This window comes from Mesorhizobium sp. M1428, from assembly GCF_040317515.1.
Taxonomy (GTDB): domain Bacteria; phylum Pseudomonadota; class Alphaproteobacteria; order Rhizobiales; family Rhizobiaceae; genus Mesorhizobium.
Map to the genome: position 1 here is coordinate 1 of NZ_JAMYKT010000012.1, position 54,477 is coordinate 54,477.

Below are 54,477 nucleotides of genomic sequence, written 5' to 3' on the forward strand. Positions count from 1 at the left end.
GTTGCCGCATGACGGTTCGCTACGAGACCAGCAGGCCGGACGACCGCGAGGTTCGCGAGCGGATGAAGGCGATCGCGCAGGAGCGACGCCGGTTCGGCTACCGGCGTCTTCTCGTGATGCTGAGGCGGGAGGGCCTGGTCGTGAACCACAAGAAGCTGTTCCGGCTCTATCGGGAGGAGAAGCTCGCCGTTCGCCGCCGTGGCGGCCGCAAACGGGCGATCGGGACCAGGGCGCCGATGCTGGTGCCGCTGAGGCCCGACGAGCGCTGGTCGCTTGACTTCGTATCGGACCAGCTCACCGACGGGCGCCGCTTCCGCATCATGGCCGTCGTCGACGACTGCACGAGAGAGTGCCTGGCACTCATCATTGATACGTCTCTCTCGGGCATGCGGGTTGCCCGCGAATTGGACCGGCTCATCACCGAGCGCGGCCGGCCGAGGATGATCGTCAGCGACAATGGCAGCGAGTTCACCTCGAACGCCATCCTCTCCTGGGCGGATCAGAACCGCGTCGAATGGCATTACATTGCGCCCGGCAAGCCGATGCAGACGGATGTTGTAGAATAGCCCGTTCTTCTCATTCGGCGGCTTTTTCCACAGCCTTCTGCCTTTCCGGCCTCGTTCGCCATCGGGAAGTCGCTGCTGCATAGGCAGCTTCCGCCTTCTCGACGCGGGATCGTTCTTCGGCGCGCTTGGCCGGGATGTTGTAGTCGAAGGCGGTGCCGCGTCTGGCATGGCTGGTCGGAAGGCCGGCACGCAGCTCGACCGATCTGAACTTGCGGGCGAGCAAGGCCGGCCGGGCCCAGATGTAGTCGGTATCCTTGCTCAGCATGTGCCAGATGATCATTGCAAGCTTGCGCGCAGTGGCGACGGCCGCGATGTGCTTCCCGCGGCGCGAGGCGATCCGCTTGTGGAAGGCGCGAAGAGGTCCTGGCGATCGCACAGCCGCCCATGCCGCCTCGACCAGCATCCCCCGCGCATGGCCGCGGCCCTGCTTCGTGATGCGCCCGTGATAGGCTGGCCCCTCACCGGACTGCCGCACGCTCGGATTGAGGCCAAGATAGGCAACGAGCTTCTGTGGATCGCTGAAGCGCCGTATGTCGCCGATTGCCGCGGCAACGCTCGCAGCCACGGTGACGTCGAGGCCGGGTAACGTCATCAGGCGGCGGATTGTCGGATCCGGGAGGGCATGTACGGCGATATCCGCCTCGACCACCGTCAACGCCTCGTTGATCTGGTTAATCAAGCCGAGGTGGCGCTGGATGGCGGCGCGCTCATCCGCAGGCAATATTTGCCTCGTCAGCCATTTGCGCCCGCTGATCCCGATGAGGTTCCCATGCGGACACGGCGGGATCAGGTGGGCGTGGAGGATTGACTGGATCAGGTTCTTCAGCCGCGAACGCTGGCGAACCAGCTGTGTCCGCCTGGTGACCTGTCTTCGGAGGGCAAGGGTCCCCGGATCCGGAACCCAGACCTCCGGCAGAAAGCCCGAGGCGTAGAGCTTCGCAAGGACAGTGGCGTCGATCGTGTCAGTCTTCACCTTCGCGTGCGCGATCATGTGCACCTGCTTGGGATTGGCGATCACGATCCGATCGACGTAGGGCGACAGCACTTCAGCGACGGCAGCAGCATTGCCCGTAGCCTCGATCACCACATGATCATCGTGGGTGAGTTCCTTCCTGGCGAACTCCTCGAGCTTATTGCGCAGCATTTGAACGCGGCCGAGCTTGACGATCTTGCCATCAAGCAACGACACGACCTCGGCGGCTACGCGGTGTATGTCCATGCCGATAATACGCACGGTTCCCTCCATCGTTGGTCACGAACAGGGAGCGAGCGGGCAACACGACAAATACGGATCCGCGCTCGCAGCGCATCCGGGCGAGTCGTAGGGGCGGCCAGATAATGTGCTCGAACTCGCAGTTCATCTGCATACGACGGCCTGCCCGCACTTGCGTGCTCCCGGTGCCCCGTGGCCCGGATGCGCCAAGCTTAACGAACCTGACGTACCGAACAAACGATGGCACCAAGAACATCATGCCGGATAATGGCTTCATGGAGAGCTTTAACGGCCGACTGCGCGATGAACTGCTCAACGAGACGCTGTTTACTTCGCTGGCTCAGGCACGCGTCGCCATCGCCCTGTGGCGCGCCGACTACAACACCGCGGCGGCCGCATTCCCAAATCGCCTGGCAGACACCCGCCGAGTTCGCCACCACCTTCAATCTACGACGGTCGCTCGCGCTGCTCTGTGCCAAAGGCTCCGCGCCAGCGCCCGTCGCTTCACCCGCCCAGCAGGGCACAACCCATGCCGGAAACGAACTCAAAACTGGATAGAAACTGGGGGCAACGTCACCATAGCTGTCTAGAGAAGCAAGCTACAAGGGGGACTACAACCCCCTCGTCGTAGCTTTAGAGCAACAATAATCTAGCTCCCTTTCGACCATCTCAACGAAGCCTCTCGCCTTTTTGTATTGGTCATAAATCTCACTAGTCGTTTTTTCGACGGTGAAGCTTCCAAAATCCTGATGCACCAACCGGTTTCTATCTCGGCCGATCTCAAGAAATGCCTTCGCAGCCTCATCAAACTGGACGCGGTTTCTCACCAAAGACGTCATATGTTCCCTAAAGACGTCTCCAAACATTTGATAAAATTTGTTCGCGTTATTTTTATCCCAATCAAACCACGTGTGGTATTGCCGGCTTATAACTCGGGCTTTAATCAAGTCGCCAACCATCGTGTTTGCGCTGCTATTCCTTGCAAACTCTTCCACTATGTTGGCGAGCGCGTTTTCGAAATAGCTCGCCGCGCTTAGCAGTATCGATTTTCTCGAATTGCCGTCCAAGCTATTCTGAAGAGAACAGCTCGACCTAGGACGTCATAGGTCGCGACAAATTCCTCATATATAGTATCTACGACCCCCACCTGATCGCCTCATCAAAGGGATGAAATTATTTCCCTCGCCTTTGAAATTCTAGTTTCAACATTGGAGGTTCTCGTTGTTCCTTCTAGTGAAGCGAGAACGAAATCCTTGTCTTTCTCAAGTGACGTGACTTCGCTTGGATTTATGACGCCCTTAACCTTCCTTCTCTCTTTGAAGGCCGTTGAGCAAGCTGCCGTGAACACCGCTTCAAACAGCGCAATATTAAATCTCCCATTTCGGGGATTGGTGAACGCATCCATTTGAAGTTCTGCGCACGCCTTCAGGAAAGAGTGGAACAAAGCCTCCAAATACGAATTTTGCTCTTTCGTATGGCTCTCGCACATCCTAGAAAAGTGATTTAGAAATCTAACTAAAGATGGAGCATATTTGTCCCCATCGATCAACATCGCGAATCCCCGTAGAAGAATCTCTATATCCTTCATATGTAGATCTGGCTCGGTATTTCCTAGGAATTCCCTCCATTTCTTATCTTGATTTATTCTGTATAGCATATCGTAGAAATTGGAATGGTACATACTGGTGCGAATCTCTTGCGGCCTTAGATTAACCCCGCCGGTATTAAGCCTATTGAAAACTTCATAAATAGCCGAGTCGTCGTCTTCGGGGGAGTTTTGTCTCACAACAATATTTCTAATGGGACGAAGATCCAATTGCGTCTTATATTCACCGAGCGTCGAATAGTTCAGCCCGTGGAACTTGTTGGACTCGTTTGGGAGTCGGCCCGTAAGCTTCAGTTTGAAATCCTCGAAATATGCATCGTCATGAAGTATCTCATCAGGTATCCGACCATGTAAATCGAATATCGCCCTAAGTTCGATCCTCTTATCTGTTCTTGGGAAGCGTCGCTTCATGAAATAATAAATTGACATTAGCCGCTGTTGACCGTCTATCACTAGAAACTTATTTCTAGATTGTTCATAAAGAAATAACTGAGGAACAGGTATACCGATTATCAAGGACTCAATAAGTTTTGACGCCCTCGTTCGGTCCCATACATAGTTTCGTTGGAAACCCGGTATACGAACGGCGCCGGCTTCGATGAAGCTGTAAAGCGTTAATACATTGAAGTCGTTCGGGGTGGCCGTAATGTCGTATTCGTCGACTTGGCCCTCGTCTGCATCATCGGCATAGTCGTCAAACCAAGAGTCTGTGTCGTCGGACATTCAAATCTCCAAATCGCGCGAAGCGCGTCGTGTCCATTAATCACAAATCTCAACGAGGCGTCAAAGGTCTCAATTCAACAAGAGTTAGGGAATATACACCCGAGCTAATCAGCCACAGATCCATTAACTATCGCAACTTTGATCCGATATTTGACCCTCAATGCTGAAGCTGCCTTAGACAAGCCAGCCCTCAGACCACTCCTGTATGAGTTAGAGTCGGCGGCAAAAAGCATCAGAATATCGCGCAGCAGCCTCTTCAATCGCCCATCTTCAGCGCCTGAATAAACGCCTCTTGCGGGATATCCACTTTCCCGAATTGCCGCATCCGCTTCTTGCCCTCTTTCTGCTTGTCGAGCAGCTTGCGCTTGCGCGAGACGTCGCCGCCGTAACATTTGGCGGTGACGTCCTTGCGCAGCGCCGAGATCGTCTCGCGGGCGATGACCTTGCCGCCGATCGCCGCCTGGATCGGGATCTTGAACAGGTGGTGCGGGATCAGCTCCTTCAGCTTCTCGCACATCTGGCGGCCGCGCTTTTCCGCCGCCGTGCGGTGAACCAGCATCGACAGCGCGTCGACCGGCTCCTCGTTGACCAGGATCGACATCTTGACCAGGTCGCCTTCCTTGTAGTCGGTGAGGTGATAGTCGAAGGACGCGTAGCCCTTGGAGATCGACTTCAGCCGGTCGTAAAAGTCGAAGACCACCTCGTTGAGCGGCAAATCGTAGATCAGCATGGCGCGTTTGCCGACATAGGAGAGGTCGGCCTGGATGCCGCGCCGGTCCTGGCAGAGCTTCAGGATGCCGCCGAGATAGTCGTCGGGGGTCAGGATGGTGGCGCGGATCCACGGCTCCTCGATGGCCGATATCTTGACCACGTCGGGCATGTCGGCCGGGTTGTGCAGTTCCTTGACCGTGCCGTCATTCAACAGCAGGCGGTAGACGACGCTCGGCGCGGTGGCGATGAGGTCGAGGTTGAACTCGCGCTCCAGCCGCTCCTGGATGATTTCGAGATGCAGCAGGCCGAGGAAGCCGCAGCGGTAGCCGAAGCCGAGTGCGGCACTGGTTTCCATTTCGAAGGAGAAAGACGCGTCGTTGAGGCGCAGCTTGCCGACGGCGGCGCGCAGATCCTCGAAATCGGCGGCGTCAACCGGGAACAGGCCGCAGAACACCACCGGCTGCGCCGGCTTGAAGCCGGGCAGGGCTTGTGCCGTCGGGCGCTTGTCCTCGGTGATGGTGTCGCCGACGCGGGTGTCGGCGACTTCCTTGATCGAGCCGGTGAAGAAACCGAACTCGCCGGGGCCGAGCTCGTCGACATTGATGCGGGCGGGCGTGAAGACGCCGGTGCGCTCGACCAGGTATCTGGCGCCGGTGCCCATCATGCGGATGGTCTGGCCCTTCTTCAGCACGCCGTCGATGATGCGGACCAGCACGATGACGCCGAGATAGGCGTCGTACCAGCTATCGACCAGCATCGCCTTCAGCGGGGCCGTGATGTCGCCTTCGCGCGGCGGCGGCAGATCGTTGACGATCGCCTCCAGCACGTCGGGAATACCGAGCCCGGTCTTGGCCGAGATCAGCACGGCGTTTGAGGCGTCGATGCCGATCACCTCCTCGACCTGCTCGCGGATGCGCTCGGGCTCGGCGGCGGGCAGGTCGACCTTGTTCAGCACCACGACGATCTCGTGGTTGTTATCGATCGCCTGGTAGACATTGGCCAGTGTCTGCGCCTCGACGCCTTGCGAGGCGTCGACGACCAGCAGGGAGCCCTCGCAGGCAGCCAGCGAGCGCGACACTTCATAGGCGAAGTCGACATGGCCGGGCGTGTCGATCAGGTTGAGGATATAGTCCTGCCCATTGTTGGCGTGGTACTTCAACCGCACCGTCTGCGCCTTGATGGTGATGCCGCGCTCGCGCTCGATGTCCATCGAGTCCAGCACCTGCTCCTTCATGTCGCGCAGCTCCAGCCCGCCGGTCGACTGGATCAGCCGGTCGGCAAGCGTGGATTTGCCATGGTCGATATGGGCAACGATGGAGAAGTTGCGGATGTTCTTGATCGGCGTGGTCATGCGGCGCGCTTTAGCAGGGGCACGGTATATCGGCAAGCGGCGGAGCGCGGGTGCGACGGCGGCGAGGCAAAGTCGTTAAACTTTGATCCATGAGATTAGAGCATAGTTCGCGCCCGACGTGATAGCCCACCGGTCTATCGCCGTTTCGGGGGGTCGGAATGCCGCTGTCAGCACGCAAATTTCTCAGATCGGTGAGCGGCTCGTTCGCGCCGATGCTCGCCATCCTGCTTATCCCGATGGTTGCCGCATTGGGTTTTTCCATCGACTATACCTCGGCGGTTTCAACCAGGGCATCGATGCAGAACGCCCTCGATGCAGCATCGCTGTCGATCACGACGCTTGCTACAGACACGTCATTGGCGGACCGCCAGGTGAAACTGCAGGAGGCATACCTGGCCAATGGCGGGCAAGGCACGGCCAAGCTCGACAGCTTCGTCGTCGCCGCCGACGGCGCCGCCAGCATCAAGGCTTCGGCCGGCTTTGCCATGGCGACGAGTTTCATGCAGATCGTCAAGATCAACACGGTGCAGGTCGGCGTCGCGTCGGGAGTGACCAAGAGGCCGGCATTGGTGGAGGCTACGTTCAAGGTCGACAAGATCTCGGGCTGGTGGGACAAGACGGTGACGCTCTACGGCACGAAATCCGGGGACACTGTGGCCAACAAGCTGATGAGGATCTCCTACGCCTACAACAGGTTTGGCGATCCGAAAGGCTACGGAACCTCCTCTGTGTACACGATCAATGGAACGACGGAGACGCTGGTCCAGAAACAAGTATGCACGACCACCACGGTGCTCAGCTTCTACGGCTTGCCCACCGGCACAATCACTCAGATCAGCGGCACCAGGAAATACGCAACCACCTGCGTCAACACGATGTATCCCGCGACCGGCGCCGGTGCGGTGATCGACGTGAAGGACATGGATAACCTGTCTCTGGAGATGAAGATTCCGAATCCCAATCCCGGTCTTGGCGGCGGCTATCTGGAGACGGGCACGAAAACAACCCTGCGATCGGACGACCCGGTCACTTCCGACCGATTGTTCATCGACAAGGTCAAGACGCTAGCCAATACGACTGTCGACATCTTTACGGCCGTGCCCTGCGGCATCACCAGCAGTCAAGCGTGGGAAGACGGCGGGTCCCTTACCAATAACACCATAGACGACGCCGATTTTTCCTATTTCGTGACCGGCAAGTGCGCCTTCAACAAGCGGCCTTCGGAAACCGTGCTTACACAATAGCCGGGCCGCGTGCCGATCTCCCCCCGTGTGGGCGGGATCGGATGTCGCCTCGGCCCGCGCTACTGTCCTGAGACGAAAAACGTGGACTTCTCCTCAATCACGAAGCGGTGATGCTGTAACGAACCGTGCGTCGGCGGCGAAGTGTGGACATGGAACCGCACAGGAGAACAGCGATGACCGGATCGAAACGCAGCACAGCCCTGATGGGGCTCGCCGCGGTACTGTTTTCGGCGACTGTGCTGTCGGCAACCAGCGCGGCTGCCGGCCAGACGCTGACCGTAGTCGAGCTGTTCACCAGCCAGGGCTGCTCGTCCTGCCCGCCGGCCAACGCCAATCTGATCAAGGTCAAGGACCGGCCCGGCGTGCTGGCGCTGTCCTTCAACGTCACCTACTGGGACTATCTCGGCTGGAAGGACACATTCGGCAAAGAAGAATTCACGCAGCGCCAGGTCCGCTATGAGCCGTCGCTCGGCCGTTCCGGCCCGTTCACGCCGCAAGTGGTGGTCAACGGCAAGGCCGATGCGGTCGGCGCCAGGCCGGGCGAGATCGAGCAGCTGATTTCGAGCGGCGGCCACGCCGACGGACCTTCGCTGTCGCTCGCCGGCGGGAAGGTCAGCATCGGCGCCGGTCCGGTGCCCGGCGGCAAGGCCGATGTCTGGCTGGTGCGTTACGGCAAGGGCGTCGTCGAGGTGCCGGTGGCGCGCGGCGAAAACACCGGCCGCACGCTGCCGCACGCCAATGTCGTGCATTCGCTGACCAGGTTGGGCAGTTGGACCGGCGACGCCACCGCGCTGCCGCTGCCGGCGACGACGGGTGGCCTCAGCACCGCGGTGCTGGTGCAGGTGCCGCGCGGCGGGCCGATCCTGGCTGCCGCCACGAACTAGAAACCCTGCCGAATTTCCCCAACGCGCAGCGGCGCCGCCGCATGCCGTCAACACAGGCCAAACCCAAGGAGATCATCATGACCAATCGTTTGACCAATCGCCCGACCCTGGCGGCACTCGCCTTCGCACCTTGCTCGACGGCGCTGTTTGCCGGTGGCGCGGCGCGGGCCGAAGATGCGATGAAGCCGGCGATGGCGACAAACGCCATGAAGCCGGCAACGGACGCCATGAAGCCGGCCGACGCGATGGCCACGACCGCGATGAAGGCGACAGATCCGATGACGACCGACTGCATGAACAAGGCAGCCGCCGAGACGGACGCCATGAAGAAAGCCGAAGCGACCAAGGCCTGCGATGCCATGGCTCCGGCCAAATAGGCGATGCGCACAGCAAAGTGAGAGCCCGGCGGACCTATCCGTCGTATAATCCACACCAGCATCATGGGAGATCAGACATGACCGCAGCCGTGAAACGATCGTCGATTTTCGCAAAAGCAGCACTTGCCGCGCTCATCCTCACGGCCGCCGCCGCCGTGTTCTGGCAGACGCCGGCAGTCTCGGCCGAAGACGCGGTGGTGATCCCGCCGCCGGCAATGGACGAGAAGGCTACCGCCGGCACCGAAAAGGCGGTCTTCGCCGGCGGCTGCTTCTGGGGTGTGCAAGGCGTGTTCCAGCACGTCAAGGGCGTGACCAGCGCCGTCTCCGGCTATGCGGGCGGCGACAAGGACACGGCCGTCTATGAAATGGTCGGCACCAGCCGGACGGGTCATGCCGAATCCGTCGAGATCACCTACGAGCCGTCCAAGGTGACCTACGGCCAGCTGCTGCAGGTGTATTTCTCGGTGGCGCACAATCCGACGCAACTGAACTACCAGGGGCCGGACAGCGGCACCCAGTACCGTTCGACGATATTTGCCGAAAACGACACGCAGAAAAAGATCGCCGAAAGCTACATCGCCCAGCTCGACAAAGCCAAGGTGTTTCCCAAGCCGATCGTGACGACGCTGGAGACCGGCAAGAGCTTCTATCCGGCCGAGGATTACCACCAGGACTTTCTGACGCTCAACCCGACCTATCCCTATATCGTCTACAATGATCTGCCCAAGGTCGAGAATCTGAAGCGGCTGTTCCCCAACCTCTACAGCGAAAAGCCGGTTCTGGTGCTGGCCGCCAACAAGAGCTGAGCTTTTGGAGCCTGCGGGCCCGACGGAGAATAAGCGTCGGCGATCCTTCGCACCCCCCTCTGTCCTGCCGGACATCTCCCCCGCAAGGGGGGAGATTGGCTATCACCTCGACCTTCACCAAATCTCCAACGTTCAGGACGAGCGGAGCGCTGAAACTGCTAATCTCCCCCCTTGCGGGGGAGATGGCCGGCAGGCCAGAGGGGGGTGCTGTCCCGCCAGCGCCTCGAAACTACACCCCCTTTTTCCAGGGCAGGCTCCAGCGCACTTTCTCCAGCGTCGCCTTTGCCTCGGGCGAGTCCGGGTCGGGCTCCGTCTCGCGATAATGCGCCGAGCCCTCAGGCGGGTAGGCAAGCGTGTTGTTGAGGGCGAATTTGTCGATCTGGCTGAAGTCGGGGAAAGGCAGATTTTGCGCCTCGCGCCAATCGCTGACCCTTTTCTCCGCGGCGATGCGTTTTTCGTCGTCGACCGGAAGGTCGGTGGCTCGGTATTCCAGTGACGAAGGGAAGGCGAACTGCGCGCCGGCATCATCCATGATGTTGATCATGGACAACAGGATGTCCTCGCGGATGGCTTGAAAATCGGCCACGTCGGCGGTTTTGACGTAAGTGAACACGTCGATGTCGAGCGAATAGGCGCCGAAGCCGGCAAAGCGCACGCGGCACGGCTCGTCGATGACGCGCGGGTGGGCGATCAGCAGCCTGCGCAGCTCGGCCAGGACGTAACGCATCTGATCGGGCGTCGTCTCGTAGCGCAGCTGCAGCGTCGTCGCGAACCGGGTGCGGTCGCGATGCGCGTAGTTCTCGATCTGCATGCCGGCAAAATCCGAATTCGGCACCGAGATGATCGTGCGGTCGAGCGACCTGATGCGCGTCGAGCGCATGCCGATATGCTCGATCGTGCCGGACTGGTCGCCGAACTTGCAGAAGTCGCCGACGCTGACCGGCCGGTCGGCATAGAGCGTCAGGCCGGAGAGGAAGTTCTGCAGCGTCGGCTGCGCCGCCAGCGCCACCGCCAGACCGCCGATGCCGAGACCGGCAATGACGCCTTCGTAGGGGATGGCGAGCACTTCGGCCAACAGCAGGAAGGCGACGACCAGCACGGCGACGCGCGCGACACCGGTGGAAAGCGAAATCAGCGTGTCGTGATAGCCGGGCACCTGCCACAGTCCGCGATAGTGGTCGGCGACCTTGCCGATCAGGTGCCAGACCACCGGCACGGCGCCGATCACGACCAGGCTCCAGGCGATTGCCTTGACCGGGGCGGCGACGACTTGCGGCAGACCGAGCGGGCGCAGCGTCAACAGCAGGAAGAAGCCAAGCACGATCGAGCGCACCGCCCATTCGACAATGCGGAAGAAGGCCGAGCTGTCCGTCCTTCGCACAAACAAGGAAATCAGCGCATTGGCGATGAAGCCGAAGACGATACCGGCCAGTGCGGCAAGGCCGAGCATCCACCATTGCCAGTGCTCCATCGGGCCGGCGCGGGTGAGCAGGCCGGGGCTGATCTCGCGGGCGAGGCCACGGGCGATGAAGAACGGGTCGGTGCTGGCGAAGGCGGCGAATTCCGGCGCCACCGGCACGTCTTCGACGTCGGCGTAGAGCGCGCGGATGTGGGCGAGCGTCTCGGGCGTAAACTGCCAGATCTTGCTCTTCTCGGTCTCGACCGGGCCGATGACGATGTTGCCGGCGGGATGCTCGAAATAGACGAAGGGGGTGTTGCTCTTCGGATCGTCGGGGATCTCCTGCCAATAGACATAGCCGATGCGGTCGATGACCTTTTTGAGATAGCGCTCGAGCAGGAACGCCTCGTCGCCGCGCACGGCCTGACTGTAGTTGCGCAGGTCGAGCGCCGCTTGTGCCGGGTCGCCGGCTTCGGTGAGGCCGCTCAACAGTACCTTGAACGTATCGCGCGGCGAGGCAAGCTTGCTCGGATCGTCGACCATGTCGACGGCTTCGCCACGCGCTTCCTGGAATTCGGCGAGCTTGGCCTGGAGCCGGGCAAGTGGCGGCCCGACGATGAACCAGTCGCCATGCTTGCGGCGAAAAGTGACGGCGAAGGAGACCCTGGTGCCGTATTGCGGCAGCGTCGCCGTCACCTCGTCTCCGGAAATCGCATCATGCGGCAGGCTCCACAGACGGAACGTCGCGTTGTCGATGACGGTGAACAGAAGCTTGGTGTAATCGGGCATGTTGAGGCCGCCGCGGTCGGCCTCGGTGACGTCGACGAGACCTGCTGCCAGACCGGCAAGACCCATGCCGCCGCCGGTGGCGCGCGGCACGTTGTCGGCGCCGCTCTCGTTCATCGTCTGCAGGAACGAGCGCATGGTGCTCATCGGGCTCGACTGGTCGACACGGACGTCCTCGACGGCGCTGACACGCACCCCTGTCCACCATTCGGCGGTGGCGGCATCGAAACGGCCCATGAAGCTGCCGCCGTCGGGCGACTGGACGAAGGTGAAAGCGCCCTGGCGGTCGCCTTCGAACCAGTGGCCGACAAGCTTGTCGCCTTCGGCCTTGGCCTCGATGCGGCCGTTGTAAAGCGGGTAGACGCCCTTTACGTCAGTGCCGGTCTGCTCGAACTTGATCTGGGCGCCGCCGCCGCGCCACTTCGTGTCCCACACGCCCGCCCAGTTGGCCGCGTCTTGGGCGTGCGCCTGCGGCATGGCCGGCAGCAGTCCGGCAAGCGCGAGTGCGCCGATCAGCGCGACCGTCCGGATCAGCAAAAGCAGCAGCCGATCCTGTGCTGCCGCAGAAAAGGGGTTCATTCTGTTGCCCTTCTTCTTGCCGGCGATTCTGCTGGGCCGGCCAGAGAAGGTTATTCCGCTTGAAGATGAATATTCTGTTTCAGGTGGCGACGGCGATGCCGGTCAGTCATAGGTCAGATCCGTCGCCTTGCCGGCGAACACCCGGTAGGCAAAGAACGAATAGAAGATGATGATCGGCAGCACGACGACCGTCCCGACCAGGATGACGGCCAGGCTTTCGGGTGCCGAAGCAGCCTGCCAGATGGTCAGCCGGTCGGGCACCACGAAGGGGTAGAACGACCAGGCGAGGCCGGCAAAGCCGAGCGTGAAGATCGCGGCCAATGTCAGGAACGGGAGCAGCGCGTGGCGGTCGCCGGGTTTCGGCAGATGGAAGGTCTGGCGCCATAGCCACAGGAACAGCACTGCCGACAGGATCGGCAGCGGCGACAGATAGAGCATGGCCGGCCAGACGAACCATTTGTCGAAGATGCGCGCGCTGGCAAAGGGCGTGGCCAGCGATACCGCGACCATGCCGAGCGCGGTCAGCACCAGCGCCGTGCGCAGCCACAGCACCGCCTTCCTCTGCAGATCGCCTTCCGTCTTGTAGATGACCCAGGCCGCGCCCATCGCCGCATAGGCGGCGGCAAGGCAAAGTGCCACCAACGCGCCGAAAGCGATGCCGCCAGGGCCGACGTCGAGGCCGAGCACATAGACGCCGAGCATGTAACCTTGCGCCAGCGACGCGATGACCGAGCCGAGGAAGAAGATGCGGTTCCAGCGGTGCTTCCTGCCGGCCGGCACCTTGGCGCGGAAATCGAAGGCGACGCCGCGCAGGATCAAGCCGACCAGCAGCACGAAGACCGGAATGTAGAGCGCCGTCAGAATGGTGCCATGCGCCAACGGGAAGGCGACCAGCAGCAGGCCGACCGCCAGCACCAGCCAGGTCTCGTTGGCGTCCCAGAACGGGCCGATGGCGGCGATCATCGTATCCTGTTCGGTGTCTTCGGCTGCGGCGAACAGGATGCCGATGCCGAGATCGAAACCGTCGAGGATGACGTAGATCAGGATGGCGAGGCCCATCAGCCCGGCAAAGATCAGAGGCAGCAGGGTCGGCCAGTCGAAGCTCATGATGTTTCTCCCGGTTGCGCAACCGGCTGCGACAGCGGCCTGTTCATGACGCCCGGCAGCGGCGAGGTGTCACCATCCTTCGCCGCCTTCAATGCCAGATGCACCAGCACGCCGAGATATGCGATCAAGAGCAGCACATAGAGGATGAGATAGACCGCGAGCGACAGCGCGACATGGCTGCCGGCGACCGGGCCGACAGCATCGGCGGTACGCAGTACGCCGGTGACCAGCCAGGGCTGGCGGCCGATCTCGGTGGTGTACCAGCCGGCCAGCGTCGCCAGCCAGCCGGACAGCGCCATCGGCACCATCACCAGCGCCAGCGGCTTAGGCAGGCTGTGGCGGCGCTTGAGGAAGAAGGCTGCCGACCAGGAGACAGCGAGCATCAGGAGCCCGGTGCCGACCATGATGCGAAAGCCCCAGAACACCGGAAATACCGGGGGATGGTTGCCGGCATAATCGTTCAGCCCAGGCACGACGCCGCCGGCGCTGTGCCTGAGGATAAGGCTGGCGCCATCGGGAATGGTGAGCTCGAACCTGTTTTCCCTGGCCGCTTCGTCGGGAAGCGCAAACAGCACCAGCGGCACGTTGGGACCGGTGTTCCAGTTGGCCTCCATCGCGGCGATCTTCTGCGGCTGGTGTTCCAGCGTGTTGAGGCCGTGCTGGTCGCCGGCAAAGATCTGGATCGGGATCAGGATCGCGGCGGTGAAGACGCCGGTGCGCAAGGCCTTCCACATCGATTCCGAGCGATCGCCGTAGAGATAGCGCAGCGCCGACAGGCCGGCGATCAGGAACGAGACGGTCAGCCCCGAAGCAAGTAGCATATGGACGAGCCGGTAGGGCATGGATGGATTGAAGACAACGGCCCACCAGTCGGTGGCGTGCGCCACACCATCGCGCATTTCGAAGCCGGCCGGCGTCTGCATCCACGAATTGAGTGCGATGATCCAGAAGGCGGACAAGGTGGTGCCGCCGGCCACCAGCACCGTCGCCAGTGTATGGACGCGGTTCGAGACGCGGCGGAAGCCGAACAGCATGATGCCGAGGAACGCCGCCTCGAGGAAAAAGGCGGTCAGGATCTCGTAGGCCAGCAGCGGGCCGGCGATGTTGCCGACCGTCTCCATGTAGCCCGGCCAGTTGGTGCCGAACTGAAAACTCATAGTGACGCCGGAAACCACGCCCATGGCGAAGGACAGTGCGAATACCTTAACCCAGGTGAAATAAGCGCGCATCCAGGCTGAATCGTTTGTCGCGTTGTAGCGGAGCTTGAAGAAAAGCAGCACCCAGCCGAGCGCTATGGTAATCGCCGGGAACAGGATGTGGAACGAGATGTTCGCGCCGAACTGAATGCGCGACAGAATGAGCGGGTCCATGGCGGCTCCGGCTGCTGCTTGTTTGTTGAAGGATAGGCTTGATGCACCGGACGGTCAAAGCGGCGTCCCGCCGCGAGGCGGAACGCCGCAGTGCCGGTTAATCTGCTTTTGCATGGAATTTGGCTGGACGACCGGGCAGGTGTTGCCTATTCCGGCGAACCTCGATGTCCCGAACTGTCAGGAGCGCCATTGACATCCGGATTTGCGAACCGACATTCAGCGGATTAAATCAACAACTCTGTTTCAAGCAGCCGTTTTCAGCCATGCAGCCGATCATCTCGATTTCCGGGGTCACCAAGACCTACGCCACCGGCTTCAAGGCGCTGAAGGAGATCAATCTCGACATCGTGCGCGGCGAGATCTTTGCGCTGCTAGGGCCGAACGGCGCCGGCAAGACAACGCTGATCTCAATCGTCTGCGGCATCGTCAACCGTTCGTCGGGCAGCGTCACCGTCGACGGCCATGACATCAACCGCGACTACCGCGCCGCGCGCAGCCTGATCGGGCTGGTGCCGCAGGAACTGACTATCGACGCCTTCGAGAGCGTATGGGCGACGGTCAATTACAGCCGCGGGCTGTTCGGCAAGCCGGCGGACAAGGCGTTCGTCGAAAAAGTGCTGCGCGATCTGTCGCTCTGGGACAAGAAGGACGCCAAGGCGATCACGCTGTCCGGCGGCATGAAGCGCCGGCTGATGATCGCCAAGGCGCTGTCGCACGAGCCGCGCATCCTGTTCCTCGACGAACCGACGGCAGGCGTCGATGTCGAGCTGCGCCAGGATATGTGGGCGATGGTGCGCCGGCTGCGCGAAGACGGTGTCACCATCATCCTGACCACGCATTACATCGAAGAAGCCGAGGCGATGGCCGATCGCGTAGGCGTCATCAACCGCGGCGAGATCGTGCTGGTGGAGGACAAGGCCGAGCTGATGCGCAAGCTTGGCCGCAAACGGCTTGTACTGGAACTGCGCAGTCCCCTGGCCACTGTTCCCGACGCTTTTTCGAGCTATGCGCTGGAGCTTTCGCCGGATGGCGGACAGCTGACCTATACTTATGACAACCAGAGCGAACGGCCGGGCGTCGCCTCGCTGATCCGCGAGCTCGAGGCGGCCGGCATCCAGTTCCGCGACATCGATACGGAAAACAGCTCGCTCGAGGAGATCTTCGTCAATCTGGTGAGGAAACCGGCATGAATCCGCGCGCGGCCATGAATCTTCATGCGGTATGGGCGATCTATCGGGTGGAGATGGCGCGCGCCCTTCGCACGGTGCTGCAAAGCATCGTTTCACCGGTCATTTCGACGTCACTCTATTTCGTCGTCTTCGGCTCGGCCATCGGCTCGCGCATCACCGAGATCGACGGCATCAGCTACGGTGCCTTCATCGTGCCGGGGCTGATCATGCTGTCGCTGCTGACGCAGTCGATCTCCAACGCCTCTTTCGCCATCTATTTTCCGAAATTCGTCGGCTCGATCTACGAATTGCTGTCGGCGCCGGTGTCCTATCTGGAGATCGTCATCGCCTATGTCGGGGGCGCGGCGACAAAGTCGATCGTGCTTGGCCTGATCATCCTGGCGACGGCCTCGCTGTTCGTGCCGCTGACGATCGAGCATCCGTTCTGGATGCTTGCCTTCCTGGTGCTGACGGCGGTGACCTTCAGCCTGTTCGGCTTTATCATCGGGATCTGGGCGAAGAGCTTCGAGCAACTGCAGCTGGTGCCGCTGCTGATCATCACGCCGCTGACCTTCCTCGGCGGCAGCTTCTATTCGATCAACATGCTGCCCGGCATCTGGCGCACGGTGACGCTGTTCAACCCGGTGGTCTACCTGGTCAGCGGCTTCCGCTGGAGCTTCTACGGCAAGTCCGACGTTTCGGTCGGCGTCAGCCTCGGCATGACGGTGGTCTTCCTGCTCGTCTGCATAGCAATCGTCGCCTGGATCTTCAGGACCGGCTACCGGCTGCGCAACTGATCGACTGGCCTTGTCCCGGCGAAGCAGCCTTATCGGTCGACGTTTCCTTTCCGAAGGCGATATAAGCCCGCGCCCGCGCCCCGGAGCCGGCGCTTGAATGCTCGATCTTGCTTTTTATGCATTGTTATATATCATGTTATAGATTTTGAGGTGAAGTGACCTATGGAAGACGTCATACGATCGCTTGGCTTCCTATGCCTGGGAAGCAGGCTGAAGCGTATAGGCGAGCAACTGCAAGCGGAGGCGCAGCGCCTGCTCGACCGGCTGGATGTTCCGGTTCAGGCGAGCCAATACCCCCTGCTGGCCGCGCTCGACAGGCTGGGTCCGTTGTCTGTCGGGGAACTGGCGCAATGCCTTGGCGTCGCGCAGCCGGGCGTAACGCGAAGCGTCTCGCTTCTGTCCGAATTGGGACTGCTCGAGGTCAGTCCGTCGACCGATGACCAGCGGCGCAGGATTGTCTCGCTTACTTGGGACGGCCGGCGGCTGGTCGATGTCGCAAAGCGCGACGTCTGGCCTTCCATCGAGAACGCCGTCGCGGATTTGTGCGCAGGTCTTTCGGGGCCGCTTCTTGAGCAGCTGGCTGCCATCGAGGATGGCCTCGCCGCGGCCCCTCTCGACCGTCGTGTAAAAAAGCCTGAGGGTGCCGCGCAATGAGACATCTGCTTGACCGCCCCGTCTGGAGCGCGCTTCAGACGCGACATTCGGCGTTCGCGCAAGGTAATGACCTCGCCAAGCGATATCGGCCGTCGATTGTTCCTTTCGCCGCCACTGGCGCGGACGCCCCGGATAGCCTGCGGGCGCTCGAAAGGCTTGTCTCCCCGGGCGAGAGTGTGATCCTGCTTCAAGCGGACGTGATTGCTCTGCCCACGGGGCTTTCCGCGACTTCGGCCGCAGCCGGGGTTCAGATGATTGCCGAGCAGCCATTGCAAACCGTGTCTGACAAACGCGTGCAACGTCTGACCCGAGACGATGCCGCTGAGATGCTCGCCCTGGCATTGCTCACCAAGCCTGGCCCATTCACGCTCGAAGCCTTGAGCCTGGGCGATTTCTGGGGTGTGAAAATCGAGGGCAGGCTTGCGGCGATGGCCGGCGAGCGCATGAAGCAGCCTGGCTATACCGAACTCAGCGGCGTGTGCTCACATCCGGAATTTCGCGGCGGTGGCCTGGGCAAGCTGCTGTCCCTGTTCGTGGCAAACCGGATAGTGGCGCGCGGCGAAGTTCCCTATCTCCACGCCTACGCCAGCAACGCCACGGCCATTAGATTATACGAGTCCATTGGCTTCAGGTTGCGAAGCACAATGAATGTGGCTGTGGTTCAGCGCACCGGATGAGTGTCGGCGCATGATGCGCAGCATGGATGCATCCCGTATCGGAAAGGAAGGATTTCGTATGGCCGAAATCCTTCCTTGAGACTGCAAGACCTTGCTGCGTGTCAGACCGCGATCTTGCCGCCGCCTTGCCTGGTAATGGCAACGACCGACGGGCGCACCGGCATGTCCGGCTTGAAGTCGGGCCAGCGGGTCGACAAATCCTCATAGTAGGACGGACGGCCGAAAGCCTCCCAGTCCTCGCCGCCGTCGCCCGGATGCTGGACGGCAACGAAGGCGGTCTGGTCGTCCGGCGCAAACAAGGGACCGCACATTTCGGCGCCGATCGGCACGCGGAAGAACAGCTTTGATGTCGCCCGCGCCGGCCCTTCCGTATCGACAGCCCACAGACCATCGGTGCGGCCGGTGGCTTTCGGGCCTTGGCCGTCGGTAGCGACCCAGAGGCGGCCGGCCGAATCGACCGCGCAATTGTCCGGCATGCCGAACCAGCCATTGGCGGTGGTTGCGGTCGAGAAGGTGGCGCCGACAGCGGCAACCGAGGGATCACCGCATTTCAGCAGGATTTCCCACCTGCCCTTTGTCGCGGTGAAATCACCGCCGTCCTCGACGATCTCGATGATGTGGCCAAAGGCATTTTCGGCACGCGGGTTGGCGGCGTCGACCTGATCGGCCTTGCGCTTCGAATTGTTGGTCAGCATGACATAGACCTTGCCGTTGGCGGCATTGGGCTGGATGTCTTCCGGGCGGTCCATCTTGGTGGCGCCGAGCAGGTCGGCGGCGCGGCGCGTTTCGATCAGCACGTCGGCCTGGCTGGCAAAGCCGTTCTCGGCCGTCAGCGGCCCCTGGCCGAAGACGATCGGCAGCCATTCGACCGAACCGTCGTCGGCAAACTTGGCGACATGCAAGGTGCCGTCGTCGAGCAAATCCATGTTGGCGGCGCGATCGTCCGGGTTGAACTTGCCTGTGGTGACGAACTTATAGACATAGTCGAAGCGCTCGTCGTCGCCGAGATAGAAGACGACACGGCCATCCTTGGCGACGATCGATTCGGCGCCCTCATGCTTGAAGCGCCCCATCGCGGTGCGCTTCCTCGGCGTCGAAGTCGGATCCTGGACGTCGACCTCGACGATCCAGCCGAAGCGGTTCGGCTCGTTCGGCTCCTTGCCGATGTCGAAACGGTCGTAATGCGCTGCCCATTCGTAGGCACCTTCGGGAATGCCGAGGCGCTTGTAATTGGCGGCTTCCTTATGGCCCTGCGGCAGCTCGCCTGAGAAATAGCCGTGGATGTTCTCCTCGGCCATGACATAGGTGCCCCATGGCGTGACGCCGCCGGCACAATTGTTGACGGTGCCTATGACCTTCGTGCCGGTCGGATCGGCGCTGGTCTTGACGCGGTCGTGGCCGGCGACGGGGCCGGAGAGCGCAATCTCGGTGTTGGAGGTGATGCGGCGGTTGAGCTTGCCGTTGCGAACGATCTGCCATTTGCCTGATAGCTTGCGGATCTCGACGATGGTGCCGCCATGCGCGGTCATCTCGACGTCGACTTGTTCCTTGCTGAGGGGCGCCTGCTTGGCCTTGCCGTCAACGATGGTGACGAGGCCCGGAAACATCAGGTGCGGATTGGTGTATTCGTGGTTGACCACCAGCAGGCCGTGCTCGGCCGAGCCGTCGATCGGGATATAGCCGACATAGTCGTTGTTGTAGCCGAACTGTCTGGCCTGGGCTTCCGCCGACTGTTTTGTCGGATCGAATTCGGGCGAATCGGCGAACAGCGGATCGCCCCAGCGCAGCAGCACATCGGCGTCATAGCCCGGTGCGACGTGATGCTTGTCGTCGATGCCGGCCTCGAGCTCGTCGAAAGCGAAGGCGGAGCCTTCGGCGGCGCGGGCGTTGTCGGCGGTGATCAGCGCCATCGGGCTGACGGTAGCGGCTATGGCCGAGACGGCAAGCGAGCCCTTGAGGAAGCCGCGGCGCGAGAACCGCGCGGCGATGATCTCACCCATGGTGCGGTTGTCGGTGGGATTGGCTCCTGGCCCGCCGTTTTCCTCGAGCAGGCTGGTGCGGAAATGGGCGTCAGGGATGCGATGTTCGGTCGAGCGCTGTTCAGTCATGGGGGCCTGCCTCTGGCTGGATGGATTGCTGGAGCGTGTTGCCTGGCCAAATCCGGTATCGCCGGCAGGTCACAGTTTGATGACATGCCGGCTAATTGCCACCTGCGATTTCCTATCCAACATCGGGCCCGCTTGACCGCGACCGGCGCTTCGGAAACAAGAGCTGCGGCAGGCGCGTAGGGATCGCATCGGGAGGAACAAAAAGTGAGTTTCTGGGGACTTGGGCAGCTCTGCGTTTCGACGGTGATCTTCCTGCTGGCGGCGATGGCTGCAAAACAGTGGGGGCTGGCGCCGAGCCTCGGCAAGATCGTGCTGACGTTGGCGCTCTATTCGCTCGGCAATCTGATCATGCTGAGGCTGATCCGTGAATTCGGCATGTCGGTGTCGTTCAGCCTGTCGGCGGTGATCCAGCTGGTGTCGGTGAATGTGGTGGCGCTGGTCTTCTTCGGCGAGCGCGTCAATGCCTTACAGGCAACCGGCATCGTGCTTGCCATCGCAGCTGTGGCGCTGATCACGCTCGGGCCCTATCTGCAGAGGCTGTAACTGCGATCGGGCCGATGAAGAAGGTTGCAAGCAGACTGCGCAACTGGCTGGAGTTCCCGGTTCTGCTGGCCGGGCTGGTCATTGCCGGCGGGCTGTGGGGGTTCGAGGAGCTGATGGAGATGGCGCGGGCCACCACGCCGCATGCCTTCGATACCGAAATCCTGCTTGCCTTCCGCAAGGCCGGCCAGCCCGACAATCCGATCGGACCGGCGTGGCTGGAAGGGGCGATGCGCGACATCACCAGCCTCGGCAGCGCCAGCGTGCTGGTGCTGATTACCGCAGCAATGATCGTCTATCTGCTCCTTATCCGCAGGCCAGGCGCGGCGCTTCTCATGTTCGTCGCGGTAGCGGGCGGCCAGCTCCTGTCGAGCGTGCTGAAATTCGATATAGACCGGCCGCGCCCCGATCTGGTCTCGCATCTCGCCGACGTGGCATCGCTTTCGTTTCCGAGCGGCCACGCCATGCTGTCGGCGGTGACATATTTGACGCTGGGCAGCATGGCGGCGCGGTTTTTGCCCGGGCGGACAACGAAGATCTATGTACTCGGGCTGGCGGTGCTGACGACGGTGGTGGTCGGCATCAGCCGCATCTATCTCGGCGTCCACTGGCCGTCCGACGTATTGGCCGGCTGGTGTGCCGGCTTTGCCTGGGCGATGCTGTGCTGGCTTGCGGCTCGGTTCCTGCAACGATGGCTTGGGCAGGCCGACGGCACCTGACTCAAATCAGCCTGTTGATCAGGCCATGGCCGCAGCCTGCCAGCAGGAAAACCATCGACAGCAAGGCTGTCGAGGTCGCCAACGCTTTGAATATCACCCGCTCATCCTTTTGAAGTCGTGCCTGTGAAATCGGGATCGCAGTGGATGTTCCGCCAAACGATGCCGAGGTTTGTAGCATGACAGCGCATCGGCTGGCAAAGAGTGCTGTATGTTTCAAGTATGCAAGATGATTCTTGAACCATCTAATAATCAGGCGCTTCACCGCAGACACGCCGTATGCTGATCAACCACGGCGTCAAGCGGCCGCTGGTGACTTATGCCGCCTCGATCACGGATGCGCGGGCGCAGCTGAGGAAAGCCGCGCCCGCAGCCTGAGCCGATGGCTCGCTTAGTCGAGGCCTAATGCCGCGACCTCGCCCTCATTCATCAGCGGCACGAAGATGGTCGACCTACCGTCGGTGCCGATGTCGGCGCTGCCCGGCTTGAACGTCGCAACCGCTTGCGGCGTGCCGCCGGCTTTGTAGCGGTAGAGCGTGCCGGTCATATAGGCAGTGGCGTAGACGCTGCCGCCGATGGCAACGACGCCATCTAGGTTGGCGAACTTTTCTGCGCCGGGCAGTGGCGAAACGGCCTTGGTGGCGAGATCGACCGAGAGCAGGCCGCCTGGCTCCGCGGTGCTGAAATCTGATTTGATGCCCTTGCCCCACGAAGCGACGATCAGCCGGCCGCCATCGGCGAAGATGCCATTCGGCGAAGCAAGCGCCGCATCCCTGACGAACAGTTCCGGCCGGTCGCCATCGACGCGATAGATCGTGTCGGCCAGCATGTCCGTGACGTAGACCTTGCCGGACGCGTCGGCGGTCACGTCGTTGAGGAAGACGGCGTTCGGCACGTCGATCGTGGATGTTAGCTTGCCGCTTGCGAGATCGACGACGCGCACATGGGTGATATCGGCGACGTAGAGTTTGCCGTCGGCAATCGCCATGCCCTTGGGCGCGTCCATGCCGTCGGTCCAATGTTGCGTAACCATCTTGCCGTCCATCGACAGGACCGACAGATATCCATTGCCGTCGGCGTCGCCGGGATTGCCAACGATATTGGAGATGATGATGCGTTTGCCGGCGGCATCGAACAGCGCCGATTCCGGCTGCTCGAGGCCGCCGGCGCGCCAGAGTTCAGCGGCCTGAACTGCCGGCGCAGTCGCGATGCCGACGATGGCGAGAAGTATCGGTGTGAAGAGGCTTTTCATGGCTAGTCTCCTGTAATGGACTGGCGGAGAGCTAGGCTCTACGATACTTTTCGGGAAGATCTATCAGGACTAGTACCGAAGGCTGATACCAAATCGCGCAAACGAGGTGCATCCCATGAACGGCCTGATCTTCGAAGCGCTGAAGCGGACGCTTAAGGCCAAGGGCGTGACCTACCGCGTCCTTGCCGAGCGGATGGGCGTTTCCGAGCCGACGGTGAAACGCATCTTCCATGAGCGCAACTGCAAGCTCGACCGGCTGATGGAGATCTGCACTGCCGCCGGCGTGGAGTTGGAGAACGTGCTCGGCTCTATGAACAGAGGGCCGGGACCTGCCAACCAGATCGCGCCGGAGATCGAGCGCAAGCTCGCAGGGCGGCCGGCACTGCTGTTCGTCTTCGTCATGCTTTCCGAGAAATTCACGCCCGAAGGTATCATGCGCTCACAAGGGCTGAGCGAGGCTTCGATGTTCCTCTATCTGCGCGACCTCGAGGAACTCGGCCTGGTCGCGCTCGGTCGCGGCCTGTCGGCAAGGCTGCTGGTCGAGGCGCCGATCCAGTGGAATTTCGACGGGCCATTGCGGCCGCTGTTCGAGATGACCAACAAGAATTTCATCGGCTGGGCCATCACCCATCTTGAGCGCGAGGCGACATTCGTCAGCTTCTCCAGGCGGATGCGGCCGGAAACGGCGGAAATGGTCAGGCGCGAGGCGGAGGAATTGGCGGAGCGCGCCAAATTGCTTGCTCATCACGACCAGCACACGACGCCCGAAGACGGACTGGTCGGCTACAAATGGACGTTTGCGTTCGGCGCAACGCCGTTCCCGGTGATCATGCCGATCGGGCCGCATCCGCGCGACGCAGGCGCGCGGACGGACGATCGAGTTGCGGCCGCCCCAAACGGACGGCGTCTGCCGGCCTAGGTCAAGACGCAGAACGACCGAATCCGGGCTGTTGGCGGCAGCCAGTCTGACTGAGCTTCTCACCCCTGAGTATCAGCCGCAAACCGGTTATCAGAGCGTCCCATGCTCAACCACAAGATCGAGCGGCTATTCGGCGGTCTTGTTCGCCGCCACCTTGTCATCCCAGACCACATGCCGGTAGTCGAAGCCGTATTCCAGCGTCGGCTTGACGATGCGGAAATAGGGCGACAGGTCGAAGTCGCGCGGCGTGTAGAGCGAGTGGTGACGGATGTGCAGGATTTCCTTGCGCGAATAGCTCGACTGGGCCGAAGCACGGCCGGGCGCCCGGGTAATCTCGGGCAGGATCGGGTAGCGGATCTGGCCGTAAGCCTCCGCGATCAGCGACGAGCAGATGGCGCGCGTCGGGTCGCCGGAACCGAAAGCCAGCATGCGGCGGCGCCAACGCACCGGCACCGGCGGCGTCGGCAAGAAGTAGCGCAGCATGTCGAATATGTTCTTGAGATCGTATCTGAGACCGAGTCTGCCGATCATGAAGGCGACGACCGCTTCGCGATCGTCCGGAGCCAGGCCGCTCGCACGGCAGATGCGGGTATTGTAGCTGCGGTAGCGCGACAGCGGCACGGCGATGCAGCCATCGCCGAGCGTGACCTCGATCAGGCGCCGCCGCTCCGATCCGTCTTCCGGCTCCGGCAATGCATCGCCGACATAGAAGGCGGCATGCGACCAGGTCGACTGGGTGAGGTATTTGATTGCCGCCGAGATCTTCTGGTTGCCCTCGATGAGCAGGATGTCGCCGGGTTCGAGCGTGCGGCGCAGCGTTTCGGCGTCCGACGGCGTGTAGGGCTCGTAGCCGGACGATTCCTCCTGCAGCCGGCCGGCAAGCCAGCGGCCAAGTCGGTCCAGAAGCGTGTCGCCGGGCTCGGTCATGCCAGACGGCGATTACCACAGGGCGGCAAATTAGACCATGATCAGCCCACGCCAGGCGCGCCGGCGTCTGCCTGCTGCGGTACCGCTGTGAGATCTTCGCGCGCTTTACGGGCGAGCTTCCTCGTCGAGCGCTTCAGGCTGTCGCCGAAAAGCTCGGCCGCCTCGGCGAGGCAGGTCTTTTTCAGGCTCTTTTCCGAGCGTTTCAGCAGCTTGGCAAGCAACCGCGTGTCCTCAGGGGGGCCAAGCGGCTCGTCCTCGGCATCGAGAAGCGCGCGCATAACGAACACATCGTGCAATTCGCCGAGCCGCTCGCCCAATTCGTCGACGGCCTTGCGTCGCGTCTTGATCGACGTCGGCCACAGCCTGCCGAGCAGCGACAGGTGCATGGCATGCGTCTTGGCCGCCTTGCGCAGATCGTGAAAGTCATCGGCTTCGCCGCGCGAAGCCGCCTTGTCCAGCGCTTTCCTGGCGCGGCGCAAAGTGGTGCGCGCGCCTTCGGCGAGCACGTCGGCAGCCTGCTCCGGCTGGTCGGGCAGAGCGAGCTTGTCGATCCGGACGACACCTTCCTCGCAAGCGGCGATCGCCGCGCCTATCGCAGCGTCAAGGCCTGCTCCGCCATGCAGTTCATGCTGGCGCGCAACGAGCCTGTCACGCACGGCATCGAGGCCGCCGGCACTTTGCTCGGGAAAGCTTGCCGCTAGCCGGTCGATTGTTTCGACCAGTGCAGTCGCCTCACGCGGGCCGGCAAGCAGGGCCGCTACCTGGCGGTAGCACTGGTTCTCGGTCACGCAGAATGTTTCGTCTCCGGAACGGACAAGGCGCAGCAAGGCGCGGACGTTCTTCAGCCGTTTGCGGCATTTGTGCAGTCCCTGTTCGGGCCTGTCACGCGCGGCGTTCAGATGGTCGAGCGCCTTGCCGATTTCCTCGGCAAGGATGCGCCTGACCTCGCCGGTCAGCGACATGCGCGGATCGATACGAAAGCTCATGCGACGATCTCCGGAATCCCCCCAAGGGCGAGCGACGCGTTGTAAAATCTCGGCTCGCCGGTGACTTCACGGCCGAGCCAATCTGGCAGCATTTCGTCCGGTACATCCTCCGGCGTCTCGAGCTCGGCGATCACCAACCCCGCAAGCGTCCCGCCGAAGACATCGACTTCGTAGCGATAACCGCGGTGTCTAACATGGTGGCGTGTCTTCTCGATGACATGTCCGATGGCAAAGGCCTGCATCTCCTGCGCCTCCGCCAAAGGTACTGGATATTCGAATTCATCGCGCACGCGTGCCTGGCTGCCGAACTTGAGCGTCAGCTTGGCGGCCGCATCGTTGCTGATGCGCACACGCACCGTACGGCTGGGTTCGGCGACAAGATAGAATTGACGGATATGAATGTCCGCCTCGATCATCGCCCGCCATTCCTCACCTGAGACCAGGAATTTACGCTCGATTTCCTTGCCCATGGCCAGGCACTAAAGCGCGCACGGCCAGAGTTGGCAAGCCGCTTGACCGCACTTGACTTTAATCATTCGATTGATTAAATTATCGGCCATGATCAAATCGCCCAGCGCCAGCGGCCCTCCTCATGAGGCGCCCAAGACCGCCGCAGATATGACGCGGACGGCACTCGTGCACGCGGCGCTGAAGCTGTTCGGACGGCAGGGTTTCGACGGCACGTCGACGCGCCAGATCGCGGCCGAGGCCAAGGCCAATATCGGCTCGATCGCCTATCATTTCGGCGGCAAGGAAGGGCTCCGCAACGCTGCGGCCGACTACATCGTCGACACCATCCAGACCGTTGCCGGCCAGGCGATCGGCAATCTGCAAGCGCCGGCCGCGGCATTGGCGGACACCGAGGCCGCGCGGGCACATTTAGCCGTTGCACTGGAGCGGATGGTGGCCTTCATCGCGGCAAGGCCGGAAGCCGGCGAGATTGTACAGTTCGTCCTGCGTGAGCTGTCGCATCCAACCGCCGCGCTCGACCGTATCTATGATGGCGTGTTCGAACCGGCGCATCACCGGCTCTGCCTGATCTGGGAACAGGCGACGGGCGAGCCGGCCGAGAGCGAGCGCACAAAACTCACCGTATTCACGCTGATCGGCCAGGTCGTGTATTTCCGCATCGGTCGCGAGGCGGTTATGCGCCGGATGGGCTGGCGCGAGATCGGCGATGACGAGGCCGGCAGGATCGCGGCAACAGTAACCGACAACCTCAGTGCGATTTTAGCTCGGCGCGATTTGGCTGTACGGAAGGATCGTGGATCATGAGCCTGCTCTGTTCTTTGCCGCTTGCCGCCCAGCTTTTCAGCGCCTGCGCGCCGGCAGCACCGCTCGCCGTCGGCTACGTCGAGGGCGATTATGTGCTGCTGGCACCGATCGAGGTGGCGCAGGTCGAGACGATTGCGGTCAAGCGCGGCGACCGCGTCGCGCCCGGCACGCCGGTGGTGACGCTGGAAAACGCCGACGCCAAGATCGCGATCGCACAAGCCGAGGCGGCCCTCGCGCAGGCCCAGGCGCAACTTGCCGACCTGCAGGTCGGCAAGCGGCCGGAAGAGATCGCGGTGCTCAAGGCGCAGGTCGACATGGCCAAGGCGCAAGCCGCCGACGCCAAACGCCGTTACATCCGCGCCAGTGATCTGTTCAAACGCGGCACCGGCACACAGGCCGACTACGATACGGCTTCCGCGACGCTGGAGACGGCCAACGCGCAGGTCGGCCAGGCGGAGGCCAATCTCGCCGTCGGCGGCCTGCCGGCACGGTCCGAGACGATCAAGGCCGCCGACAATCAGGTGAGGCAGGCGCGATCGGCGCTGGAGCAAGCGCAATGGCGGCTGTCGAAGCGCGTGCTGACGGCGCCCTCGTCCGGCCGGGTCAACGATGTCATCCGCTATCCGGGCGACACGGCCGGCCCGACCGCGCCGGTCATCTCCATACTGCCGGACGGCGCGGTGAAGCTCAGCGTCTATGTGCCGGAAAGCGCGTTCTCGTCGATCGAGATCGGCACGCTGCTCAACGTCCATTGCGACGGTTGCGGATCGGGCGTGAAGGCTCGCGTCAGCTACGTGTCGCCGGATCCGGAATTCACGCCACCGGTGATCTACTCGCTCGAGACCCGGCAAAAGCTGGTCTATCTGGTCGAAGCGCGGCCGGAGGGCGACGCCAGCGCATTGCAGCCCGGGCAGATCGTCGACGTCGATCTGGCGGACATCGGAAAATGAACGTCATCGACGTGCACGGCCTGGTCAAACGCTTCGGCGACAAGACCGTCGTCGACCATGTGACGATGACGGTGGCCGAGGGCGAGATCGTCGGCTTCCTCGGGCCGAACGGCTCGGGCAAGACGACGACCATCCGCATCATGTGCGGCTTGCTGACGCCGGATGAGGGCGAAGGCACGGTTCTGGGCTTCGACATCCGCACCGACAGCCTGCGGATCAAACGCGAAGTCGGCTACATGACGCAGAGATTCTCGTTCTACGAAGACCTGACGATCGGCGAGAATCTCGAATTCGTGGCGCGGCTCTACCGGCTGAAGCCGCTCGACGAGCATGTGGCTAAGACGCTTGAGGAGCTCGGCCTGATATCGCGCAGGAACCAGCTGGCCGGCACCTTGTCCGGCGGCTGGAAGCAGCGGCTGGCGCTGGCCGCCTGCATCATGCACAAGCCGAAACTGCTGCTTCTCGACGAACCGACGGCTGGCGTCGACCCGAAGGCCAGACGCGAATTCTGGGACGAGATCCACCGGCTGGCGAGCGGCGGGCTGACCGTGCTGGTCTCCACCCATTACATGGATGAGGCCGAGCGCTGCCATCGCATCAGCTACATCTCCTATGGCAAGATGCTGGCCACCGGCACGGTCGAGGACGTGGTGAGGAATGCCGGGCTGACTACGTTCGTCCTGCAGGGGCCGCGGCTCGACCAGGTCGCTGCCGCACTTCATGGCCGCCCAGGCGTCGACCAGGTGGCGCCGTTCGGCGCGACGCTGCATGTCGTCGGCTCCGACAGGACGGCCCTTCAGGCAGCGCTCGCCGACGTCGAGAAAGACCACAAGGGCGTCAGGGTCTCGCCTGGCGAGACCAGCCTGGAGGATGTGTTCATCCAGTTCATGTCCGGTTCGAAGGACAACATGGGATGAAAAACGGGATAAACAGCATCTTTTCCTTCGCCAGGCTGGGCGCGCTGCTGATCAAGGAGTTCATCCAGATGCGGCGCGACCGCATCACCTTCGCCATGATGCTCGGCGTGCCGCTGATGCAGCTGGTGCTGTTCGGCTATGCCATCAACAACGACCCGAAGAGCCTGCCGGCAGCGCTGGTGGTGATGAGCAGCGATCCTTACACGCGGGCCATGGTTTCGGCGCTGCAGACCACCGGCTATTACCGTTTCGACCATGTCGCGCAAAGTGCCGCCGAAGCCGAATTCCTGATGGCGCGCGGCGACGTCGCTTTCGTCGTCACCATTCCCGCCGATTTCGCCCGACGGGTCGAGCGCGGCGACAGCCCGCAGATCCTGATCGAGGCGGATGCGACCGACCCGGCCGTCGCCAGCGGCGCCATCTCGACGCTCGGCACAGTTGCCAACCAGGCGCTGCTCAGGGCACGCGGCATGCAGGAGACGGCGGCCGAAGCTGCCCGGGGGCAGCTCCAGGTGGTGGTGCACCGGCGCTACAATCCGGAAGCCGTCTCGCAATACAACATCGTGCCCGGCCTGCTCGGCGTCATCCTGCAGATGACGATGGTGATGATGACCTCGATCGCGCTGACGCGCGAGACCGAGCGCGGCACGATGGAGAACCTTCTGGCGATGCCGTCCAGCCCGCTCGAGATCATGCTGGGCAAGGTGCTGCCCTATCTGGCGGTCGGCGCCGTGCAGGTGCTGGTGGTGCTGGCGGCGTCGAAGCTTCTCTTCGCCATCCCCTTCACCGGATCGATGTCGCTGCTGTTGACGGCCGTCCTGATCTTCGTCCTGGCGTTGGTGCTGCTCGGCTACACGATCTCGACGATCGCCCGCACGCAGATGCAGGCACTACAGCTCACCTTCTTCTTCTTCCTGCCGTCGATCATGCTGTCCGGCTTCATGTTCCCCTATCGCGGCATGCCGGACTGGGCGCAGGTCTTCGGCGAGGTGCTGCCGCTGACGCATTTCCTGCGCATCATCCGGGCGGTGATGCTGAAGGGCGCCGAGCTGCCGGCAGTGGCAACGGAAATCGGTTGGCTGGTGGTGTTCGTGGCGCTGTTCGCCGGCATTGCGCTGGTGCGGTTCCGCCGGACGCTGGATTAGGGTCAACGCAATCAGCTTGCGCAAATGATCGAGATTCACACGGTCCTGGCCTAGCCCGGAACCGGGGTCAATTCAGGCGCATTGAGCCCTTCGAAGGGATCGCGCCAGGCGTCGATTTCTTCAAGCTGCCGATACCAGCGGCCAACAGAAGGATAGTCATCGAGAGGCAATCGGGCGACGTCGTTGAAGGGCAGAAACGTCGCCATTCGAAAGTCGGCGTAGGAAACCGAATTGCCGACCAGCCATTCTCGCTGGGAAAGCTCGGCATCAAGTATTACAGCGGCGGTACTGAAGTCCCTCAAGCCCTCCTCAACCCGCGCCTGATCGATCGGGCCGAGCGCATAGCGCTGTTTGGTCCCGCGTTCGAAATGCACGACGTCGCAGGCTCTTACGAAGTTCTCTTTGCCCCAACTCAGCCATCGGATCATCTCGGGCTCGTCGTCGCCGGTGCGCCAGAAATGCGAATGGGTGTCGCGTGAAAGCCGGCAGGCTATGGCGTCGGCCTCCCAGAGGCTTTTTCCCAAGTCCACAAGGATGGGCAATGAAAGATTTGGATTGAGCGGCCGAAAGCGCTCGGCCTGCCCCGGAGCGAAGGGAGACGCGAATTCGAACTCGATCTTGGCTTTGAGATACCGTGCCACCGCGACCGCGAGGCGAGGATTGGGATTGCGGCTGAAGAACAGTTTCATCGATCTCAGTCTTTGAAGGTACCGGTTTGACTAGCGCAACGGAGGCTCGAGCGCCTCGAACCGGCACATCACCTGGAATTGGTTGCTATCTTAGCTGGCAGCAATGATCTCGGCATAGGTGCTAAGATCGACATTGCCGCCGGAGAGCACCACGGCAATGGATTTCCCGGCAAGGTCGATCTCGCCTGACGACAGCGCGGCCAAGCCGACGCAACCGCCAGGTTCGACCACCAGCTTCAGGCAAGCCATCGCATCGCGCATCGCCTGTGCCACCGCCTTGTCAGAAACGGCGATGGCGCCAGCGAGGTTCTTGCGGTTGATCTCGAAAGTGATCGCGCCCGGCTCGGCGACGAGAAGGGCATCGCAGATCGAAGTGTGGCCGGGCGCGTTCGACACCCTGGCGCCTCTGATCAGCGAGCGGCGTGTGTCGTCAAAATGCTCCGGTTCCACGGCCCAGACGGCGGTGCCCGGCGAGGCGTCCTTGACCGCTATCGAAATGCCGCTGCTCAACCCGCCGCCACCGCAGGGAACCACTACCGCATCGAGGCTGACACCAAGCGCTCTTGCTTGGCGCATCAATTCGAGGCCGATCGTGCCCTGGCCGGCGATGATGGCCGGATCGTCGTAGGGCGGCACCAGGACCATGCCCTTTTCCACGTAAGAACGGACGACGGCAGTGCGATCGTCGCGGACCCGGTCGAAGGTGATCACGTCCGCGCCCATCTTCCTGACATTGCCGACTTTCATCGCCGGCGCATCGGTGGGCATGGCGATAACGGCCTTGACGCCGAACATCGCCGCCGCGGCGGCAACGCCTTGCGCGTGATTGCCCGACGAGAAGGCGACGACGCCGCGGGCGCGTTCTTCCGCCGAGAGCGAGGAGAGCTTGTTGTAAGCGCCGCGGAACTTGAACGAGCCGGTGCGCTGCAACGTCTCCGGCTTGAACAGGATCCTGGCGCCGAAGCGCTTGTTCAGCTCCGGCGATTCGATCAGCGGCGTTTCGACGATCAGTCCGGACAATCGCGCTGCTGCACTGTGAATATCGGCGATGCCGGGAGGGGTGGTCATGGCTAGGTCCTGCAAGAGATGAGACCGCCTATGTGCACGGAAAGAGAGGCGGCGCACCAATGAAAAAATGTGACCGTTACAATTCGTCTTTGGAGGCAGGAGTGGGGCGTGACCGTCCCCACCGCCTCCTCGGCCCTCCGCCATGCATTCGTCGCTTCAATCGACAAATCGTTGCCGATTGACCGGAATTGCCGGCCGCTCCTCACCCCAACAGCGTCTTTTGCCGTTTGGGGCCGCCCATCTTGCGCCAGGTGTTGAAGCGGTGGGTGGCGGCGGCGAAGGAGATCTTCATCTGTTGTGCGACCGAATAGCGCGACTTGCCCTCGTCGAACAGCCGATAGCAGCACTCGACACCCTCCTCGGTCAACTTGCCGTCGGGAGCCTTGTTGTGCGGATTGGCGGGATCGAATTTTTCGACCTGCTGCTCGACCAGGCCTTTCAGGCGCTGCAGATCCGCCTCAATGTTAGCGATCAGGTCGAGAACCGGTTTGGGATCAAACGGCTGCTGTTTTTCCGGCATCTGCCGCGTTCCTTTCTCTTGGTTGAGATTCGGTTATATAAGTGAACGTTTGCCGATAGCAACAGGCGACGTGTTCGGGATTTTGAAGCTTGTACCTTTTGAGCATGAGCGGAGCGCAAACGATTGACCGGCGACGCGTGAGGTCATAGTTTAGAACTATTCTAAACTAGGGTGAATTTCTCATGCTTTCCCGCGTTTTCGGCATCGGCCGCCGTCCCTTTGAGTCGCTCTCGGAACAGGAGATCCTGGCGCTCGCCATCTCCTCCGAGGAGGATGACGGGCGCATCTATCGCGCCTATGCCGACGGGCTGGCGGAGAGCTTTCCGCAATCGGCCAAGGTGTTCGAGGAGATGGCGGAGGAGGAGGACGGCCATCGCGATTCGCTGATCGAGCTTTACCGCAAGCGTTTCGGCGAGCGTATACCGCTGATCCGGCGCGAACATGTGAAGGGCTATTACGAGCGCAAGCCGGACTGGCTGGTGAGGCCGCTCGGCGTCGATCATGTGCGCAGCCAAGCCGAGGCCATGGAGCGGCAGGCCTACCTGTTCTATATCGAGGCGGCCAAACGCACAGGCGATGCGTCGACGCGAAAGCTGCTCGACGACCTGGCGATCGCAGAACAGGGCCACGAGACACTGGCGCAGCGGCTGGAGCAAAAGCATGTGCCGGGCGCGGTCAAGGACGAAGAGGCGGCAGCCGAGCAGCGCCAGTTCATCCTGACCTACGTGCAACCGGGACTGGCTGGGCTGATGGATGGATCGGTGTCGACGCTGGCGCCGATCTTTGCCGCCGCCTTTGCCACGCATGATACGTTCCAGACTTTTCTGGTCGGGCTTGCCGCCTCGATCGGCGCTGGCATCTCGATGGGTTTCACCGAGGTGGCTTCCGACGACGGCAAATTATCTGGCCGCGGCTCGCCGGCAAAACGCGGGCTGACCGTCGGCGTCATGACGACGCTGGGCGGGCTCGGCCATGCGCTGCCCTATCTCATCCCGCTTTTCTGGACGGCAACCATTGTCGCCGCCGTGGTGGTTTTCTTCGAGCTGTGGGCGATCGCCTTCGTGCAGAACCGCTATATGCAGACGCCGTTCTGGCGCGCCGCCTTCCAGGTGGTGCTGGGTGGCGCGCTGGTGTTTGCAGCAGGGGTGCTGATCGGGAATGCATAGCGGTCCCTATCCGTTCACAACCCGGCTATCTGTTGGCGCCTCGGCGCGTTCGGTCAGGCCGTAGTCGCGCACGACATGAGCGATACGCAAACGATAGTCCGCAAAGATACCGCCGCGCCCGGCCTTTTGCGCCTGCCGATGTTCCTGCGTGTTGCGCCAGGCCTTCACCGCGTCCTCGTCGCGCCAGAAGGACAGCGACAGGATGCGGCTCGGATCGGCAAGGCTCTGGAAGCGCTCGATCGACAGGAAACCGTCGAGGCCGTCGAGCAGTGGGCGCAGGTCGGCGGCAATGCCGAGATAGGCATCGCGCTTGCCCGCCGCCGGCTCAACCTCGAAGATGACGGCGATCATGGCTTCACCAAAGGAGCATGCGGTCCGGAGGCCAGCTTGAGGAAGATGCGGTCCTCCTTCAGAATGAATTTTTCCCGCCGGGCGAACTCGTAATTCGTCCTGCCGGCGGGATCGGCGGCGAGCCGGGCGCGGTAGGCTTCGTAGGCTGCAAGACTGTCGATGTTGTAGGCGGCATAAGCCGTGGTGGCCGAGCCTTCGTGCGGCGCGAAATAGCCGATCAGATCGGCGCCGCAGCGCGGGATCGCCTGCCCCCAATTGCGAGCATATTCCTCGAACGCCGCCTTGCCGAACGGATCGATTTCGTAGCGGATGAAGCAGGTGATGGTCATTTTTCGCCTCCTTGGCGGTGGATGTTTTCTTGCGGTCACAGTTCGAGCGGGATCGAAACGTTCCGAAGACCGATATGCTAGGCAAATCCCTCGCTGATCATGCCTGCCAGAACGATTTCGCGCATTCGCGGCGGACGTCTTCAGGTGTCAGGCCAAGGTCACGCAGCAGATGATCGTCGATCTCGGCGAGGTCGAGACGCTGCAAATGACGGTCGTACCACCGCTTCAGGAGCCGTAGCCGCAAGCGGCGCAAGACAATGAACGGGAACGGCCGGCGATCGGGCGCGGCGCTGAGAATGGTCCTTGCAGGCATCGTCGTCTCCTTGATTTGCATGGAGACTAATGCTTTATCTGACGAGGATGCTTCGATGAGGAACGAACTATGCGCGAAGGACCTGACATAGCCCGCATTGCCAGCCTGGTGGGCGATCCGGCGCGGGCAAACATGCTGTCCGCACTGATGGGCGGCACGGCACTGACGGCGAGCGAACTGGCACTCGAAGCCGGCGTGTCGCTTCCGACCGCGAGCTCCCATCTGTCGAAGCTGATGGAAGGCGGGCTGCTGACGCTGGCGAGCCAGGGACGGCACCGCTATTACGGCCTCGCCGGCCCGCAGGTGGCAGGAATGATCGAAGCCATCACCGGCGTTGCCGCCGCGGTCGGGCCGCAGAGGGTGCGACCCGGCCCTCGCGACGCGGCCATGCGCGTGGCGCGGGTCTGCTACGACCACCTCGCCGGCGAGCAGGCGGTGGCGATGCTGGACCGTCTTGTCGCTCGACAAGTGCTCCTGCGCGATGATGAGGAGATTCAACTTGGGCCGTCGGCCGCCTCGCATTTCGCCGCGATCGGCATCGACATCCATACCAAAGCGCGGCGACCGGTGTGTCGGGCCTGCCTCGACTGGAGCGTGCGGCGTTCGCACCTTGCCGGCACGCTGGGCGCCGCCATTCTCGACAAGATCCTCGCCGAGAAATGGGCGCGGCGCGAGAAGGACAGCCGTGCCGTGATCTTTTCACCGGTAGGCAAGCAGGTCTTCGAGAAGACGTTTCTCGCCTGACAGATCGCTTCGATGCGGTAGAACGGTTCGTCGTTTCACAAACGCTGAACCGCTCTAGCTTTTTTGTTTTGACGCATGTCGTTATCGCAAAACCGCTGCGCACTTTTGCGCGACATGCATTAGCCGCGCTTGAGCGGCTTGGCCCGCTTGAAAAAATCAGCCCAGGGATCGGCTTGCCCGAGCCGCTTCAGCGTCGTCTTGTCGCCGATCGGAAAGGCGTTCGGCGGCAATCCGGCCTCGATTTCCGCCCACGTCACCGGCATCGATACCGTGGCGCCTTTTTTGGCGCGCGACGAATAGGGGGCGACGGTGGTGGCGCCGCGGCCGTTGCGTAGATAATCGACGAAAATCTTGCCCGTGCGCGCCTTCTTCGACAGCGTCGCCGTATAGCGGTCGGGTGCGCGCTGTTCGAGCGCTCGGGCGAACTCATGGGCGAAGCCTTTGACCTCGTCCCAGTCCGCCGACGGCTTCAGCGGGACGAGGACATGATAGCCCTTGCCGCCCGAGGTCTTGACGAAATTCGGCAGGGACAGTTCGTCGAGCCGGCTGCGGATATCGAGCGCCGCGGCACGCACCGCCTTCACGTCGACACCCTCGTCGGGATCGAGATCGAAGATGATCTGGTCGGGTTTTTCCAGCTCGTCCGTGGTCGAGCCCCAGATGTGGATCTCGACGACGCCGAGCTGCACCAGGGCCACGACACCGTCGAAATCGCGGATGAACAATATCTCCTCGCCGTCGGTGGGATCCTTCATCACGGCGATCTTGTCGTGCATGCCGGCCGAGGCGTGTTTTTGGAAGAACCGTTGACCGCCAACGCCGTCCGGCGCCCGCACGAGGCTGAGCGGCCGGTTGATGACGAATTGCTTCATGCGCGGCCAGACCAGCGCGTAGTGATCGACCAGATCCTGCTTCGATACGTTCTCCTCGGGCCACAGAAGCTTGTCGGGGCGGGACAGCGTAACCGAGGTTTTCGCCGCCGCGCCCGCAGGTTTGGCGGGCTTTGGCTTCGGCTCTGCCGCGGCTGAGCGTGCTTTCGGTTTCTCCTGCACGACTTCCTCCGCCGGCTTGTCCTCGCGCAATCCCTGGAACGACGCGTGGCGTATTATACGGTCCGACGTCCAACTGCGAAACTCCACTTCGCCGACAAGTTCGGGCTTGACCCAGACCAGCCCCTTGCCCCTTGGCACCGCCCCGTCGAAGGGCGAGGTTGTCGTCTTCAGCGCATCAAGCCTCTTCTTCAGCTCGTTGGTGCTTTTGGCGGTGAAGCCGGTGCCGACGCGGCCGGCATAGCGCAGCTTGCCGCCCTCGTGATAGCCGACCAGCAGCGAGCGCAGGCCCCGCCCGGTCTTGTCCGACGGCGTATAGCCGCCGATGACGAATTCCTGGCGCGCCGTGCATTTCGACTTCACCCACGAGGGAACACGGCCGCTGCGGTAGGGCGCTTCGGCGCGCTTGGAGACGACGCCTTCGAGGCCCAGGCGGCAAGCGTGCTCCAGCATGATCTTGCCGGGCTCGGCAAAGTGGTCGCTGAAGCGCACGGCCTGATCCTCGGCCTGTCCGGCGAGCAAGGTGCGCAGCCTTTCCTTGCGCTCCACCAGCGGCTCGGAACGGATATCCTCACCGTTGAGACGCAACAGGTCGAAGACATAGTAGATGAAACGGTCCGCACGGCCCGCCGACAGATCTTGCTGAAGCAGCGAGAAGGACGACACGCCATTATCCGCCAGCACGACGATTTCGCCGTCGATGATCGCATCGGTGCATTTCAGGCCGCCAAGTGCCGCGACAATTGCGCCCCCGAATTTGTCGGTCCAGTCGAGGCCAGCGCGTGTCAAAAGCCGCACCTCGGTGCCGACAAGCTGCGCCTGCATGCGATAGCCGTCGAACTTCACCTCATGCAGCCAGTCCTTGCCGGGCGGCGCGTCCCGCTCCAGCGTTGCGAGCGCCGGTTCGATGAATTCGAGCCGCCTTGCCGCGACAGCCTTCGCTTTGCTGGCGGCCGGCCTGTCGGACTGCCAGACGCTTGGCTTCTTGCCGTCGGCGGTCTTGCCTTCGCCGACCTCCTCGATGGTCAGGCCGGATTTCACCGATTGCGGCGCCTCCTGCAAAATGTCCTCGCCCGGACGCGCTGCGGCATCGTCGGATTTGATCAGCAACCAGTTGTCACGCTTTTCTCCCGGACGCGGCTTCAGCCGCACCAGATGCCAGGCGCCATGCAATTTGTGGCCATGCAGTTCGAAACTGATATGGCCTTTCTTCATCGCCTTTGCCGGGTCGCCATCGGGGACCCAAGTTCCCTCGTCCCAGACAATGACCGAGCCGCCGCCATATTGGTCCTTCGGGATGGTGCCTTCAAACGGCGCATAGTCGATCGGGTGGTCCTCGACATGCACGGCGAGCCGCTTTTCGTGCGGGTCGAGGCTCGGGCCTCGCGTCACCGCCCAGCTCCACAGCACGCCGCCATGCTCGAGGCGAAGGTCGTAGTGAAGCCTGGTGGCGGCATGCTTGTGGATGACGAAAATGCCACCCGGCTCGGCTTTTTTGCCGCGCGAAACCTTCCCGGCCGGTTCGGCCGTCTTCTTGAAATTGCGCTTGGCGTGATACTGCTCGAGGCTGGCCATGGTCTGATCCTAAGCGGATTTGCGCCGAGCGGCTTTGGACTTGGCGCCCTTTGCCGGGCGTCCGGTCTTTGCCGGCGTACCGGCTTCCGACGAAAGGCTCTTCTTCAGTGCATCGAAGAGATTGACGACGTTGGAGGGCCGTGGTTCCGCCTTGGTCTTCGGTGCCTTCTTGCCGGCCTTCTTGGCGCGGACCAACTCGATCAGCGCGTTTTCGTATTTGTCCTCGAATTCGGAAGGATCGAACTTTGCCTGTTTCTCATCGACGATGTGTTCGGCCAGCCTGATCATCTCGGCGTCGGTCTTCACCGGCTTGATGTCCCCGAACACGATCTCGGGCCTGCGAACCGTATCGCCATAGCGCAGCGTCGTCAGCAGCAGACCCTTGCCCGACGGCTCGATGACCACCGGACGTTCGCGGCGATAGAGCACAATGCGGGCTAGCCCCGCCGTCTTCTTGGCGGCCATGGCGTCGCGGATGACGGCGAAGGCCTCTTCCGAGACCTCGTCAGCAGGCGTCACATAATAGGGCGTATCGAGATAGATCTGCTGGATCGAGGATTTTTCGATGAACCCATCGAGGCTCATCGTATGCGAGGATTCGATCTGCACGGCTTCGATCTCCTCCTCCTCGATTTGGACGAAGTCGCCGTCGCCGATCTCGTAGCCCTTGATCTCGTCGCCTTCATCGAGCGGCTTGCCGCTTGCCGAATCGACATAGACGCGCTTGACGGTATTGCCGGTTTTGCGGTTGAGCACGCGGAACGAGACTTTCTCGGCCTGGGTGACGACATTGGTCAGTTCGACGGCGCAAGTGACCAGCGAAAGCTTGAGATACCCTCTCCAGGCGGGGCGCGGCGCCATGACAAACTCCCTGCGCGACAACGTTCAACCGAGAACGGGCAAAGTCCGTTCCGGTTCCGGCGGCGCAAAAGGCAAGTCCGGGGTTTCGGCCCAGCCTTGCCTTGAACTCAATTCTTTATCGCAGCCCTACTCGGCGGCTTGCAGGTTGATCTTGCTTTCCGCCATCTCGGTAAGCTTGCGGTCGGTCGCCTGTTCCTCCTTGAGATTGTTGGCCAGCACATTGGCGCAGTCGCTGCGGCCCAGTTGCTTGGCCCAGGCAATCAAGGTGCCGTAACGGGTCATCTCATAATGCTCGACCGCCTGGGCCGAGGCGATCAGCGCAGCGTCGAGGACCTCCTTGTCGGCGATGTCGCCGCTGACGTCGTCGGCCTCTTCGAGAATGCCGTCGATGGCCGGGCAGTCGACCTGCTTGGCCTTCACACCGTGCAGTTCGAACACCTGCTCGACACGCTGGATATGACCCTTGGTCTGGGCGAGATGTTTCTCAAAGCCGGCTTTCAGCTGCGGATCACTCGCCTTGTCGATCATCTTCGGCAGCGATTTCTCGATCTGTTTTTCAGCGTAATAGATGTCGCGCAGCGCGTGCACGAACAGGTCATCGAGTGTTTTGATATCCTTCGAAAAGAAGCCCATGGCCTTTGCCTTTCCATTGCTCTTGCAGTTTCAGATTTTTTGGCTGCGGCCCAACCCGAGCACCGCAGCCTGCGGAACCGGTTCGTCCCGGCACTGGGAAATGAACGTGCGGCTGACGGGCGGGTTCCTGGTTTTCCGGCCGCGTGCACGGAAATTTCGCGGTCCAGCAAAAACCTGAAACAAAACCGCGCCTCTGCGACATTCAGGCGAAACATATGTGATGCAAAAGTCACACTGGGCGAAATGCCGACGGACTGCATGGAAACACCGCGAATCAGCCGCATTCCAGCCATGAACAAAGGCATTTTCGACCAGAGATTAACATCGCGTTCACCGACTATTCACGCCTGGACGCTATGATCCCCGCAATTCGGAAGGGACATCCGAAACGGGACAGGGACCGAGTAAAATGAGCTTCTGGAATCAAATCGCCGGCTATGCCGCCGCCATCCGCGAATTCGTCGCGCCGACCTATAGGCCCGAGCGCTATTACATGCGCGGCCCAGGCCCCGCCTGCGCGCGCCGTGGCAACACGCTTGGGATCGGCGTGCACTGATGATGAGCATGGAGAGCCGTCACGACAGCCGTATCTGCCGGCCTGACGCCGACAATCGGTCGACGACCTATCGCGCCGAGCGCCCTGCGCTGACCGACAGACGGCGTGCGACACCGCCAAGCCTCTAGCATTCCGGGCTTTGATCCAGCCGCCGGCAGGCCTAGTGTCGCCTGACACCAGCTGCCGGGCGCCCCGTGATCGTCAAGCCGAACCATTCTCCTGAGCCGCCAGAATTCGAATCGAGTCGCCCGTTGATCGTGTTCGACGGTATTTGCGTGTTGTGCTCGGGCTTTGTGCGCATGGTGGTGAAGCTCGACCGCAAGGGCCGCTTCCATTTCGTAACGGCGCAGTCGCGCTTCGGCGAGATGCTGTTCAAGAAATACGGGCTGCGGACGGATCGCTACGAGACCAATCTCGTCATCGTCGATGGCGCCGCTTTCACCCGCCTGGACAGTTTCGTTGCCGTCATGGCCGAACTCGGCTGGCCGTGGCGGGCGGCGCGGATCCTGCTGTTGTTGCCGCGCCCGCTTCGCGACTGGCTCTACGACCGCATCGCAAAGAACCGCTACGCCCTGTTCGGCAAGAAGGACAATTGCGAAATCCCTTCCGCCGAGGTGAGGGCAAGATTGATCGGCTAGGCTCACTGCCGTGGCCGGGAGCGGCGCGAGGCATTTTGGGGGGAACTGCGGATGAAGGTTCTTGTCGTCGGCGGCTATGGCACCTTTGGCGGTCGCACCATCGAGCTTTTGGAGGGCGAGCCGCGTCTGATCCTCTTCGTCGCCGGGCGCTCGCTCGCCAAGGCTAACGCATATTGCAAGAAGCGCGCCCCGGCAGCAGCCCGGCTGGTGCCGGCACTGTTCGACCGTGACGGCGATCTTGCCGCGCAACTCGCCGCATTTGAGCCCGATATTGTAGTCGACGCGAGCGGTCCGTTCCAGGCTTATGGCGAGGGGCGCTACCGCCTGATCGAGGCCTGCATCGCCCGGCGCATCAACTATCTCGATCTAGCCGACGGCTCAGATTTCGTCGCCGGTGTCTCCGCGTTCGACGAGGCGGCGCGAAACGCCGGCGTCTTCGTGCTGTCCGGCGCCTCGAGCTTTCCGGTGCTGACGGCGGCGGTGGTGGGTCATCTGTCTTCGGACCTGACGCGGGTCGACGGCATTCGCGGCGGCATCGCGCCTTCGCCCTTTGCCGGTGTCGGCGGGAACGTCATCCGGGCTATTGCCGGTTATGCCGTCCCGAACAAGGCCGTCCGTTCACCGAACAACTGCGCTACACCATCGCGCCGCCAGGCCGGCTGCCGCTTCGAAACACGCTGTTCTCGCTGGTCGACGTTCCAGATCTGCGCGCCTTGGCCGCGCTTTGGCCGGAGGCGAAGACCATCTGGATGGGAGCCGGGCCGGTACCCGAGGTGCTGCACCGCGCCCTGATCTGCCTCGCCTGGCTGGTGCGTGCCGGATTGATCGGTTCGCTTTTGCCGCTGGCGCAGCTGATGCATCAGGCAACGAACCGGCTGCGCTGGGGCGAGCATCGCGGCGGCATGTTCGTCGAGGTGGAGGGATCGGACCAGGCGGGCGCCATCGTCAAGCGCTCGTGGCATCTCTTGGCCGAGGGCAATGACGGGCCGCTGATCCCGTCGATGGCGGTCGAAGCTCTGGTCCGCAAAGCGCTGGCCGGACAACAGCCGGCGCCGGGCGCACGGGCGGCGGTGCGCGATTTGGAGCTCCGGGATTATGAGGCCCTGTTCGCCGGGCGGACGATCTACGCCGGCTTCAGGAATGGGACCGCGGACGAGGACAAGCCGCTTTATGCCGAGCTGCTCGGCAATGCCTGGCAAGGCCTTCCCGAGGCAATTCGGTCAATGCATGACCGTACGATCACCGCCGCAGGTCGTGCGCGCGTCGAACGCGGGCGCAATGTTCTTGGCCGGCTAATGGCCTGGATGGTCGGCTTCCCCCGGGGCAAGCGAGGACATCCCGGTTCATGTCCGCTTCGACACCGACAAGGACGGCGAGACCTGGACCCGGACATTCGGCAGGCACAGTTTTTCGAGCCTACAGTTCGCAGGCCGGGGTCGATCGCAGCGCCTGCTGTGCGAACGCTTCGGCCCGCTGACCTTCGCGATGGCGTTGGTTGCCGAAGACGGCCGGCTGGCACTGGTCTTGCACCGCTGGAGCTTTTTTGGCCTGCCGCTTCCGATGTGGCTCGGTCCACGCTCGACTTCCTACGAAACGGTGGAGGATGGCCGCTTCCGCTTCCATGTCGAGATCTCGCATCCGCTTGCCGGCATGATCGCCCGCTACCGCGGCTGGCTGGAGCCCTCCGACCCGCACGGCTCCAGCGAGATCGTGCCGCCTGCCAGCTTGGCCAGTTCGCGACAGTCCCGCGCCGTGCACAGCGTCCAGCCCTGACCCGTGGCGCCCGAGGCGGCGAGCACGAGGCGCCGCTGTGGCCCGACCTTGGGCGCATAAACCCACCAGCCGTTTCTCAGCACCGAGCCTTGCGGCGGCTCCATCCCGGCGCCCGATCCCTTGATGCGGGCCTCGACCAGCTCCAGGCCGGACGGCAGCACCTTCCAGTCTTCCTGCCACTGGGTCTTCTCCACCGAATGCACCCAGGACAGCGTGAAGGCAGCGACCGCGAGCGTCACCGTCTTGCCGGCCGCGACGATGCAGAGGCTCATGCCGAGTTGGCCAGCGAAGCCTGTCGCGCGCGCCAGCAGTGCCAGCCGATCCAGGCAAGAGACAGCGCCCAGCCCGCCTCGTCGGTGAGCGGCAGTGCAGCAACCAGCAGCACGCCGGCGGCGAAGGCGACGAGGCGTTCCCACCAGGCCATGCGCCGGGCGAGAAATCCGACGGCGGCGGCGCCCCAAAGGACAATGCCCATGCAGGCCTTGATGACGATATAGGCGACCTCGACGGGATAGCCGAAATGGGCGGCGATCGGGCCGGGGTCCTGCAGCATCAGCGCCGGGGTATAGACCGCCATGAACGGCACCACGAAGCCGGCAATGGCAAGCTTGGTGGCCTGGATGCCGATCTTGAGGCCGCTTTCCTTGGCCATGGGTGCGGCGGCGAAGGCGGCCAGCGCCACAGGCGGGGTGAGATCGGCCATGATGCCGAAACAGAAGACGAACATATGGCTGACCACCAACGGCACGCCGAGCGACAGCAGCGCCGGCCCGGCCAGCGACGAAGTGATGATGTAGTTGGGAATGGTCGGTATGCCCATGCCGAGCACCAGGCAGGTGAGCATGGTCAAAAGCAGCGACAGGAACAGATTGTTCTCGCCGATCGAGATGATCCAGCCGATGAAGGTCGAGGCGATGCCGGTGAGCGTCAACGTGCCGATGACAATGCCGACAATGGCGCAGGCAATGCCGACCGGCAGAGCGTTCTTTGCTCCCTCGGCAAGGGAATCCACGCATATGCGCAGCGTCTCGCGCCCGCCTTTGAAAGTGAGGCATGCGACGACCAGCACGGCGATGACCAGGCTGAGGATGTTGACGCCGAATTTCATGAAGGAAGCCGCGGCAAGCCCGAGCGCCAGCCAGAAGACGATGCGGAAGGCGAGCGACCCGATCGATGCCGCAAGCGGCGTGCCGAGGATAAGCACAATGGTCAACGCCAGGCCCATGGTGCCGGCGAACACCGGTGTGTAGCCGGCAAACAGCAGGTAGATCAGTGCTGCGAGCGGCAGTACCAGCGGCCAATGTTGTCTCACCGCATCCCACGGATTGGGCAGGTCGGCCTTGGCCATTCCGTGCAGGCCGGCCTTGCCGGCCTCCAGGTGCACCTGCCAGAAGCAGGCGCCAAAATAGAGCAGCGCCGGAATGATCGCCGCCTTGACCACCGCGGCATAGGGGATGTTGAGCGTCTCGGCCATGATGAAGGCGACCGCGCCCATCACCGGCGGCATGATCTGGCCGCCCATCGACGAGGTCGCCTCGACGGCGCCGGCGAAGGCCGAGCGGAAGCCGAAGCGCTTCATCAGCGGGATGGTGAACTGGCCGCTGGCCACCACATTGGCGACGCCGGAGCCGGAAATGGTGCCCATCAGCGCCGAGGACAGCACGCAGACCTGTGCCGGGCCGCCGCGCCATGAGCCGACCAGGCCAAGCGCAAAGTCGTTGAACAGGGCGATCATGCCGGCGCGCTCAAGAAAGGCGGCGAAAACGACGAAGATGAAGATGTAGGCGGCCGAGACATAGATCGGCGTGCCGTAGATGCCTTCGGTGCCATAGGCGAAGGTGTCGACGAGCTGGGCGAAATCATAGCCGCGATGGATGAAAGGCGGCGGCAGATGATTGCCGGCAAATGCGTAGGCGAGAAAGATGAAGGCAATGACGGCAAGCGGCAGCCCCATCAACCGCCGCGCCGCCTCGAAAACCAGCACGACCAGCACCGCGCCGACGATCAGGTCAGGCGTGGTGAGAAAGCCGGAGCGGCGGATGAGGTCGGCATAGAACACCCAATTGTACAGACCGGTGGCGAAGCCAAGCACGCCGAGCGTCCAGAACACTGCTTTCGCCGGGACGCTTTTGGCGCGCAGATTGGCGATTAGGGCAAAGCCGAGCAGCAGCAGGAAGCCGACATGCATGGCGCGTACGACCTGGCTCGGCAGGCTGCCATAGGCGGCGATGTAGACCTGGAAGATGGAGAAGGCGATGGCGATAAAAAAAGCCGCCTTGCCGGCGATGCCTTCGCCGAAGCCCGGCGGCAATCCTTCGACAGGAGCTTCCGCTGTGGGGGAAAGAACGGTCGGGGTTACGGTCATTAGCGAGGTTCCTGGCGGGGCGCTCCAGCGAAGCGAGGCGGGTGGGGGTGGGTGCGGCAGTGCGCGGCCTCAACCGACCCCACCCGTCTATCCGCCTTCGGCAGCTGTTCACCTTCTCCTCAAGGGGGGATGGCTCCTTATTTCACCAATCCCTTTTCCTTGTAATACCTCTCGGCGCCTGGATGCAGCGGCACCGGCATGCCGTCGAGCGCCTTGGCCGGGTCGATCGCCTTGGCGGCGGCGTGGGCAGCGGTGAGTTGGTCGAGATGCTCGAACAGCAATTTGGTCATCTGGTAGGCGGTCTCGTCGGAGACATCGGCGCTGGTGATCAGGAAATTGCCGACGGCGGCGGTCGCGACATCCTCGGTTTGGCCCTCATAGGTGCCCTTGGGGATGACCACGGAAAGATAGGGCGAGCCGATCTTGGCGACGTCCTCCGCCGGCACGGCAACGATGTTTACCGGCACTGAGGTGGCGAGATCACGGATCGACGCGACCCCAAGGCCGGCCGACTGCAGCGTGGCGTCGAGCTGGCGGTTCTTGATCAGCTCCACCGATTCGGCGAAGGGCAGATATTCGATCCGCCCGAGGTCTTCGTATTTCAGCCCGGCAGCGGCGAAAATGGTGCGGGCGTTGAGCTCGGTGCCTGAGGCCGGCGCGCCGACCGAAAGGCTCTTGCCCTTGAGATCGGCTAGCGTTTTGATACCGGACTCCTTGCTGGCGACGATCTGGATGTAATTGGGATAGATGGCGGCAATGCCGCGCAGCTTGTCGAGCTTGCCTGGGAAGCCTGCTTCGGTGTTGCCTTCGGCGGCCAGCTTGACGGAATCGCCGAGCGCAAAGGCGATCTCGCCCTTGCCTTGCTGCAGCAGGTTGAGGTTTTCGACCGACGCTTTCGTTGCCTGCACCTGGGTGCGCGCGCCTTCGATGCCCTTGCCGTAGATTTCCGATAGCGCGACGCCGAGCGGATAGTAGACGCCGGACGTGCCGCCGGTCAGCACGTTGATGAATTCCTGTGCCTTGGCCGATACCGCGCCAAGGCCAAGCGACAGCGACAGCACGCCGGCTGCAACAAATTTCGTCCTGAAATTGAGCATGCGATTTCCTCCCTGAAAATTCGCCGCCGTGCCCTCCTCTGCGGCACGAAGCGAGGCGAGTTTAGACAGCGGGCGGGAAATGCCAACCCGCAATAGCAGCGATTAGACGAACGGCTAAGCAGTGCCCCAGCACATCGGCGCTTGCGCGAGATCGCATCGCGGCCGAAAGATTTTTCCAGCGCCTGTCGAAATCGGGCAGGGCCGCGCGACATACGTCCGGCTCGCAACGATGCGGCCTTAGAAACGGGAGAAGACGATGCGATATATGCTTTTGATTTACAACGACGAAGCCTCGATGGCCACCACGCCGAGCGAGAAGACCTACGAGATCAGCGCCGCGTATGGCGCCTATACCGAAGCGTTGAAGAAATCCGGCGCGTGGCTCGCCGGTGACCGGCTGAAACCAACCCAAGCCGCCACCTCGGTGCGAATGGCCAACGGCAAGACCAATGTGCTCGACGGCCCCTATGCCGACACCAAGGAACAGCTTGCCGGTTTTTACATGATCGAGGCTGAGGACGCCGATGCCGCGATCGCATGGGCGGCGCGTTGTCCGGGCGCCAGCACCGGCACGATCGAGGTACGGCCGATCTGGGAAATGACGGAGTACCTGTCTGAGAAATGACCATGTGATGGACAATCACCCCGAGGTCGCGCGGGCGGCGGCGGAAGCGGCCGCCCGGCAAAGCTACGGCAAGCTGGTCGCCTATCTCGCCGCGCGCACGCGCGACGTGGCCGCTGCCGAGGACGCCTTGGCCGATGCCTTTGCTGCGGCGCTCGAACGTTGGCCACAGGCGGGCGTGCCCGACAAGCCGGAAGCCTGGCTGCTGGCGGTGGCACGCAAGCGCCGCGTCGACGCGGTCAGACGGCGGCTGACACGCGAGGCGGGCCGCGACCACCTCAGACTGATCGCCGAGGAGATGGAGGCGCGCATGGCCGAGGAAGACCTGCCGGACGAGCGGCTCAGGCTGATGTTTGCCTGTGCCCATCCGGCAATCGAGGCCGGCGTGCGAGCACCGCTGATCCTGCAGACGGTCCTGGGCTTCGACGCAGCGACCATCGCCTCGGCTTTTCTTGTCTCGCCAGCCACGATGAGCCAGCGCCTGGTGCGCGCCAAAATGCGCATTCGCGAGACAGGCATTCCGTTCCGCGTGCCGGAGCGGGCCGAGCTCGGCGAGCGGCTGGGCACCGTTCTGGAAGCAATCTACGCGGCGTTTGCCGAAGGTTGGTCCGACCCGGCCGGCACCGAAACGCGGCGCCGCAATCTCGCGACCGAAGGCATCTGGCTCGGCCGGCTGGTCGCCTCGCTGATGCCGGATGAGCCGGAAGCACTCGGCCTGCTGGCGCTGATGCTGTTCGCCGAGGCGCGGCGTGCAGCCCGGCGCAATGCGGCGGGTGACTATGTGCCGCTGGCCGAGCAGGATCTTGCATTGTGGGACGACACCCTGATCGATGAAGCGGAGGCGCTGCTCGGGCGCGCGGCCGCCAAGGGCGTTGTCGGCCGCTATCAGCTCGAGGCCGCCGTGCAGTCCGCCCATACGACACGGCGGCTGACCGGTTGTACCGACTGGGTCGCTATCAAGGAGCTCTACGACGCGCTGTCGGTGATTGCCGGCTCGCCGGTGGTGGCGATCAACCGTGCGGTGGCGATTGCCGAGGCCGAAGGTGCTTCGGCAGGATTAGGCGCGCTTGACCAACTCAGCGGCGACAAGCGGCTGTATGACTATCAACCTTACTGGGCCGCCCGCGCGGGCCTGCTGGCCAGACTCGGCAAAGTTCCGCAAGCGAGCGAGGCCTATGACCGGGCTATCGGCCTCGAACGCGATCCGGCCGTGCGCCGGTTCCTGCAGGAACGACGGGCAGGGCTCGGCCATGCGGAAAGACACTGAGACAAGGCGGAGTGCTTAGGCCGGCCACATGTCGTGGGAAGCATTCAGCCTCTTCATTACCCGATGTTCCCGCAAATTGGCCCACAGGCGTTCGATATTCGGCCAAGCGGTTGGAACCGTCGCGACCTCCGGATGCCAGGCCACCAACATGACGAGATAGATGTCGGCCAGCGAGAGCCGGTCGCCGGCCAGCCAGTCCCGGCCTTCGAGGGCGGCATCGAGAATGGCGAAGCTGCGATCCATTTCCGAGACCGCCGTCTGTTTGACGGCATCCACGCCGCCAGCGTCGGCCGTGTAGCGATCAGCGTAGTAGAACCGCAGGTTGGCCGCATAGATGACGGAGGACATGAAAAACATCCAGCGCAGGAAGTCAGCACGGTCAGGTGTGTTCGCTGCCGGCGCTAGAGCTGCTTCCGGGTGGCGTTCGGCGAGCAGAATGCAGATTGCCGCCGACTCGGTCATCGAGCGTCCGTCCGGCAAGACCAGCACCGGCACCTGGTTCAAGGGGCTGATGTCTAAAAAGGCCTGGTCGAGTCGGCCCTTCGGAACGTCGATCCGGTCGAAAGGCACACCTGCCAAAGCGAGCGCCGCCTCGACGACAAAGCCGCCGGTATTGGCACGCGTATAGAGCTTGTACATGAAGTCCTCCGCCAGGCAGCGACGATTTGATACGGAAGTGACCCGCCGCTCAAAGCGAACGACGCCCGCCACAGGTGGTTTTTCAGCGGTCCACGCCGAAGCGTTGATACAGAACGTTTGATGCCGGAGGGCATCGCGAAGGATCGCTACGAACCGGTCAAAAACGCTCGTGTCTAAGCGCCCAATCCCTCAAACAGGATCGTCGAGAGATAGCGCTCGGCGAAGGAGGGGATGACGACGACGAGGTTCTTGCCCTTGTTCTCGGGCCGCGAGCCGACGACGATCGCCGCTTGCAGGGCGGCACCCGACGAGATGCCGACCGGCACACCTTCGAGCCGAGCGACGAGCCGTGCATTGGCAACCGAATCCTCGTTCGAGACCTTGACGATCTCGTCATATATCGTCGTGTCGAGGATTTTTGGCGCGAAGCCGGCGCCAATGCCCTGGATCTTGTGCGGGCCTGGCTGGCCGCCCGACAGCACCGGCGAGGCTTCCGGCTCGACGGCGACGACATGCACCGAGGGCTTGCGCTTCTTCAGCACCTGGCCGACGCCGGTGATGGTGCCGCCGGTTCCGATGCCGGCAACGAAGATATCGACTTCGCCATGGGTGTCGTTCCAGATTTCCTCGGCCGTGGTGCGGCGATGGATTTCCGGATTGGCCGGGTTTTCGAATTGCTGCGGAATGACAGCGTCGGGCAGCGTTGCCGCCAGCTCGTCCGCCTTGGCGATGGCGCCCTTCATGCCTTTCGGCCCTTCGGTCAGCACCAGTTCGGCACCGAGCAGCGCCAGCATCTTGCGGCGTTCGACGGACATGGTTTCCGGCATGGTCAGGATCAGCTTGTAGCCCTTGGCGGCGGCGGCAAAGGCGAGCGCGATGCCGGTATTGCCCGAGGTCGGCTCGATCAGAGTGGTCTTGCCGGGCGTGATCCTGCCCGAAGCCTCCAATGCCTCGATCATCGACACGCCGATGCGGTCCTTGACCGAGGCGATCGGGTTGAAGAATTCGAGCTTGGCCAGCAGATTGGCGACGACACCCTTCTCCCTAGCGAATTTATCAAGCCGCACCAGCGGTGTGTCGCCGATCGTCTCGGTGATCGAATTGTAGATGCGGCCACGGCCGGGCACGTGTGTGGGGGTGGCGGGCTTGTTCATTGATTTTCCTCCCAAAGGTCAAGCGGCAAGAGTCGGGGCGGGCATAGGATAGAGCCATCCACCGCGCAAGATAGGCTGTCGATCGAAAAATATCCGAGTGAAGTTCGTGCTGAATACCCCCGCCCTTGCAAGGCGTGGCAATCGTTGGGCGGATTGGTGAAAGAGATCTATTGGCGGGCGGCAATTGCCGCGGCCGCACCGACCATGAAGCCGGCGGCGGTGCGGTTGAGTGCCCTCAGCGCCCGCGGCGACTTCAGGAACCAGCGCGCCTTGGCCGCCAGCGCCAGATAGGGCACCAGCACCACGAGCAGGACGACGATCGTGATCGCGACCAGGATGCCGTAATCGGCCAGCGTGATCGTCTTCAGATCGACGATGGTCGGGGTGATGGCGAGATAGAAGATCATCGTCTTCGGATTGCCGAGCGTGACCGCGAGGCCGGCTACGAAGCTGGATGCCAAGCCGCCCTTGCCTTTCTTCGCCTCTACCGTCTCCGGCGTGATGCCGCTCGTCCAGAAACGCCAGCCAAGAAAAGCGAGGTAGGCGACGCCCAGCCATTTGATGGCCAGGAAGACAATGCCGAAGGTTTGTGCGACGAAAGCCAGGCCGAGCACCACGGCAGTGAGATAGGTCAGGTCGCCGAGCATCAGCCCGAACGACATGGCGAGCGAAGAGCGGAAGCCGGAACCCAGCGCACGCGCAACAAGCGCGGTGACGCCTGGGCCGGGGATGGCTGCGGCGATGCCGAGGGCGGCGCTATAGGCGAGGAACCCGGTGAGTGTCATGATTCGCGCTTGTCGCACAATGTTGAGGTTGGGTGAATTCCCTCGGCCCGAATTCGATTGCGCCAGCGCAGCAGGCGCCACCGCCGTTCAGGAGCGGCCGTCTTCGTAGGTAACGCGCCAGATGGTGCCGTTGCCGTCCTCGGTGACGATCAGCGAGCCGTCCTTGGCCATCGCGACACCGACCGGGCGGCCCCAGACGGCGTCGTTCGAGATGACGAAGCCGGTCATGAAGTCCTCATATTCGCCGGTCGGCTTGCCATCCCTGAATTTGAGCCTCACCACCTTGTAGCCGGTCCTGGCGCCACGGTTCCACGAACCATGCATGGTGACGAAAGCGTCACCTTGGTAATCCGTCGGAAAGTTCTTGCCGTCGTAGAAGGCTATGTTCATCGGCGCCGAATGCGCCTGCATCAATACATCGGGGACAGTGGCCTTGCCGGCGAGGTCTGGCCGCTCGCCCTGATGGCGGGAATCCTCGTTATTGCCGATGTAGTACCAAGGCCAACCATAGAATCCGCCGTCCTTGACCGCAGTTGCAAATTCGAACGGCACGTTGTCGCCGAGTTCGTCGCGCTCATTGACGACGCACCACAATGCGCCGGTGGCGGGCTGCACAGTCATGCCCGTACAGTTGCGCAGGCCGGTGGCGACCGTTCGGGGGTTTTTCCCATCCGGATCGAAGGCGAGCACGTCGGCACGGCCGTCCTCGGAGCCCCAGGCCGCCCCGAGCGGCTTTGATTTGGCCCAGGCGTCGAGGCCGCTATCCGGCTCCTTGCCTATGTCCTCGGCGACGTTCGAGGCGGAGCCAACCGACAAATAAAGGGTTTTGCCGTCCTCCGAAAAGGCGATGTCGCGGGTCGTGTGACCGCCCGACGGGATTTTGGCGACAATGGTTTCTGGTTTGCCGGATGTCTTCAGGTCGCCGTCGCGATAGGGGAAGCGGACGATGCTGTCGCTGTTGGCGACATAAACCCATTGCGGTTTGTCTCCTGGCGGATAGAAGGCGATGCCGTAGGGATAATTGAGCCCCTTGGCGAAGATCGCTTTCTCGATGGGCTTGGCGCTGCCCTCGGCGAGACGATAGACGCGTATTTGGTCGGCATGGCTGTTGGCAACAAACAGGTCGCCATTCGGAGCGACGCGCACGACACGTGGATTGACGATGCCGGATGCGATCATTTCAGCCGAAAAGCCCGGCGGCAATTCTGGCTTGGCGCTTTCGGGCCGTTCCGCCACGCCGGCGCCGTTCGAAGCGGATTGGGCGGGGTCGGCTGCCGGCATGTCTTGCGGCCCGATCAGGCGGCGGACGCCAGGCCTGTCGGCGTGCCAATCGCCGAACGCGGCTTCGCCTTTGAGCACATTCTGGTCCGCCTGCTGGGCGGCTGCCGGTGTCGCAACAAGGAGGGCAGCGGCAACGGCCGCAAAGCCGCCAGATCGGATCATCAACGTCCTCCGGGATTCGCCTCGAACAGGGCAAACGGCATCAGGCATTGATCGTTCCAAGCGGTCGTCCAGCACACGAGGATTTGAAGCCGAACCCGTTCAGTTGCCAGAGGCGTAAAAGTCGTCGTCGAGGCGCTTTTCCAGCGCGACCAGATCGGCCGGCAGCGGCAAACCCATCGCCCGCATCTCTTGCAGCTTCTCGCGCAACTGCTCTTGCACCTCGTGCTGATCCTCTGGCTGGTTGATCATTTCTTCGAGCAGCAGACTGATCTGGGCCTTGAACGATTCCAGCGCCATTCTTTTCTCCTCCTTGCGGCAGGCCCGCGGCGGCTCCTAGCTCAGCATGCGCGAAATCAGCTGCGCGGTATAGTCGACCATCGGTACTATGCGCGCATAATTCAGCCGCGTCGGCCCGATGACGCCGAGCGCACCGACGACGCGTGCGTCCTTGTCGCGATAGGGCGCCACTACCAGCGAGGAGCCAGACAGCGAAAACAGCTTGTTTTCCGAACCGATGAATATACGCACGCCCGGGCCTTCCTCGGCGAGGTCGAGAAGCTGGATCAGCCCATCCTGCGTCTCCAGATCCTCGAACAGATGCCGCAACAACTCTATGTCGGCCTGGGCAGTGACGTTTTCCAGGAGATTGGCGCGGCCGCGCACGATAAGCCGCCCAGGCACGCCGCTTTCAGCGCCTGCCCAGACCGCCAGGCCCTTCTCGACCAGATCCTGCGACAGCGTGTCGAGGGCTGCCCTGGTCTCTTCCTTGATGCGGGCGATCTCGACCCGCGCCTCGGCCAGGGTGCGGCCGCGGATATGGGCGTTGAGGAAGTTGGAGGCTTCGTGCAATTGCGAGATGGTGATGCCGGCGGGCAGATCGATGACGCGATTTTCGACGTCGCCGTTCTGCGAGACCAGCACGGCCAGCGCCTTGGTCGGCTCGAGCTGGATGAATTCGATGTGCTTAAGCGCCACCTCATTCTTGGCGGCGAGCACGAGGCCGGCGCCGCGCGACATGCCGGACAGCATCTGGCTGGCCTCGGTCAGCATATGCTCCAGCGTCGCGCCCGAGCCGGAGGCGCGCACCTGCGCCTCGATGGTGCGGCGCTCCTCGTCGGAGAGGTCACCAAGTTCCATGAAAGCATCGACGAAGAAGCGCAGGCCTGCCTGGGTCGGCAGCCGGCCAGCCGAAATGTGCGGCGCATAGATCAGACCGAGATGCTCAAGGTCGCTCATCACATTGCGGATGGTGGCCGGCGACAGCGACGACGGCAGGATGCGCGACAGGCTGCGCGAACCGACCGGCTCGCCATCCCTCAAATAGGAATCGACGATGCGCCGGAAGATGTCGCGCGAACGCATGTCGAGCGATTGAAGCGCGGGCGATTGCAGCGCGTGCGACGGGAGCACGTGCGACTGCGAGCCGGGATCGACTGCCTTTGTCATTTCGAGCCAAACCTCCGCCCCGAAGATATAGACTTCCGCGGCGGCGGCGCAACCGGTCCATTTTCCTTTGCGCCTCACGTCCCGTGCGGCTACAAGCCGGCCAAGATTCCCCGGCCAAGATTCCGAAGAAAGAAAGAAGCCTGAATGCGCCCTTCCAAACGCCAATTCGACGAAATGCGCCCCATCTCCTTCGAGCGCGGCGTCTCCAAGCATGCGGAAGGCTCGTGCCTGGTGAAGTTCGGCGACACGCATGTGCTGTGTACGGCCAGCCTGGAGGAAAAGGTGCCGGGCTGGATGCGCAACTCCGGCAAGGGCTGGGTGACGGCGGAATACGGCATGCTGCCGCGTTCGACCGGCGAGCGCATGCGCCGCGAGGCTTCGGCTGGCAAACAAGGCGGCCGCACGCTGGAGATCCAGCGGCTGATCGGCCGCTCCCTGCGCGCCGTGGTCGATCTGCAGGCCCTCGGCGAGCAGCAGATCACCGTCGACTGCGACGTGATCCAGGCCGACGGCGGCACGCGCACCGCTTCGATCACCGGCGGCTGGGTGGCGCTCTACGACTGCCTGCGCTGGATGGAAGCCCGCCAGATGGCGAGCTTGGGCAAGGTGCTGAAGGATCATGTCGCGGCGATCTCCTGCGGCATCCATGATGGTCAGCCGGTCATCGATCTCGACTACATCGAGGATTCCTCGGCCGGCACCGACGCCAATTTCGTCATGACCGGCAAAGGCGGCATCGTCGAGATCCAAGGCACGGCCGAGGGCGAGCCGTTCTCGGAAGAGCAGTTCGCGGCGTTGATGGAGCTCGCCAAGAAAGGTATTCAGCGCCTGGTCAGCTTGCAGCAAATGGCGGTGGCTTAGCTGCCTTCAATATTGATGAGATTGGCGATCCTGTGACTCCTTCCGCAATCCTGGAATCAGCACTCTACGTGACGGACCTTGCTGCCGCGGAACGGTTCTATTCGGGCGTGCTCGGGCTCGATCTGCTCGGCAAGGTCGATGGCAGGCATCTCTTCTTCCGCTGCGGCGACGGCGTGCTGCTTATCTTCAATGCCGAGGCGACCAAAGTGCCGCCGCCGGCCGACGCCAAGGTCAAAGTACCGCCGCATGGCGCGGTCGGCGAGGGCCATCTTTGCTTCGCCGCAAGCGCGGATGAAATCCCACGCTGGAAAGCGCATCTCGAGGCGAAAAAAATCGCCATCGAAAGCGAGTTCGAATGGCCGCAGGGCGGCTGCTCGATCTATATTCGCGACCCGTCGGGCAATTCGATCGAATTCGCCGAGCCAAGAATCTGGGGCACCTGATGCATTCGCCAGCTGTTCATTCGCCAACTGTTCACTCGCTTGACGGGCATAAGATCGTCGTCGCCAGCCATAACGCCGGCAAATTGCGGGAATTCGCCGATCTGATGGCGCCATTCGGCATAGAAGCGAAGTCCGCAAAGGAATACGGCTTGCCGGAGCCGGACGAGACCGGCACCACTTTCGAGCAGAACGCCCTCATAAAAGCCTTGGCTGCCGCCAAGGCCACTGGATTGCCGGCGCTGTCGGACGATTCCGGCCTGTGTGTCGATGCGCTCGACGGCGCACCCGGCGTCTACACCGCCAACTGGGCTGAGACGCCGGACGGCTCCCGCGACT

At 62.6% G+C, this 54,477-nt stretch carries 57 protein-coding genes and 2 pseudogenes (1 of these 59 only partly in view); 28 read left to right on the forward strand and 31 right to left on the reverse strand.

The genetic code is table 11. The features are described 5' to 3' along the window. Window positions 1-563, forward strand: a pseudogene (locus tag NKG60_RS18025) (DDE-type integrase/transposase/recombinase); the annotation flags it as partial. A 13-nt stretch (window positions 564-576) separates the two neighbouring features. Here the strand turns inward: NKG60_RS18025 and NKG60_RS18030 are convergent. Continuing rightward, window positions 577-1,800 carry an IS110 family RNA-guided transposase gene (locus NKG60_RS18030; RefSeq protein WP_352778910.1) on the reverse strand — a complete coding sequence of 408 codons (1,224 nt, stop codon included), beginning with the start codon at window positions 1,798-1,800 and terminating at the stop codon, window positions 577-579. Between the two features lie 245 nt (window positions 1,801-2,045). On the opposite strand from NKG60_RS18030, the pseudogene NKG60_RS18035 reads away from it, so the two are divergent. After that, window positions 2,046-2,337 (forward strand): annotated as a pseudogene (locus NKG60_RS18035) (integrase core domain-containing protein); the annotation flags it as partial. Window positions 2,338-2,390: 53 nt separating this feature from the next. Here NKG60_RS18035 and NKG60_RS18040 read toward each other — a convergent pair. The 3 genes from NKG60_RS18040 to lepA form a co-directional block, all read right to left on the reverse strand. Next, window positions 2,391-2,846 (reverse strand): HEPN domain-containing protein, encoded by a 456-nt coding sequence (locus tag NKG60_RS18040; protein WP_352868494.1) that lies wholly within the window; start codon window positions 2,844-2,846, stop codon window positions 2,391-2,393. Between the two features lie 92 nt (window positions 2,847-2,938). Continuing rightward, window positions 2,939-4,108, reverse strand: a complete 1,170-nt coding sequence (locus tag NKG60_RS18045; RefSeq protein WP_352868491.1) for a GmrSD restriction endonuclease domain-containing protein — start codon at window positions 4,106-4,108, stop codon at window positions 2,939-2,941. Between the two features lie 256 nt (window positions 4,109-4,364). After that, window positions 4,365-6,170 carry a translation elongation factor 4 gene (lepA, locus tag NKG60_RS18050; protein WP_352593269.1) on the reverse strand — a complete coding sequence of 602 codons (1,806 nt, stop codon included), beginning with the start codon at window positions 6,168-6,170 and terminating at the stop codon, window positions 4,365-4,367. A gap of 158 nt (window positions 6,171-6,328) precedes the next feature. Between lepA and NKG60_RS18055 the strand changes: the two genes are divergently transcribed. The 4 genes from NKG60_RS18055 to msrA all read left to right on the forward strand — a co-directional run bounded on the left by NKG60_RS18055 (window position 6,329) and on the right by msrA (window position 9,481). After that, a complete protein-coding gene (locus NKG60_RS18055) occupies window positions 6,329-7,414 on the forward strand; it encodes a TadE/TadG family type IV pilus assembly protein (protein WP_352868488.1) in 1,086 nt (361 codons plus the stop codon). Between the two features lie 173 nt (window positions 7,415-7,587). Next, window positions 7,588-8,298, forward strand: coding sequence for a DUF1223 domain-containing protein (locus NKG60_RS18060; protein ID WP_352868485.1), 711 nt, complete (start codon window positions 7,588-7,590; stop codon window positions 8,296-8,298). A 77-nt stretch (window positions 8,299-8,375) separates the two neighbouring features. Continuing rightward, on the forward strand, window positions 8,376-8,675 hold the full coding sequence (locus NKG60_RS18065) for a hypothetical protein (protein WP_352868482.1): 300 nt from the start codon (window positions 8,376-8,378) through the stop codon (window positions 8,673-8,675). Window positions 8,676-8,752: 77 nt separating this feature from the next. Continuing rightward, window positions 8,753-9,481, forward strand: a complete 729-nt coding sequence (msrA, locus tag NKG60_RS18070) for a peptide-methionine (S)-S-oxide reductase MsrA (protein WP_352868479.1) — start codon at window positions 8,753-8,755, stop codon at window positions 9,479-9,481. A 229-nt stretch (window positions 9,482-9,710) separates the two neighbouring features. Here msrA and NKG60_RS18075 read toward each other — a convergent pair whose 3' ends face one another. The 3 genes from NKG60_RS18075 to NKG60_RS18085 form a co-directional block, all read right to left on the reverse strand. Next, window positions 9,711-12,245 (reverse strand): mechanosensitive ion channel family protein, encoded by a 2,535-nt coding sequence (locus NKG60_RS18075; RefSeq protein WP_352868476.1) that lies wholly within the window; start codon window positions 12,243-12,245, stop codon window positions 9,711-9,713. A 102-nt stretch (window positions 12,246-12,347) separates the two neighbouring features. Beyond that, window positions 12,348-13,352, reverse strand: a complete 1,005-nt coding sequence (locus NKG60_RS18080) for a cytochrome d ubiquinol oxidase subunit II (protein ID WP_352868474.1) — start codon at window positions 13,350-13,352, stop codon at window positions 12,348-12,350. Continuing rightward, on the reverse strand, window positions 13,349-14,722 hold the full coding sequence (locus tag NKG60_RS18085; protein ID WP_352665147.1) for a cytochrome ubiquinol oxidase subunit I: 1,374 nt from the start codon (window positions 14,720-14,722) through the stop codon (window positions 13,349-13,351). The genes NKG60_RS18080 and NKG60_RS18085 overlap by 4 nt, the downstream gene beginning before the upstream one ends. A 263-nt stretch (window positions 14,723-14,985) precedes the next feature. On the opposite strand from NKG60_RS18085, the gene NKG60_RS18090 reads away from it, so the two are divergent. The 4 genes from NKG60_RS18090 to NKG60_RS18105 all read left to right on the forward strand — a co-directional run bounded on the left by NKG60_RS18090 (window position 14,986) and on the right by NKG60_RS18105 (window position 18,019). Further along, window positions 14,986-15,912, forward strand: coding sequence for an ABC transporter ATP-binding protein (locus NKG60_RS18090; RefSeq protein WP_352491167.1), 927 nt, complete (start codon window positions 14,986-14,988; stop codon window positions 15,910-15,912). A gap of 14 nt (window positions 15,913-15,926) precedes the next feature. Then, window positions 15,927-16,688, forward strand: coding sequence for an ABC transporter permease (locus NKG60_RS18095; RefSeq protein WP_292656992.1), 762 nt, complete (start codon window positions 15,927-15,929; stop codon window positions 16,686-16,688). A gap of 162 nt (window positions 16,689-16,850) precedes the next feature. Then, on the forward strand, window positions 16,851-17,342 hold the full coding sequence (locus tag NKG60_RS18100) for a MarR family winged helix-turn-helix transcriptional regulator (RefSeq protein ID WP_352665149.1): 492 nt from the start codon (window positions 16,851-16,853) through the stop codon (window positions 17,340-17,342). Next, window positions 17,339-18,019 carry a GNAT family N-acetyltransferase gene (locus NKG60_RS18105; protein WP_352665151.1) on the forward strand — a complete coding sequence of 227 codons (681 nt, stop codon included), beginning with the start codon at window positions 17,339-17,341 and terminating at the stop codon, window positions 18,017-18,019. The genes NKG60_RS18100 and NKG60_RS18105 overlap by 4 nt, the downstream gene beginning before the upstream one ends. A 101-nt stretch (window positions 18,020-18,120) precedes the next feature. On the opposite strand, the gene NKG60_RS18110 is transcribed toward NKG60_RS18105, so the two are convergent. Then, on the reverse strand, window positions 18,121-20,127 hold the full coding sequence (locus tag NKG60_RS18110; protein ID WP_352975303.1) for a PhoX family protein: 2,007 nt from the start codon (window positions 20,125-20,127) through the stop codon (window positions 18,121-18,123). Between the two features lie 204 nt (window positions 20,128-20,331). On the opposite strand from NKG60_RS18110, the gene NKG60_RS18115 reads away from it, so the two are divergent. Together NKG60_RS18115 and NKG60_RS18120 are read left to right on the forward strand one after the other, a co-directional pair. Continuing rightward, complete coding sequence (locus NKG60_RS18115; protein ID WP_023679017.1) at window positions 20,332-20,670, forward strand: hypothetical protein; 339 nt, start codon at window positions 20,332-20,334, stop codon at window positions 20,668-20,670. Between the two features lie 14 nt (window positions 20,671-20,684). Beyond that, the gene (locus NKG60_RS18120; RefSeq protein ID WP_352665155.1) at window positions 20,685-21,386 is read left to right on the forward strand and encodes a phosphatase PAP2 family protein; all 702 of its coding nucleotides are present in this window, start codon (window positions 20,685-20,687) and stop codon (window positions 21,384-21,386) included. Between the two features lies 1 nt (window position 21,387). Here NKG60_RS18120 and NKG60_RS18125 read toward each other — a convergent pair whose 3' ends face one another. After that, on the reverse strand, window positions 21,388-21,657 hold the full coding sequence (locus NKG60_RS18125; RefSeq protein ID WP_352975304.1) for a hypothetical protein: 270 nt from the start codon (window positions 21,655-21,657) through the stop codon (window positions 21,388-21,390). A gap of 117 nt (window positions 21,658-21,774) precedes the next feature. Continuing rightward, window positions 21,775-22,635 (reverse strand): SMP-30/gluconolactonase/LRE family protein, encoded by an 861-nt coding sequence (locus tag NKG60_RS18130; RefSeq protein ID WP_352665157.1) that lies wholly within the window; start codon window positions 22,633-22,635, stop codon window positions 21,775-21,777. Window positions 22,636-22,750: 115 nt separating this feature from the next. Here NKG60_RS18130 and NKG60_RS18135 point away from each other — a divergent pair, with 115 nt between their 5' ends. Next, entirely contained in the window at window positions 22,751-23,554 is an 804-nt protein-coding gene (locus tag NKG60_RS18135; RefSeq protein ID WP_352665159.1) for a helix-turn-helix domain-containing protein, read from the forward strand. A gap of 126 nt (window positions 23,555-23,680) precedes the next feature. On the opposite strand, the gene NKG60_RS18140 is transcribed toward NKG60_RS18135, so the two are convergent. From NKG60_RS18140 to NKG60_RS18150, 3 genes are read right to left on the reverse strand one after another with little or no spacing between them, the layout of a single operon-like run. Beyond that, window positions 23,681-24,481, reverse strand: a complete 801-nt coding sequence (locus NKG60_RS18140; protein WP_352665161.1) for a C40 family peptidase — start codon at window positions 24,479-24,481, stop codon at window positions 23,681-23,683. A 41-nt stretch (window positions 24,482-24,522) separates the two neighbouring features. After that, on the reverse strand, window positions 24,523-25,467 hold the full coding sequence (locus NKG60_RS18145) for a CHAD domain-containing protein (protein WP_352665163.1): 945 nt from the start codon (window positions 25,465-25,467) through the stop codon (window positions 24,523-24,525). Then, window positions 25,464-25,937 (reverse strand): CYTH domain-containing protein, encoded by a 474-nt coding sequence (locus tag NKG60_RS18150; protein ID WP_352665165.1) that lies wholly within the window; start codon window positions 25,935-25,937, stop codon window positions 25,464-25,466. The genes NKG60_RS18145 and NKG60_RS18150 overlap by 4 nt, the downstream gene beginning before the upstream one ends. A gap of 88 nt (window positions 25,938-26,025) precedes the next feature. Here NKG60_RS18150 and NKG60_RS18155 point away from each other — a divergent pair, with 88 nt between their 5' ends. From NKG60_RS18155 to NKG60_RS18170, 4 genes are read left to right on the forward strand one after another with little or no spacing between them, the layout of a single operon-like run. Next, window positions 26,026-26,742, forward strand: coding sequence for a CerR family C-terminal domain-containing protein (locus NKG60_RS18155; RefSeq protein ID WP_502903393.1), 717 nt, complete (start codon window positions 26,026-26,028; stop codon window positions 26,740-26,742). Beyond that, window positions 26,739-27,692 carry an HlyD family secretion protein gene (locus NKG60_RS18160; protein ID WP_352665169.1) on the forward strand — a complete coding sequence of 318 codons (954 nt, stop codon included), beginning with the start codon at window positions 26,739-26,741 and terminating at the stop codon, window positions 27,690-27,692. The genes NKG60_RS18155 and NKG60_RS18160 overlap by 4 nt, the downstream gene beginning before the upstream one ends. Further along, on the forward strand, window positions 27,689-28,609 hold the full coding sequence (locus tag NKG60_RS18165; protein WP_352665171.1) for an ABC transporter ATP-binding protein: 921 nt from the start codon (window positions 27,689-27,691) through the stop codon (window positions 28,607-28,609). The genes NKG60_RS18160 and NKG60_RS18165 overlap by 4 nt, the downstream gene beginning before the upstream one ends. An 8-nt stretch (window positions 28,610-28,617) precedes the next feature. Continuing rightward, window positions 28,618-29,754, forward strand: a complete 1,137-nt coding sequence (locus NKG60_RS18170) for an ABC transporter permease (protein WP_352665315.1) — start codon at window positions 28,618-28,620, stop codon at window positions 29,752-29,754. A gap of 50 nt (window positions 29,755-29,804) precedes the next feature. Here the strand turns inward: NKG60_RS18170 and NKG60_RS18175 are convergent, their stop codons facing one another. The 3 genes from NKG60_RS18175 to NKG60_RS18185 form a co-directional block, all read right to left on the reverse strand. Further along, a complete protein-coding gene (locus tag NKG60_RS18175; protein WP_352665172.1) occupies window positions 29,805-30,443 on the reverse strand; it encodes a glutathione S-transferase family protein in 639 nt (212 codons plus the stop codon). Window positions 30,444-30,533: 90 nt separating this feature from the next. Then, on the reverse strand, window positions 30,534-31,511 hold the full coding sequence (locus tag NKG60_RS18180; protein ID WP_352665174.1) for a threonine/serine dehydratase family protein: 978 nt from the start codon (window positions 31,509-31,511) through the stop codon (window positions 30,534-30,536). Window positions 31,512-31,713: 202 nt separating this feature from the next. After that, window positions 31,714-32,031: a hypothetical protein gene (locus NKG60_RS18185; protein ID WP_023718860.1), complete on the reverse strand. Its 318-nt coding sequence runs from the start codon at window positions 32,029-32,031 to the stop codon at window positions 31,714-31,716. Window positions 32,032-32,213: 182 nt separating this feature from the next. Here NKG60_RS18185 and mbfA point away from each other — a divergent pair, with 182 nt between their 5' ends. Then, on the forward strand, window positions 32,214-33,197 hold the full coding sequence (gene mbfA, locus NKG60_RS18190; RefSeq protein WP_352468633.1) for an iron exporter MbfA: 984 nt from the start codon (window positions 32,214-32,216) through the stop codon (window positions 33,195-33,197). 6 nt (window positions 33,198-33,203) lie between these two features. Here the strand turns inward: mbfA and NKG60_RS18195 are convergent, their stop codons facing one another. The 3 genes from NKG60_RS18195 to NKG60_RS18205 form a co-directional block, all read right to left on the reverse strand. Further along, entirely contained in the window at window positions 33,204-33,548 is a 345-nt protein-coding gene (locus NKG60_RS18195) for an antibiotic biosynthesis monooxygenase family protein (RefSeq protein ID WP_352665175.1), read from the reverse strand. Beyond that, window positions 33,545-33,877, reverse strand: a complete 333-nt coding sequence (locus NKG60_RS18200) for an NIPSNAP family protein (RefSeq protein ID WP_352665176.1) — start codon at window positions 33,875-33,877, stop codon at window positions 33,545-33,547. Before NKG60_RS18200 ends, NKG60_RS18195 begins: the two co-directional genes overlap by 4 nt. A 97-nt stretch (window positions 33,878-33,974) precedes the next feature. Beyond that, window positions 33,975-34,190: a DUF1127 domain-containing protein gene (locus NKG60_RS18205; RefSeq protein ID WP_352665177.1), complete on the reverse strand. Its 216-nt coding sequence runs from the start codon at window positions 34,188-34,190 to the stop codon at window positions 33,975-33,977. A gap of 69 nt (window positions 34,191-34,259) precedes the next feature. Between NKG60_RS18205 and NKG60_RS18210 the strand changes: the two genes are divergently transcribed. Beyond that, window positions 34,260-34,934, forward strand: a complete 675-nt coding sequence (locus tag NKG60_RS18210; RefSeq protein WP_352665178.1) for an ArsR/SmtB family transcription factor — start codon at window positions 34,260-34,262, stop codon at window positions 34,932-34,934. A 119-nt stretch (window positions 34,935-35,053) separates the two neighbouring features. Here NKG60_RS18210 and ligD read toward each other — a convergent pair whose 3' ends face one another. The 3 genes from ligD to NKG60_RS18225 all read right to left on the reverse strand — a co-directional run bounded on the left by ligD (window position 35,054) and on the right by NKG60_RS18225 (window position 39,052). Beyond that, window positions 35,054-37,558, reverse strand: a complete 2,505-nt coding sequence (gene ligD / locus NKG60_RS18215; protein WP_352975305.1) for a DNA ligase D — start codon at window positions 37,556-37,558, stop codon at window positions 35,054-35,056. A 9-nt stretch (window positions 37,559-37,567) separates the two neighbouring features. Next, on the reverse strand, window positions 37,568-38,419 hold the full coding sequence (gene ku, locus NKG60_RS18220) for a non-homologous end joining protein Ku (RefSeq protein WP_352665181.1): 852 nt from the start codon (window positions 38,417-38,419) through the stop codon (window positions 37,568-37,570). Between the two features lie 126 nt (window positions 38,420-38,545). Next, window positions 38,546-39,052 (reverse strand): YciE/YciF ferroxidase family protein, encoded by a 507-nt coding sequence (locus NKG60_RS18225; RefSeq protein ID WP_352975306.1) that lies wholly within the window; start codon window positions 39,050-39,052, stop codon window positions 38,546-38,548. Window positions 39,053-39,461: 409 nt separating this feature from the next. On the opposite strand from NKG60_RS18225, the gene NKG60_RS18230 reads away from it, so the two are divergent. From NKG60_RS18230 to NKG60_RS18245, 4 genes are all read left to right on the forward strand, one after another. Further along, window positions 39,462-39,608, forward strand: coding sequence for a hypothetical protein (locus NKG60_RS18230; RefSeq protein WP_352491190.1), 147 nt, complete (start codon window positions 39,462-39,464; stop codon window positions 39,606-39,608). Window positions 39,609-39,865: 257 nt separating this feature from the next. Continuing rightward, window positions 39,866-40,246 (forward strand): thiol-disulfide oxidoreductase DCC family protein, encoded by a 381-nt coding sequence (locus NKG60_RS18235; protein WP_352491268.1) that lies wholly within the window; start codon window positions 39,866-39,868, stop codon window positions 40,244-40,246. Window positions 40,247-40,297: 51 nt separating this feature from the next. After that, a complete protein-coding gene (locus tag NKG60_RS18240) occupies window positions 40,298-41,038 on the forward strand; it encodes a saccharopine dehydrogenase NADP-binding domain-containing protein (RefSeq protein WP_352665182.1) in 741 nt (246 codons plus the stop codon). 543 nt (window positions 41,039-41,581) lie between these two features. Then, entirely contained in the window at window positions 41,582-42,019 is a 438-nt protein-coding gene (locus tag NKG60_RS18245) for a DUF4166 domain-containing protein (RefSeq protein ID WP_352665317.1), read from the forward strand. Here NKG60_RS18245 and NKG60_RS18250 read toward each other — a convergent pair. The 3 genes from NKG60_RS18250 to NKG60_RS18260 form a co-directional block, all read right to left on the reverse strand. Further along, window positions 41,908-42,291 (reverse strand): DUF1850 domain-containing protein, encoded by a 384-nt coding sequence (locus NKG60_RS18250; RefSeq protein ID WP_352665183.1) that lies wholly within the window; start codon window positions 42,289-42,291, stop codon window positions 41,908-41,910. The genes NKG60_RS18245 and NKG60_RS18250 overlap by 112 nt on opposite strands. Beyond that, entirely contained in the window at window positions 42,288-44,384 is a 2,097-nt protein-coding gene (locus NKG60_RS18255) for a TRAP transporter permease (RefSeq protein ID WP_352975307.1), read from the reverse strand. The genes NKG60_RS18250 and NKG60_RS18255 overlap by 4 nt, the downstream gene beginning before the upstream one ends. A gap of 137 nt (window positions 44,385-44,521) precedes the next feature. Further along, window positions 44,522-45,481, reverse strand: a complete 960-nt coding sequence (locus NKG60_RS18260) for a TAXI family TRAP transporter solute-binding subunit (protein ID WP_352665185.1) — start codon at window positions 45,479-45,481, stop codon at window positions 44,522-44,524. A 256-nt stretch (window positions 45,482-45,737) separates the two neighbouring features. Between NKG60_RS18260 and NKG60_RS18265 the strand changes: the two genes are divergently transcribed. Continuing rightward, complete coding sequence (locus NKG60_RS18265; RefSeq protein ID WP_352665186.1) at window positions 45,738-46,106, forward strand: YciI family protein; 369 nt, start codon at window positions 45,738-45,740, stop codon at window positions 46,104-46,106. Between the two features lie 7 nt (window positions 46,107-46,113). After that, window positions 46,114-47,370 (forward strand): RNA polymerase sigma factor, encoded by a 1,257-nt coding sequence (locus NKG60_RS18270; RefSeq protein WP_352665187.1) that lies wholly within the window; start codon window positions 46,114-46,116, stop codon window positions 47,368-47,370. 15 nt (window positions 47,371-47,385) lie between these two features. Here NKG60_RS18270 and NKG60_RS18275 read toward each other — a convergent pair whose 3' ends face one another. The 6 genes from NKG60_RS18275 to hrcA all read right to left on the reverse strand — a co-directional run bounded on the left by NKG60_RS18275 (window position 47,386) and on the right by hrcA (window position 52,837). Beyond that, on the reverse strand, window positions 47,386-48,009 hold the full coding sequence (locus tag NKG60_RS18275) for a glutathione S-transferase family protein (protein WP_352665188.1): 624 nt from the start codon (window positions 48,007-48,009) through the stop codon (window positions 47,386-47,388). A 173-nt stretch (window positions 48,010-48,182) separates the two neighbouring features. Continuing rightward, window positions 48,183-49,163, reverse strand: a complete 981-nt coding sequence (cysK, locus tag NKG60_RS18280) for a cysteine synthase A (RefSeq protein WP_023718844.1) — start codon at window positions 49,161-49,163, stop codon at window positions 48,183-48,185. Between the two features lie 167 nt (window positions 49,164-49,330). Beyond that, window positions 49,331-49,948, reverse strand: coding sequence for a LysE family translocator (locus tag NKG60_RS18285; RefSeq protein ID WP_352491197.1), 618 nt, complete (start codon window positions 49,946-49,948; stop codon window positions 49,331-49,333). A gap of 87 nt (window positions 49,949-50,035) precedes the next feature. Next, window positions 50,036-51,391, reverse strand: coding sequence for a PQQ-dependent sugar dehydrogenase (locus NKG60_RS18290; RefSeq protein WP_352975308.1), 1,356 nt, complete (start codon window positions 51,389-51,391; stop codon window positions 50,036-50,038). A gap of 99 nt (window positions 51,392-51,490) precedes the next feature. Then, on the reverse strand, window positions 51,491-51,688 hold the full coding sequence (locus NKG60_RS18295; RefSeq protein ID WP_023678983.1) for a hypothetical protein: 198 nt from the start codon (window positions 51,686-51,688) through the stop codon (window positions 51,491-51,493). A 36-nt stretch (window positions 51,689-51,724) separates the two neighbouring features. After that, the gene (gene hrcA, locus NKG60_RS18300; RefSeq protein WP_352665190.1) at window positions 51,725-52,837 is read right to left on the reverse strand and encodes a heat-inducible transcriptional repressor HrcA; all 1,113 of its coding nucleotides are present in this window, start codon (window positions 52,835-52,837) and stop codon (window positions 51,725-51,727) included. Between the two features lie 144 nt (window positions 52,838-52,981). Between hrcA and rph the strand changes: the two genes are divergently transcribed. The 3 genes in view from rph to rdgB are tightly spaced (at most 32 nt apart) and all read left to right on the forward strand, a layout consistent with a single transcriptional unit that may run on beyond the window. Then, complete coding sequence (rph, locus tag NKG60_RS18305) at window positions 52,982-53,698, forward strand: ribonuclease PH (protein ID WP_352491199.1); 717 nt, start codon at window positions 52,982-52,984, stop codon at window positions 53,696-53,698. A gap of 32 nt (window positions 53,699-53,730) precedes the next feature. Beyond that, window positions 53,731-54,141, forward strand: coding sequence for a VOC family protein (locus tag NKG60_RS18310; protein ID WP_352665191.1), 411 nt, complete (start codon window positions 53,731-53,733; stop codon window positions 54,139-54,141). After that, a protein-coding gene (gene rdgB, locus NKG60_RS18315) for an RdgB/HAM1 family non-canonical purine NTP pyrophosphatase (RefSeq protein ID WP_352975309.1) crosses the window boundary here: on the forward strand, window positions 54,141-54,477 show its 5' end (the start). The gene runs 341 nt beyond the window's last position; the window shows 337 of its 678 coding nt (coding positions 1-337); its start codon is at window positions 54,141-54,143; its stop codon lies beyond the right edge, outside the window. Before NKG60_RS18310 ends, rdgB begins: the two co-directional genes overlap by 1 nt.

Excerpts from the sequence above, each read along its gene's own strand:
- hrcA (WP_352665190.1), bottom strand. The coding sequence starts at position 52,837 with ATGACAAAGGCAGTCGATCCCGGCTCGCAGTCGCACGTGCTCCCGTCG.
- NKG60_RS18140 (WP_352665161.1), bottom strand. The coding sequence starts at position 24,481 with ATGACCGAGCCCGGCGACACGCTTCTGGACCGACTTGGCCGCTGGCTT.
- NKG60_RS18095 (WP_292656992.1), top strand. The coding sequence starts at position 15,927 with ATGAATCTTCATGCGGTATGGGCGATCTATCGGGTGGAGATGGCGCGC.
- NKG60_RS18100 (WP_352665149.1), top strand. The coding sequence starts at position 16,851 with ATGGAAGACGTCATACGATCGCTTGGCTTCCTATGCCTGGGAAGCAGG.
- mbfA (WP_352468633.1), top strand. The coding sequence starts at position 32,214 with ATGCTTTCCCGCGTTTTCGGCATCGGCCGCCGTCCCTTTGAGTCGCTC.
- NKG60_RS18275 (WP_352665188.1), bottom strand. The coding sequence starts at position 48,009 with ATGTACAAGCTCTATACGCGTGCCAATACCGGCGGCTTTGTCGTCGAG.
- ku (WP_352665181.1), bottom strand. The coding sequence starts at position 38,419 with ATGGCGCCGCGCCCCGCCTGGAGAGGGTATCTCAAGCTTTCGCTGGTC.
- NKG60_RS18155 (WP_502903393.1), top strand. The coding sequence starts at position 26,026 with ATGATCAAATCGCCCAGCGCCAGCGGCCCTCCTCATGAGGCGCCCAAG.
- NKG60_RS18080 (WP_352868474.1), bottom strand. The coding sequence starts at position 13,352 with ATGAGCTTCGACTGGCCGACCCTGCTGCCTCTGATCTTTGCCGGGCTG.
- NKG60_RS18255 (WP_352975307.1), bottom strand. The coding sequence starts at position 44,384 with ATGACCGTAACCCCGACCGTTCTTTCCCCCACAGCGGAAGCTCCTGTC.
- NKG60_RS18090 (WP_352491167.1), top strand. The coding sequence starts at position 14,986 with ATGCAGCCGATCATCTCGATTTCCGGGGTCACCAAGACCTACGCCACC.
- NKG60_RS18260 (WP_352665185.1), bottom strand. The coding sequence starts at position 45,481 with ATGCTCAATTTCAGGACGAAATTTGTTGCAGCCGGCGTGCTGTCGCTG.
- NKG60_RS18105 (WP_352665151.1), top strand. The coding sequence starts at position 17,339 with ATGAGACATCTGCTTGACCGCCCCGTCTGGAGCGCGCTTCAGACGCGA.
- msrA (WP_352868479.1), top strand. The coding sequence starts at position 8,753 with ATGACCGCAGCCGTGAAACGATCGTCGATTTTCGCAAAAGCAGCACTT.
- NKG60_RS18120 (WP_352665155.1), top strand. The coding sequence starts at position 20,685 with ATGAAGAAGGTTGCAAGCAGACTGCGCAACTGGCTGGAGTTCCCGGTT.
- NKG60_RS18130 (WP_352665157.1), bottom strand. The coding sequence starts at position 22,635 with ATGAAAAGCCTCTTCACACCGATACTTCTCGCCATCGTCGGCATCGCG.
- NKG60_RS18250 (WP_352665183.1), bottom strand. The coding sequence starts at position 42,291 with ATGAGCCTCTGCATCGTCGCGGCCGGCAAGACGGTGACGCTCGCGGTC.
- NKG60_RS18295 (WP_023678983.1), bottom strand. The coding sequence starts at position 51,688 with ATGGCGCTGGAATCGTTCAAGGCCCAGATCAGTCTGCTGCTCGAAGAA.
- NKG60_RS18210 (WP_352665178.1), top strand. The coding sequence starts at position 34,260 with ATGCGCGAAGGACCTGACATAGCCCGCATTGCCAGCCTGGTGGGCGAT.
- NKG60_RS18045 (WP_352868491.1), bottom strand. The coding sequence starts at position 4,108 with ATGTCCGACGACACAGACTCTTGGTTTGACGACTATGCCGATGATGCA.
- lepA (WP_352593269.1), bottom strand. The coding sequence starts at position 6,170 with ATGACCACGCCGATCAAGAACATCCGCAACTTCTCCATCGTTGCCCAT.
- NKG60_RS18150 (WP_352665165.1), bottom strand. The coding sequence starts at position 25,937 with ATGGGCAAGGAAATCGAGCGTAAATTCCTGGTCTCAGGTGAGGAATGG.
- NKG60_RS18055 (WP_352868488.1), top strand. The coding sequence starts at position 6,329 with ATGCCGCTGTCAGCACGCAAATTTCTCAGATCGGTGAGCGGCTCGTTC.
- NKG60_RS18145 (WP_352665163.1), bottom strand. The coding sequence starts at position 25,467 with ATGAGCTTTCGTATCGATCCGCGCATGTCGCTGACCGGCGAGGTCAGG.
- NKG60_RS18225 (WP_352975306.1), bottom strand. The coding sequence starts at position 39,052 with ATGGGCTTCTTTTCGAAGGATATCAAAACACTCGATGACCTGTTCGTG.
- NKG60_RS18230 (WP_352491190.1), top strand. The coding sequence starts at position 39,462 with ATGAGCTTCTGGAATCAAATCGCCGGCTATGCCGCCGCCATCCGCGAA.
- NKG60_RS18110 (WP_352975303.1), bottom strand. The coding sequence starts at position 20,127 with ATGACTGAACAGCGCTCGACCGAACATCGCATCCCTGACGCCCATTTC.
- cysK (WP_023718844.1), bottom strand. The coding sequence starts at position 49,163 with ATGAACAAGCCCGCCACCCCCACACACGTGCCCGGCCGTGGCCGCATC.
- NKG60_RS18085 (WP_352665147.1), bottom strand. The coding sequence starts at position 14,722 with ATGGACCCGCTCATTCTGTCGCGCATTCAGTTCGGCGCGAACATCTCG.
- NKG60_RS18205 (WP_352665177.1), bottom strand. The coding sequence starts at position 34,190 with ATGCCTGCAAGGACCATTCTCAGCGCCGCGCCCGATCGCCGGCCGTTC.
- NKG60_RS18200 (WP_352665176.1), bottom strand. The coding sequence starts at position 33,877 with ATGACCATCACCTGCTTCATCCGCTACGAAATCGATCCGTTCGGCAAG.
- NKG60_RS18265 (WP_352665186.1), top strand. The coding sequence starts at position 45,738 with ATGCGATATATGCTTTTGATTTACAACGACGAAGCCTCGATGGCCACC.
- NKG60_RS18185 (WP_023718860.1), bottom strand. The coding sequence starts at position 32,031 with ATGCCGGAAAAACAGCAGCCGTTTGATCCCAAACCGGTTCTCGACCTG.
- NKG60_RS18175 (WP_352665172.1), bottom strand. The coding sequence starts at position 30,443 with ATGAAACTGTTCTTCAGCCGCAATCCCAATCCTCGCCTCGCGGTCGCG.
- NKG60_RS18060 (WP_352868485.1), top strand. The coding sequence starts at position 7,588 with ATGACCGGATCGAAACGCAGCACAGCCCTGATGGGGCTCGCCGCGGTA.
- ligD (WP_352975305.1), bottom strand. The coding sequence starts at position 37,558 with ATGGCCAGCCTCGAGCAGTATCACGCCAAGCGCAATTTCAAGAAGACG.
- NKG60_RS18135 (WP_352665159.1), top strand. The coding sequence starts at position 22,751 with ATGAACGGCCTGATCTTCGAAGCGCTGAAGCGGACGCTTAAGGCCAAG.
- NKG60_RS18240 (WP_352665182.1), top strand. The coding sequence starts at position 40,298 with ATGAAGGTTCTTGTCGTCGGCGGCTATGGCACCTTTGGCGGTCGCACC.
- NKG60_RS18195 (WP_352665175.1), bottom strand. The coding sequence starts at position 33,548 with ATGATCGCCGTCATCTTCGAGGTTGAGCCGGCGGCGGGCAAGCGCGAT.
- NKG60_RS18065 (WP_352868482.1), top strand. The coding sequence starts at position 8,376 with ATGACCAATCGTTTGACCAATCGCCCGACCCTGGCGGCACTCGCCTTC.
- NKG60_RS18290 (WP_352975308.1), bottom strand. The coding sequence starts at position 51,391 with ATGATCCGATCTGGCGGCTTTGCGGCCGTTGCCGCTGCCCTCCTTGTT.
- NKG60_RS18165 (WP_352665171.1), top strand. The coding sequence starts at position 27,689 with ATGAACGTCATCGACGTGCACGGCCTGGTCAAACGCTTCGGCGACAAG.
- NKG60_RS18180 (WP_352665174.1), bottom strand. The coding sequence starts at position 31,511 with ATGACCACCCCTCCCGGCATCGCCGATATTCACAGTGCAGCAGCGCGA.
- NKG60_RS18160 (WP_352665169.1), top strand. The coding sequence starts at position 26,739 with ATGAGCCTGCTCTGTTCTTTGCCGCTTGCCGCCCAGCTTTTCAGCGCC.
- rph (WP_352491199.1), top strand. The coding sequence starts at position 52,982 with ATGCGCCCTTCCAAACGCCAATTCGACGAAATGCGCCCCATCTCCTTC.
- NKG60_RS18075 (WP_352868476.1), bottom strand. The coding sequence starts at position 12,245 with ATGAACCCCTTTTCTGCGGCAGCACAGGATCGGCTGCTGCTTTTGCTG.
- NKG60_RS18285 (WP_352491197.1), bottom strand. The coding sequence starts at position 49,948 with ATGACACTCACCGGGTTCCTCGCCTATAGCGCCGCCCTCGGCATCGCC.
- NKG60_RS18270 (WP_352665187.1), top strand. The coding sequence starts at position 46,114 with ATGGACAATCACCCCGAGGTCGCGCGGGCGGCGGCGGAAGCGGCCGCC.